This is a genomic window from Methylobacterium sp. 174MFSha1.1, from assembly GCF_900116815.1.
Taxonomy (GTDB): domain Bacteria; phylum Pseudomonadota; class Alphaproteobacteria; order Rhizobiales; family Beijerinckiaceae; genus Methylobacterium.
In genome coordinates this window covers 1-54,567 of sequence record NZ_FPCB01000026.1, presented here as the reverse complement: position 1 = coordinate 54,567, position 54,567 = coordinate 1, and the positions used below count along the sequence as shown (strand labels likewise).

The window sequence follows — 54,567 nt, the reverse complement described above, 5'->3', positions numbered from 1 at the left end:
CCGCGACCTCCTCCTCGGTCGGCGCGAAGGCGGCGTTGGCGAGCGGGACCTGGTTCGGATGGATCAGGGTCTTGCCGTCGAAGCCGAGGATGCGGGCCTGCTCGCATTCCTGGCGGCAGCCGTCAGTGTCCGAGAAGTTGTTGTAGACGCCGTCGAGGATCGTCAGGCCCTCGGCGCGGGCGCCGGCGAGCGCCGTCATCAGCCAGGGCATCATCGGGGCCCGGCCGGGCACGATCTGCGTCCAGGTGTCCTTGGCGAGGTCGTTGGTGCCGAGCACGAAGCAGGTGAGCCGGGTGCCGGGATTGCGCCGGGCCGCGGCGATCGCCTGGATGTTGAGGATCGAGGCCGGTGTCTCGATCATCGCCCAGATCTTGATCTCCGGCGGCGCGTCGAGGGCCTCCAGCCGGTCGGCGATGTTCTCGAGCACCGCCGGGGAGGAGACCTTCGGCATCAGGATCGCGTCGGGCTTCGCCTCGATCGCGGCGCGCAGGTCGGCCTCGCCCCAGGGAGTCTGGGGGGCGTTGACCCGGATGATCAGCTCGCGCTCGCCGTAGCCGCCCTGGCGCACCGCGGCGCAGACCTGCTCGCGCGCCATCTCCTTGGCGTCGGGCGCCACCGCGTCCTCGAGGTCGAGGATCAGGGCGTCGGCCGCCAGGGTGCGGGCCTTTTCCAGCGCGCGCGGGTTGGAGCCCGGCATGTAGAGCACGCTGCGGCGGAGGCGGAGGTCGATCATCGAAGGCGTTCCCTTGCGGTCGCCTCCTGCTTACGGCAGCGCGCGATTGCGTTGCAACATAGTCGGCGGCCGGCCCGCGGATGATGGGTGTCCCGCCCGGATCGTCCCCGGCCCTGAACCGGGGACGGGCGCTCCGTCCAGTCTACTCGGCGGCGATGCGGCGGGGCCGCAGATCGAGGGAGGCGTGGCCGAGCGTCTCGGCCACCGCCGTCAGGGTTCGCGAGAGGGCCTCGAAGCCGGGGCGCGGCGCGAGCTTGCGCTCGTCCATGTAGAGGGCGCGGTTGATCTCGATCTGCAGGGCGTGGCGGCCGAGCGCGGGCTCGCCGTAATGCTCGGTGATGAAGGCGCCCGCATAGGGCTTGTTGCGCACCACCCGCAGGCCGTGGCTGCGGAAGGCCGCCTCGGCGCAATCGACGAGGTCCGGCGCGCAGGACGTGCCGAAGCGGTCGCCGAGCACCACGTCGACCGCGGGTCCCTCGTCGCGGGCGAGGCTGGTCGAGGGCATCGAGTGACAGTCGATCAGGACGGCGTGGCCGAAGGTCCGGGCGGTGCGCGCCACCAGCTCCTTCAGGGTGCGGTGATAGGGCTTGTACAGTTCCTCGATCCGCGCCATCGCCTCCTCGACCGGCAGGCGGGTGCGGTAGATCTCCTGGCCGTCCGCCACCACCCGCGGCACCGTGCCGAGGCCGCCGGCCACCCGCATCGAGCGCACGTTGACGAAGGGCGGCAGCCGCCCGTCGAACATCCGCGGGTCGAGCTCGTACGGCTCGCGGTTCACGTCGAGATAGGCCCGCGGGAAGGCGGCCTGCATCAGCGGCGCGCCCAAACCCACGACGGGCGCGTAGAGCCGGTCGACGAAGGCGTCCTCCGAGCGGCGGAGCGCCACCGCGTCGAGCCGCGAGGCGGCCACGAAGGAAGCCGGATAGACCGCTCCCGAATGGCCGGTGTTGTAGACGAACGGCAGGGTCTGCCGCTCCGGCTCGTCCACCCGGAAGGGCGGCGTGAACAGGCTGGCGGGAGAGACCCGGCTCATCCGGCCGTCCGGAGGAGCAGGGTGGGGACGGGACGCGATCGCACCTTCATCCGGCTAATCTGGCGCCCCTTCCTCTGCCTGTCCACTGCGGCGAGGGGGGCGACGCAGCGTCAGAATTCCGCCGGGGGAAACCGGCCCGGACGGCCCGGCGTCAACACTCTGTTTACCACGCGGCCGCTTTATGGAATGAACGCACCGAATCGGTATCCGGGACTTTCGTTCATGAAGATCCTCCTCGCGGAAGACGACAACGACATGCGTCGCTTCCTCGCCAAGGCGCTCCAGAACGCGGGCTACGACGTGGCCTCGTTCGACAACGGGCTCTCGGCCTACAACCGCCTGCGCGAGGAGCCGTTCGAGCTCCTCCTCACCGACATCGTGATGCCCGAGATGGACGGCATCGAGCTGGCGCGCCGCGCCACCGAGCTCGACCCCGACATCAAGGTGATGTTCATCACCGGCTTCGCCGCGGTGGCGCTCAACCCGGATTCGAAGGCCCCGAAGGACGCCAAGGTCCTGTCGAAGCCGTTCCACCTGCGCGAGCTGGTGACCGAGGTCGAGAAGCTCATGGCGGCCTGAGGCCGCCCCCAGGTCGAAAAGCCGATGGCGGCCTGAGGCCGCCCCGGGTCGAGACGCTGCCGGCGGCTCGACGCCGCCGCTGGCGCGGCTGTCCGCGGGCCCCTATATCGGGGTCCTCCCCAGCAGCGCGCGAGCGGACGGATGCAGCCGGTCACGATCTACACCACCAGCTGGTGCCCCTATTGCGCGGCGGCGAAGTCGCTGCTGCAGGAGAAGGGCGCCGCCTTCACCGAGATCGACGTCGAGGCCAAGGCGGGCGCCCGGCGCGAGATGATCGACAAGGCCGGCGGCCGCACCAGCGTGCCGCAGATCTTCGTCGGCCCGACCCATGTCGGCGGCTGCGACGACCTCTACGCCCTCGACCGCTCCGGCAAGCTCGACCCGCTCCTCGCCGGCTGAGGCGCCCGACGACGTCTCGCCCCTGGCGGGGCGGCGGCGTTCCAGCGTAAGCTTTCCGGCGTCTTCCGGAGTCGAACCCATGACCGCTCCCCGCTTCGTCGCCGCCTGCGTGCAGATGCGCTCCGGCCGCGACCCCGCGCAGAACCGCGACGCGGCGGTGGCGGGCATCCGCGAGGCGGCGGAACGCGGGGCGCACTACGTCCAGACGCCGGAGATGACCTCGCTCCTCGAGCGCGACCGGCCGAGCCTGTTTCAGAAGATCCGCGCGCCGGAGGACGACGCGACCCTCGGGGCGTTGCGCGACGTCGCCCGCGAGCGGGGAATCGTGGTCCATGTCGGCTCGCTGGCGGTGAAGAACGGCGACAAGGTCGCCAACCGCGCCTTCGTGATCGATCGCGAGGGCGCGATCACGGCCGCCTACGACAAGCTCCACCTCTACGACGTCGACCTGCCGAACGGCGAGAGCTACCGCGAATCGGCGACCTATACCGGCGGAGACCGGGCCGTCGTCGCCGACCTGCCCTGGGGCCGGCTCGGCGTCGCGATCTGCTACGACGTGCGCTTCCCCGCTCTCTACCGCGCTCTGGCCGAGGCCGGGGCCGAGATCCTGTCGGCGCCCGCCGCCTTCACCCGCCAGACCGGCGAGGCGCATTGGCACGTGCTCCAGCGCGCCCGGGCGATCGAGACCGGCTCGTTCATGATCTCGGCCGCGCAGGGCGGCCGGCACGAGGACGGGCGCGAGACCTACGGCCACTCGCTCATCGTCGACCCCTGGGGCCGGGTGCTCGCCGAGGCCGACAGCAGCGAGCCCGGGGTGATCCTGGCCGAGATCGACATGGCCCTCGTCGCCGATGCCCGCGCCCGCATCCCGGCCCTGCGCCACGCGAAGCCCGTGGTGGTCGAGGCCGCCCGGGCCTGACGAAGGGCTACGGCCGCGCGGCATTCCCTTGGTGTCGGATTTCCGCCACAAGGGGCGCTTCGCGCGTCGCAGCCCCTCGCAACCGCGCGCCCGCCCCCCGATATCCCGGTCATGATCCGCTACGCCCTGTCCTGCGATTCCGGCCACAGCTTCGAGAGCTGGTTCCCGTCGAGCGAGTCCTACGACGAGCAGGCACGGGCCGGCTTCGTGACCTGCCCGTTCTGCGACAGCCCGAAGGTGGCCAAGCAGATCATGGCGCCGTCCCTCGGCCGCGCAGCGAACCTGCCGGCTCCCGTCGAGGCGCCGAGCGCGCCCGCGGTCCCGGCCCCTGCCGAGGCGCCGGTCAACCTGGTCGCCGAGCCCGAGCGGCAGCTGCGCGCGATGATCCGCGCCCTGCACGAGCACGTCGCCCGCACCGCTGACCATGTCGGCGAGAATTTTGCGACCGAAGCCCGCCGGATGCATTACGGCGAGACCGAGCAGCGGGCGATCTACGGCGAGGCGAGCCTCACCGAGGCGCGCTCGTTGCTGGAGGAGGGGATCGCGGTGCAGCCCCTGCCGTCGCTGCCCGACGATCGGAACTGAGGGCGCACGCGTCTCGCCTCACTCTCAGTTGCTTCACCCCTTTCCCGGACGACTGGAGCGTCAGCGGAAGGAGATCCGGGATTCAGGAGAGAAGTGCCGCGAAGCGGCTCCTTGACTGCACCGTTGCAGACACACGGACGCTTCGCGACTTTTTGTGCTGGATCCCGGATCTCCTTCCACTTCGTTCCAGTCGTCCGGGAAAGGGAGAAGAGATCGATGAGGCAACTTCTTTCTCTCTGATTGCGAATCAGCTCGCCAGAAAAAGCACCGAGCGGTCGGACGCCTCCAGCACCGTCTCGGCCAGCGGCCCGAAAGCCGCGCCGTCGCCGGCGCGGCGCGTGAGGCCCATCACGATCAGGTCGTGATTCCCTGCCCGGGCCCGGCGCAGGATCTCCCGTTCCGGCGCCCGCGTGGCGCGCACCTCCGTCCGCACCCGCAGGCCCGCCTGCTCGGCGAGGTCGAGCACGTCGCGCAAGGCCGCCGAATCGCCCTGGCCCAAGCCGGTGGTCAACCCGGTGAGGCGGCGGCGCGGGCCGGCGGCCTGCGACAGAAACAGCACCGTCAGCGGTGCGCCCGCGCCGCGGGCGAGCGTCACGGCGACCTCGGCGCCGCGTCTCGCGGCCCGGGTCCCGTCGATCACCGCCAGGATCGAGAGGGCGGCGCGCTCCGGGTCCTCGCGATGCGCCCCTCGCGCCGCCGCGATGGCGAGAGGCCCGTCGAACCGCTCGGCTGCGCCGGCCACTGCATCGGCGAGGCCGCCCTCGGGCGCCACGGTCGGGTCGATGCCGACGATCAGGAGGTCGTAGCCCTTGGCCGCCTCCTCGGCGACGGCCTCCGCCGCCGGCGCGTCGCGGACGAGCTCGGTCACCTCGACCGCCCCGGCCTCCTCGTCGCGCGCTCCTTCAGCGGCCTCCGACACGGTGCCGGACAGGACGGCGCCCTCCGTCCCGGGCCCGAGCCGCACCACCGTCACCGGCATGCCGCGCGAGCCGGCGACGAGGCCGGCGATCCGGGCGGCGAAGCGCCCCTTCGCGCCGTCGTCGGCGGCGACGAGCAGGCGTTCGAGATTGGCGACGAAGCCGCGCTCCTCCGCCGCCTCGCGCTCCAGCCGCTCCTTCTCCTCGCCCTTCAGCGGCAGGCGGTGGAGCGCCCAGCGGAGGGTCGGCGGCATCGCCAGGGTGGTGATCAGCGCCATCGCGACGATCATGGTGAACAGGTCCTGGCTCAGCGCCCCCATGCCGAGCCCGATCGAGGCGACGATCACCTCGGTCGAGCCGCGGGCATTCATGCCGCAGGCGAGCGCCAGGGATTCCGACCGCCTCAAGCCGCCGAGCAGCCCGCCCGCGAAGGCGCCGGCGAACTTGCCGAGGCTCGCGATGGCGATGAGCCCGAGGGTGAGGAGCAGGAGGCGCGGGTCGCGCAGGATGGTGAGGTCGGCGCTGAGCCCCGCGAGCCCGAAGAAGATCGGCGCGAACAGGGCGGTGACGACGCCGCGCAGCTGCTCGTCGATGCGCTTCGTCAGGATCGGCGACTGGCCGACGAGGAGGCCGGCCACGAAGGCGCCGAGCACCGTGTGCACGCCGATGGCCTGCGTGATCAGCGCCAGCACGCCCATCAGCACCAGGATCGCGGTGATGACCGCGGCCTCGCTCTGCAGCGAGTCGTTCGCCCAGCGGATCAGCAGGAAGACGAGGCGGCGCCCGACCGTGAGGCTGAGCCCGAGGAACACCAGGGTGCCGGCGAGGCTGCGCCCGACCTCCCACGGATCGATGGTACCGGCCTGCGCCAGGCTGAAGATCACCGCGATGATCACCCAGCCGATCGTGTCGTCGATGATCGCCGAGGCGACGATGACCTGGCCGACGTTGCGGCGCAGGAAATCCATCTCGCGCACCACCATGGCGACGATCTTGACCGACGAGATCGCCAGCGCCGTGCCGAGGAAGAGCGCTGTGACGAGGCGCAGCTCCGGATGCGGCAGCATCGCCTCGGGCAGGAACCAGCCGAGGAGGAAGCCGCAGCCGAACGGCACCGCGACGCCGGTGACCGAGACGCTGAGCGCCGCGCGCCGGACCTTGCGCACCAGGGCGAGGTCGGTCTCCATGCCGGTCATCAGCAGGAGCAGCAGGATGCCGAGCTGGGCGATGCCGTCGAGGAGCGCCTTCTGGTCGCGGCCCGGCGGAAACAGCCAGTGTTGCGCGTCCGGTGAGAGCGCCCCGAGGAAGGATGGCCCGAGCAGGATGCCGGCGAGCAGTTGCCCCATCACCGCCGGCTGACCGACGCGCAGCATCGCCTCTCCGAGCAGGCGCCCGACGGTGAGGAGCAGCACGATCTGGACGACCAGCACGACCTCCGACGGGCCGCCGCCCGAGCCGATCCCGGCGGCCTGCGCGGCGCCGGCGGCGAGGATCGCCAAGACTGGAATCAAGACCGGGAGGGCCGGGACGAGGAGCGCCGGCCTCACGCGGTGGGCCCGCCGGACGGGGCCGGAGGGGAGGGCGGAGGGGCGCTGGTCTCTCGCACGCGGGTCTCTCGGTCCTCTCGCTTCGAGCGAGCGTCAACCGGGGGGCGCTTGGCCGGTTCCGGGCGGCGCGCCGTCATGCGCCGATCGGTGCGATCGCGTGCCGGGCCGCCGGGCTGCCACGTCGTCGCTGGATGCGCGAGGGATTGCCCCGTTTTATGGTCCTTGCTCACTTTGCGTGGATGGCGGTGGATCGCCTCGGGCCGATGATGGCCTGATCCGCCCTGCCCATCGTGGGAGACGTGAACAGTCCCTTCGCCATCTCCGAATGCCGCGTCGCGCATCTCGTCGAACGACACGACGATCGCCTCGTCGTCCCGGTGCGACTGGACGCAGCCACGGGCTGCCGCCCAGAGTGCAGCCATGCGAGCCGGTTCAGGTCGCGCTCAACCAATCCAATGGTTGCTCAAGGTGGGTCATGGGTCGGACGGAACGATCGACCGCGGCCACAGATTTGCAGGTCGAACAGATCTCAGCGCATCGCCTCGCGCTGCGCCAGCGTCGTCGGCGCGCCCGACTTCTGGATCAGTCCGTCGATCTGGTCGCGCTGGCGGCGGAACTCGGCCAGGAGGCGGCCGTCGAGCTCGCGGCCGCGGGGCACGCGGATCTTCATCGGGTCGACGAAGTGGCCGTTGATGATCACCTCGTAGTGCAGGTGGGCGCCGGTCGAGAGACCGGTGGAGCCGACATAGCCGATGATCTGGCCCTGGCGCGCCTTGGCGCCGGCGCTGACGCCGCGGCCGAACCGGGACATGTGGTTGTAGGTGGTGACGTAGCCGTTGGCGTGCTGGATCTCGACCCGGCGGCCGTAGCCCGAGTCCCACTCCGCCTTGATCACCGTGCCGTTGCCGGCCGCGAAGATCGGGGTGCCGATGCGGATCGACCAGTCGACGCCGGTATGGAGCTTGGCGTAGCCGAGCACCGGGTGGCGGCGATAGCCGAAGCCGGAGCTCATGTTGCCGTCGGCGACCGGCTTGCGCAGCAGGAACTTCTTCAGCGAGCGGCCGGCCTCGTCGAGATAGTCGACGCTGCCGTCGTCGGGCGACTGGAAGCGGTAGATGCGCCGCGATTCGCCGCCGAGGTTGAGCGCCGCGAACAGGATGTCGGGCCGCTCGGCCGAGCCGCCGGATTCCTCGTCGTAGGTGTAGAACAGCTCGATGCCGTCGCCGGTGGCGACGCGGCGCTGGAAATCGACGTCGTAGCCGAAGATCCGCACCAGGTCCTCGACGGTCGAGCGCGGCAGGTCGTAGCGCGCCGCGGTCTCGTAGAGGCTGGCATAGAGGCGCGCGCCGGTGCCCTCGTCGTCGTCGTCGGCCTCCGGTTTCGCGGCCGGCTTCTGGGCGACGCCCTCCGGCACCGGCGGGGCCACCGACACGAAGGCGCCGCGGTCGTTCATCGCGGCGATCGCCTCGACGCCGGACTCGCCGTACAGGATCACCCGGGTGAGCTGGCGCGGGTCGCCGGCCCGTGGCCCGGGGCCGACCTGGAGCCGCATCTGCTGGCCCTCGCCGACCGCGCCGGAGCGGACCCGGGTGCCGAGCGCCGCCAGGATCGGGCGGATCTGCTCGTCGAGGCCGCCATTGGCCCGGAGCACGCCCTCCAGAGTCTCGCCGCGCTTGATCGCGACGTCGCGCTCCTCGACCAGCGGCGCGTCGCGCTCGCGCTCCATCTTGGCGAGATCGGTGACGTTCTCGCGCATCACCCGGACCTCGATCGACTTGAACGGGCCGGACGAACCGCCGAAATCGCCGGTCCCGTCGAGGCCCGGCAGGGCGGCCATGCTGCGCAGCGTGCGCGAGAGCATCAGCTGCGGGGCGATGGGGAGCGCGGCGCGCCGGCCGGCCTCGGCCGCGAGCCGCCGCTCCTCCTCGATCTGCGCCGCGACGTCCTCGTCGGAGAGGGCCGGGGCGCCTGCCGGCACCGCGAGGTCGCCGAGATCGCGCTTGACCACCGATACCTCGGCATCCGGCGTCTCGGCGGGCGGTTGCGCCTCCGGGGTACGGTCGGTGCCCGGATCGGTGAAGAACCGCATCGGGTCGAAGGAGGGGATGTCGGTCGCCGCCATCCCGGCGGTGGCCGAGAGCGCGGTGGCGATCCGCACGAACGGCCGGACCTTGATGATCTCGCGCTCGCCCGCCCTCAGGGTCACCGGGGCCTTGAAGCTCTGCTTGGCGAGCGCCACCATCGGGTTGCGCACCAGCCGGTCGCCCTTGCGGACGAGGTTGGTGCCGCCCTCGCTGGCAACCGGGCGGGGCGCCACCGTGACGGCCTGGGGCAATTCGGCGAAGGTGACCTCGCCCTGCAGCGAGACCCAAATCGCCGAGCCGATCAGCCCGGCGCCGGTCATGCCGGTGAGGACGCAGGCGGTGAGCCAGCGCAGGTTGACGTCGCGCCGGTCGGAGCGCGGCGAGGCGGCGCCCGACAGGTCGAGCGGCGGCTCCCGGCCCGGATCGGCCGACCGGCCGCGGGGCGCCTGCTGGGATCCGACCGGGTCGAGCCGCGCGCGCTTCACCGTCTCTCCTTCGCTCATCCGTTCCGAAAACCGACGCGGCACGGCCACGACGGCGAGGAGGACGCTTCGCTCCACGGCATCGCGACCATGCGTGGGCCACGCAGGGAAATCAACGGCGGGCGGGAGGCGCATCCCCAGCCGGCCGCGCGGTCCGCGCGCCGGATCCTCAAGGCTGTCTCTCCGGCGCCAGCATGTCAGGATTGAGGCGTCGGCTTCCCTCGGCGCGGCGCTCGATTTGCCGCATGGCCGGCGCCGGCGCCCGGACCACTTTCGGGCCGGGGCACGAAGCGTCGATCCCCGCGCCGTTTCCCGCGCCGCGGCGGTTCCCACGGCGGCCTCTCTTGCACTACGGTTCCCCACGCTACGGTTCGCCGCCCCTTTCCGGGAGTTCTCCATGATGCGTCGTCACGCCGGCCTCGCCGCCGCCCTGCTGCTCCTCTCCTCGCACGCCGCCTTCGCGCATCCGGGCCACGGCGAGGCCGCCGGGCTCGCGCAGGGCTTCGCTCATCCGTTGAGCGGCGCGGACCACCTCCTCGCCATGGTGGCGGTCGGCCTGCTGGCGGCGGCGCGGGGCGGGCGGGCGCTCTGGGCGGTGCCGCTGGCCTTCCTCGGGATGATGGCGGTCGGGGGATCGCTCGGCGCCGCCGGGATCGCGCTGCCCTTCGTCGAGGTCGGGATCGGCCTGTCGGTGGTGGCGTTCGGCCTCGCGGCCGCGCTCAGTGCCGGCCTGCCGCTCGCCGCGGCGCTCGGCCTCGTCGGGGCCTTCGCGGTGTTCCACGGCTACGCCCACGGTGCCGAGATGCCCGAGACCGCCTCCGGCCTGACCTACGGCCTCGGCTTCCTGACGGCCAGCGCGCTGCTCCACCTCGCCGGCATCGGGCTCGGCCTCGCCGCCGGTCGCGTGACGCAGGGACGCGCGCTGCCCTTCGCCGGGGCCGCCGTGGCGGTGGCGGGCGTGGCGGTGCTGGCCGGAAGCCTCTGAGACCGTAACGACCGGGGCCGCGCGGCTCCGGTCACCCCGGATTGACCGCCGTCGCGAGCCAGCAGGCGGCGCCGAGATGCACCGGCCCCTGTGCCGGCATCGCCTCCCGCAGGGCCGTCAGGGCCCGCTCGCGCGTGAGCGGATCCGCGATCTCCCGCAGGAGCCCGGCGATGGGCCCGACGGTGGCGGAAAAGCGCGCGGCTTCCGCCGCATCGGCGCCGATCTCCAGCGAACGGTCGACGGGCGCGACCGCAGGCGCCGCGAAGCCGGCTTGCCCGAGGAGGGCGACCAGCGCCCCGCCGTCGGCGAAACGGAACGGACCCGGGCCGCCCGGGGGCGAGGGCGGCGGCTCGGGCACCACGCTCAGCACTGCGTCGCGCGGCACGCTCACCCACGGATTCTCGGCGAGCGCGCGCCAGCACAGGACGGTGAGCCGTCCCCCCGGCCGCAGGGCCCGCCGGATGTTGGCGAAGGCCGCGCGCGAGTCCTCGAAGAACATCACCCCGAAGCGCGACAGCGCGAGATCGTGCTCCGGCGCGAAGGGATGGGTCTGGGCATCGGCCTCGATCCAGGCGATCGGCGCGCCGGTGGCCGGCCGGGCGCGGGCCCGGGCCAGCATCGGCCGGGACACGTCCACCGCCGTCACCGCACCGCCGGACCCGGCGCGCGCGGCGGCCATGAGGGCGGTCTCGCCGCAGCCGCAGCCGATATCGAGCACCCGCTCGCCGGGCCGCGGGCCGGCCCCCTCGATGAGGGCGTTGGTCAGCGGCGCGAAGACCCGGTCGAGCTCCGCCTGCATGTCGGCCCAGCGCGTGCCGACGTCGCCGTTCCAGTACTCGGTCTGGGTGATCGGCTCCGGCATCGGCGCACGCCCTCGTCCCGTGGTCCCACCCCGACGCTACAGCCGGCGCGAGACCGAGGGCAAGGGGGCCTCAGGTGGGGGCCTCAGGTGGTCTTGCGCGGCCGTCCCCGCCGCGCGGGCGGCGCCCCGGCCGGGGCGCCGGCGTCGTCATCGGCCCCGCGCAGGCGGCGCCGGCCGAGGCCGCTGTTCTTGGCCAGTTCCGAGCGCTGCGAGGCGTAGTTGGACGCGACCATCGGGTAGTCGCGCGGCAATCCCCATTTCTCGCGATACTGGTCCGGCGTGAGGCCGCGGCCGGCGAGGTGGCGCTTGAGCGTCTTGTAGGGCTTGCCGTCCTCAAGGGAGATGATGTGGTCCGCCGTTACCGTCCGGCGGATCGGGATCGGCGGCTCCGGTTTCGGCGGCTCGGGCGCGGGCGGCGCCATCAGCTGGGTCAAGGTCGAGTGGACGGCGCCGATCATCGGCGGCAACTCGTTCGGCGGCACCGCATTGTTGGACACGTAAGCCGTGATGATCGCGGCGCAAAGATCGACGACGCGGTCACCAGAGCCATTCTCCTCGACATTCATCGCCCAACCCCGTCTGCATTCGTGATGAAGAATGCATGATGATGATCGAACGTCAAACAGACTGCGCGTCGACAGCGGTTAATCCTGTGGGCGTAACCAGTGTTCCTCAATCACTTGGGAGGAGGTCGAACAAACTATGTTTATGAGACGGGCTACGCTCTTCGATGTAGGCGAACGCTGCGGCGGGGCCGTCGCGCGCCCACCGGATGCGGCGCAGGGGCCGGCGCGCAGCATCGCGGCCAGTTCGAGAGCCGATGAGGGATAAGTCTTGAGGAGGATCCGCCCGGCGGCGGATGAATGGTCGGAGTGGCAGGATTTGAACCTGCGACCCCCACGTCCCGAACGTGGTGCGCTACCAGACTGCGCTACACTCCGACGCGCCCGAAGGCACGGGTATCGTACAAACCAAACATCTTGTGCAGATGCCTGATGGTCTCGGGAAGACTCAGCCTCGTGAGAGGGCTGGTCGGAGTGGCAGGATTTGAACCTGCGACCCCCACGTCCCGAACGTGGTGCGCTACCAGACTGCGCTACACTCCGAACGGCCGGCCGTGGCCGACGACCGGGCTTATAGCGAGGGCATCCGGGGGCCGCAAGGCCGTTCATGCGTGATGGCCGAGTTTCTTGAGCCGGCATGGTCCGGGCCGCGGCGGCGGGCGTACGGAGGGGATGGGCCTTGCGCGATTTGCTCCCGCCCCCCATTGTCCCATCGTCAGGGGAAGTCGACACCGGCGGGGTGGCGTATGGCGAGCCGGGTGGCGGCGTGAGCGAGGACGATCAGGCCGGGGTGCCGGAGCCGGGAGCCAGCCACTCCGCGGAGGCGCCGTCCTTGGCGCACCTGAAATCCGCGACGATCCGCGAGCCCGGTCTCGACGACCGCGGCAGCGTGTTCTTCGCGGCGATCGAGATGACCCGGATGCCGATGATCCTGACCGATCCGCGGCAGCCCGACAACCCGATCGTGTTCGCCAACCGGGCGTTCCAGGATCTCACCGGCTACACGCAGGCCGAGCTGATCGGCCGCAACTGCCGCTTCCTGCAGGGGCCCGAGACCAGCCGCGAGACCGTGGCCGAGCTGCGCCAGGCCGTGGAGGAGCGCCGGGCGATCGCGACCGAGATCCTCAACTACAAGCGCGACGGGTCGCCGTTCTGGAACGGCATCTTCATCGGCCCGGTCTTCGACGCGGCCGGGGAGATCGTCTATTTCTTCGCCTCGCAGCTCGACGTGACCCGGCGGCGCGTGTCGGAGCAGGCGTTTCGCCAGGCGCAGAAGATGGAGGCGATCGGCCAGCTCACCGCCGGCCTCGCCCACGACTTCAACAACCTGCTCCAGGTCGTCTCCGGCAACCTCGAACTGGCGCGCAATGCCGTGACGAGCGAGCGGGCCCAGCGCCAGCTCGCCAACGCCGCCGGCGCGGCGGAGCGGGGCGCGAAGCTGACGAAGCAGCTCCTGTCCTTCGCCCGCAAGGCGCGGCTGGAGCCGCGCTCGCTCAACCTCAACGCCCTCGTCCTCGCCTTCGCGGAAGTGGCGGAGAGCACGCTCGGCAGCACCGTCTCGGTGCGCCTCGACCTGACGCCGCGGCTGCCGGCGGTCACGATCGACCGCACCAACCTCGAAATGGCGCTGCTCAACGTGCTCATCAACGCCCGCGACGCGATGCCGGCGGGCGGCACGGTGACGATCTCGACGGCGTCCGTGCACCTCAACGGCAACGGCCGTGCCCGCGGCCTGCCGCCCGGCGACTACGTGGCGCTCCGGGTCCGCGACGAGGGCGAGGGCATGCCGCCCCACGTCGCCGAGCGGGCGACCGAGCCGTTCTTCTCGACCAAGGGCCCCGGCAAGGGCACCGGCCTCGGCCTCGCGATGGCGCACGGCTTCGTGCAGCAGTCGCGCGGACGGCTGGAGATCGAGAGCCGCCCGAGCGGCGGTACCACCATCACGATGCTGTTTCCGGCCGGTCCCGGCGCGGCAGCCGCGGAGGAGCCCGTCGAACGCAAGGCGGTGCTGCGGCGCGGCGACGAGACCGTGCTGGTGGTCGAGGACAGCGACGACGTGCGGGCGCTCGCCCGCGAATACCTCGAGAGCCTCGGCTACCAGGTTCTCGCCGCCCGCGACGGCGAGGAGGCACTGGACATCCTGGAGCGCGAGACGCGGATCGACCTGCTGTTCTCCGACATCGTGATGCCGGGCGGCGTCAACGGCCTGATCCTGGCCGACCGGGCCCAGAGGATGCGGCCGGACCTGCCGGTGCTGCTGACCACCGGCTACAACGAGGACCTGGTGGCGGAGGGCCCCGCGACCCCGACCATGGACGTGCTCGGCAAGCCCTACCGCAAGGCCGAGCTCGCCGACCGGATCCGCGCCGCCCTCGACCGCGGCGCCAGGCCGATGCCGGCCCCGGGCGAGCCGCATCACGGCTGAGCCATCACTGGGCACGGATCCCGCGGAAACGACGATGTCGTCACTTCGCTGACATGGGTGATGCGCCAGAACGGCCGCGCTCATCTCCGCGAGGATCCTATGCCGCGCCGTTCCCTGCTCGCCCTCACGCTCCTCCTGTCGGGCGCGCCCGCCGCCCTGGCGCAAGCGCAGGCCCCGCAGACCTTCCCGGCGACGCTCGCCGGCCACGCCGTCCTGCCGGCGGAGAGCTATCTGCCGACGCCGGAGGACGCACCGAAGGACCTCGCCACGCCGGGCAAGTTCACAACCGGCCGGCGGGTCGAGGCGGTGGGCACCGTCGAGGTGCAGTCGATGGGCCGCGCCACCAGCCTCAAGCTGCCGCTCAAGGGCCAGCCGCTCCAGGGCCATTCCGGCATCAAGCATAGGCCGGACGGCACCTACTGGGTGCTGACCGACAACGGCTTCGGCGCCAAGGCGAATTCGCCCGACGCGATGCTCTATCTCAACCACTACCGGATCGACTTCGAGAAGGGCGGCGTCGAGCGGCTGGAGACGGTCTTCCTGCGCGATCCGGACAGGAAGGTGCCGTTCCGCATCGCCAACGAGGCGACCGAGAGCCGCTACCTCACCGGCAGCGACTTCGACCCCGAGAGCTTCCAGTTCGTCGGCGACCGGATCTGGATCGGCGACGAGTTCGGCCCGTTCCTGATCAAGGCCGACCGCAGCGGCAAGGTCGAGGCGGTGGTCGAGACCCTGGCCTCGGGCAAGCCCGTCCGCTCCCCCGACAACCCGGCGGTGACGACCCCGGCGATGCCCGGCGGCGCGGTCGCCTTCAACGCCCGCCGCTCCAAGGGATTCGAGGGCATGGCCGCCTCGCCCGACGGCAGCCGGCTCTACGCCCTGCTCGAAGGCCCGCTCTGGGACGCCGAGGCGAAGGCGTTCGAGACGCGCGACGGCCGTGAGGTGCTGCGGATCCTCGAATTCGACACCAAGGCCGAGACCTGGACCGGCCGCTCGTGGCTCTACCCGATGGAGCAGGCCGGTCACGCTATCGGCGACTTCAACCTGATCGACGCCACCACGGGTCTCATCATCGAGCGCGACGACGGCGAGGGCACCGCCGACCGGGCCTGCCCGGCGGGCCAGAAGGGGCCGGACTGCTTCTCGGTCCCGGCCAAGTTCAAGCGCGTCTTCAAGATCGAGATGACCGATGCCAACCAGGGCGGCCCGGTGCGCAAGATCGGCTCCATCGACCTGATGCGCATCGCCGACCCGGCGAAGAAGGCGCGCAAGCCGCTGACCGACGGCGCGCTCGCTTTACCCTTCTTCACGATCGAGAACGTCGACAAGGTCGACGACACCCACATCATCGTCGGCAACGACAACAACCTGCCGTTCTCGGCGAGCCGCGACCCGCACAAGGTGGACGACAACGAGTTCGTGCTTCTGGAGGTGGGAGAGTTTTTGAAGGCGAAGTGACCGGCGGCGCCCCACATCCTGGCAGGGATGCGGGGACGCTCAGCGAATGCTGGCTTCAGCGCCGTTTTATTGACTTCGGTTACGATACCTGCTGCGTCATCCCGGGGCTCGCCACAGGCGAGAACCCGGGATGACGATGGAGGGCGTGAGACTCGCCGGGAAAACCGAACCGGCCTCAAGGTTTCGCCTTGTTGGCCTCGCGAAACAGCTGCCATTCCTCGACCACGCGGCCGTCGGGCAGGTGGCAGTAGCCGGCCTCGCCCTGTGGACCCTTGCGGATCTCCAGGCGCCCGCCGACGGAGGTGCAGTAGGCCGAGGCGGGGTTGCCCAAGGCCCAGGCCTGTGACGCGCCTGCGAAGGCGAGCAAAGCGGCGGCAGCAAGCAACGACTTCACGGCTCTTCTCCCGATTCGCACCTGGCGGAAGAATAGGCCCGCGCGATGAACCGGCGGTGACGCGACGTCGCCCCGCCGGTTCGAATGCGTCAGTGACCGCCGCCCAGATACGCCGCCCGCACCTGCGGGTCGTTGCGCAGCTGCGCCGCCGGGCCCTGGAAGCGGATGCGGCCATTCTCGAGCACGTAGGCGTGGTCGGCCACCCCGAGCGCCGCCATGGCGAACTGCTCGACGAGCAGCATCGTCACCTGCTCCTCCTTCAGCCGGCGGATGATGCGGAACACCTCCTCCACCAGCTTCGGGGCGAGGCCCATCGACGGCTCGTCGAGGAGCAGGATCTCCGGGCGCAGCATCAGGGCCCGGCCCATGGCGAGCATCTGCTGCTCGCCGCCCGACAGGGTGCCGGCGAGCTGCGTCCGGCGCTCCTTCAGCCGCGGGAACAGGGTGTAGGCCCGCTCCCGGTCGGCGTTGACGTCGCCCTTCGGCCGCGAGCCGGTGAGGCGCGGGAAGGCGCCGAGGGTCAGGTTGTCCTCGACCGAGAGGGTCGGGAAGACGCGCCGTCCCTCGGGGGAGTGGGCGAGGCCGGTGCGGGCGACGTCGTGGCTGTCGAGGCCGCCGATCTCGCGCCCGTTGAGCTTGATCGAGCCGGCGCGCGGTCGGATCATGCCCGAGAGCGCCCGCATGGTGGTGGTCTTGCCGGCCCCGTTGGAGCCGATCAGGGTGACGACCTGGCCCTTCGGCACCGTGAAGGTGAGGCCGTGCAGGACCTCGATCTGGCCGTAGCCGGCCGACAGGCCGCTGACATCGAGCATCTCTCTACTCCGCGGCGTCGGCAACCGGGCTGCCGAGATAGGCTTCGATGACCTTGGGGTCGGACTGGACCTCGCGGGCGCCGCCCTCCGCGATCTTGTGGCCGAAATCGAGCACGCTGACGCGGTCGCACAGGCCCATCACCACGTCCATGTGGTGCTCGATCAGGATCACCGTGATGCCGGCGTCGCGGATCTTGCGGATGATGAGCGTGAGTTCGGCGATGTCGGGGGCGGTGAGGCCGGCCGCCGGCTCGTCGAGGAGGAGCAGCACCGGATCGAGCGCCAGCGCCCGGCCGATCTCGAGGAGGCGCTGCTTGCCGTAAGGCAAGTTGCGCGCCTCGACCTGGGCGAGGGACCCGAGGCCGACGAAATCGAGGATCGCCATGGCGCGCGCTCGCGCCTCCCGCTCCTCGCGCCGGCGCCGCGGCGTGCCGAGAATGGCGTCGAACAGCGTGCCCTGGAAGCTGTGGTGCAGCCCCACCAGCACGTTCTCCAGGGCCGTCATCTCGCGGAAGAGCTGGACGTTCTGGAAGGTGCGGGCGACGCCCGCGAGCGCGATCTCGGAGGGCGTGCGGCCGTCGAGGCGCTTCACGGCGTCCGTGCCGATGGCGAGCGAGACGCCGCCGGCGGTCGGCTTGTAGATGCCGGTGAGCACGTTCATCATCGTGCTCTTGCCCGAGCCGTTCGGGCCGATCAGCCCGTGGATCGTGCCCGGCCGCACCGCGAGGTCGACCTCGTTGAGGGCCTTGAGGCCGCCGAACTGCATCACCGCCCGCTCGACCTTGAGCAGCGGGTCGGCGCCGGAGCGGCCGCCCTGGCGGATCAGCGCCTCGCCGGAAGCCGACAGCTCCTGCGTCGCGCCCGTATGGGCCGGGCGCAGGAAGGGCAGCTTTTCGCGTAAGAAGCCGACGATGCCCTCGGGCAGGTAGTAGACCACGAACAGGATCATCAGGCCGAAGACGGTGAGGCGGAAATCCGTCACCGACTCCATCGCCAGGGTCGCCGGAAAGAAGAGAAGGCAGAGCACGCCTGGGATCAGCAGGGTCATGCGGTCATCCCGCTTGCGCAGGAAGGCGAGGCCGACCACGACGACGGCGATGGCGGCGATGATCCCGGCCATGATCCGCACCAGGCCGATATCGGCCAGGATGTTCGGCATCATCACGATGATGGCGGCGCCGATCAGCGGTCCGGAGCGCGACTTGCGCCCGCCCATGGTGACGGCGAGCAGGAACAGGACCGTCAGTTCGAAGCCGTAGGAATTCGGCGCGACGTAGCGCTCGGACCAGGCGAACAGCGCGCCGGCGAGGCCCGCGAGCGCGGCCGAGATCACGAAGGCGTAGACCTTGTAGCGGTAGACGCTGACGCCCATGCAGTCGCAGGCGATCGGCGAATCGCGCAGGGCCTCGAAGGCGCGGCCGAAGGGCGAGCGCACCACCCGGTTGACCACCAGGATCGTGAGCAGGAGGCAGGCGCAGACGAGATAGTAGAATTCGAGCTTGCGCCCGGCCGCGCCCCACGGGGCCTGGAGGCCGATCAGCGAGAAGTCGAGGACCCGGGCCGGCGGCAGGGTGATGCCGAGGGGGCCGTTGGTCAGGTCCGTCATCTCGTTGATGAAGATCTGGATGATGGTGCCGAAGGCGAGTGTCACCATCGCCAGATAGGGCCCGCTGACCCGGAGCGCCGGGATCGCCAGCAGCAAGCCGAAACCCGCGGTGACGCCGATGCCGGCGAGGAGCCCGAACCACAGCCCGAGCTTGAGCTTGAGGAACAGCACGGCCGCCGCGTAGGCGCCGATGCCGAACAGGCCGGCATGGCCCAGCGACACCTGGCCGGTATAGCCGACCACGATGTCGAGGCCGAGGATCAGGATCGCGTAGATGGCGATCACGATCAGCAGGTGGATGTAGTACTGGCTGGTGACGACGTGCGGGAAGGCCGCCAGGAAGACGACGAGGCACACGGCCCCGAGGAGGCCGACGAAGCGGCCGAGCCCGGCTTGAGGGACCGGCGGGGCGGTTTGCCGGGCCAGCGCCGGCGCGGGGGCGGACTGCGCCATGATCGTGAGGAACCTTGGAAGAGGCGGGAGCGAAGGCCGCTCCCGCGATCCGGGAGCGGCGCGGCGAAGCAATCAGACCTTCTTGATCACGGCCTTGCCGAACAGGCCGACCGGGCGCACCGCCAGCACGGCGAGCAGCAGGATCAGGCCGGGCACGTCCTTGTAGCCGGTCGAGATGTAGAAGCCGGTCAGCGTCTCGGCGACGCCGAGGATCAGCCCGCCGACGATCACCCCGAGCCCCGATTCGAGGCCGCCGATGATCGCGACCGCGAAGGCCTTGAGCGCCAGCACCGAGCCCATCGTGGCGCCGGTGAGGGTGACGGGGGCGACGAGCACGCCGGCGAAGGCCGCCGTCATCGCGCTGATCGAGTAGGACAGGGTGATGACCTTGCGGGTGTTGATGCCCATCAGGCCGGCGGCGTCGATGTCGTTCGAGGTCGCGACCACCGCCTTGCCCCAGATCGAGCGGCGGTTGAACAGCTCGACCGCGAGCATCATCAGGAGCGCGCCGGCGACGATCATCAGCTCCATCGGCAGCACCCGGACGCCGCCGAAGGTCAGGGCTTCTTCCGGCAGCGGCGAGGGGAACTTGAGGTCGTCGCGGCCCCAGATGTTCTCGGCGACGTTCTTGAAGATGATGCCGAGCGCGATGGTGGCCATGATCCACCCGTACTCGGACTTGATCTTGACCGCCGGGCGCACGCCGAGCCGCTCGACGACGGCGCCGAGCGCGAAGCCGAAGACCAGGACCAGGGGCAGCATCAGCCAGTAGCCGGTGAACGGCACCAGGGTGAGGCCGAACAGGGCGCCCAGCATCAGCGCCTCGCCCTGGCCGAAATTCAGGGTCTTCGAGGTCGCGAAGGTGAGCTGGTAGCCGAACGCGATCGCGGCGTAGATCATGCCGACGGCGATGCCGCTCGCCACGAGCTGAAGGAAGATCTGCATGGAAGGAAGGCTCGTCTCGACGGGCGGGCCCCGCGCGTGATGCGCGGGGCTATAAGATGCGGCCTCAGTTCGAGGCCTTCTCCTTGACGCGGACGACGCCGGCGTTCTTGGCGTCCTCGTCCTTGGCGTAGACGATCTTGCCGTCCTGGACCTTGCCGAACACCACCATGTTGCGGCTGATCGCGTTGTGGTCCTTCGCGGTGAACGGCTTGTCGTAGGTGGTGACCACGCCCTCGACCTTGGTGTTCAGGTTCTCGAGGGCGGAGCGCACCTTCGCGCCGTCGGTCGAGCCGGCCTGCTTGATCGCGGCGGCGAGCAGGTAGACCGAATCGTACCCCTGGGCGCCCGCCACCGGGGTCGGGATCTTGTTGACCTTGAAGGTGGCGTAGTAGCCGTCGAGGAAGGACTTGCGCTTCGGCAGCGTCTTATCCTCGATGAAGGTCTGGGGCATGATCACGCCGTTGCCGTTCGCGCCGGCGATGTCGATGAAGCTCTGCATCGAGGCCGGCCACGAGGTGATCATCGGCACCTTCCAGCCGAGCTTGGCCATGCCGTTGGCGATCTGGGCCAGCTCAGGGCCGATGCCGTAGGCGAGGATCACGTCCGCGCCCGCGGCCTGCGACTTCAACAGCTGGGGCGTCATGTCGACGTCCTTGATGTTGAATTTTTCCACCGCGACCGGCTTCACACCCTTGGCCTTGAGGTATTTTTCCAGGTCCTCGCGGCCGAGCTGGCCGTAATTGGTCGAATCGGCCAGGATCGCGATCTTCTTGAAGCCTTGCGCGACCGCCTCGTCGGCCATCATGCCGGCCTGCAGCACGTCGTAGGCCGAGGTGCGGAAGACGTAGTTGTTGTCGTAGTCCGGCGGGTTGAACTGGTTGGTGATGATCGTGCCGGTGGCGACGTTGTTGATCACCGGGATCTCGGCCTCCTGGTAGAAGCGCTGGGCGGCGAGCGCCACGCCGGTGTTGATGAAGCCGAGGGTGGCGACCACCTTCTCCTTGTTGATCAGCTCCTGGGCGACCTGGGCGCCGACCTCGTTCTTGGCCTCGTCGTCGCGCTCCACGAGCTGGATCTGGCGCCCTAGCACGCCACCGCTCTTGTTGATCTCGTCGGCGGCCAGCCGCACGCCGTCGCGCATCGACACGCCCATCGACGAGGAGCCGCCGGTATAGGGACCGGTCACCCCGATCTTGATCGGGTCGGCCGCCAGGGCCGGGGCCGCGAAGGCGGTCGCGCAGGCGAGGGCCGCCGCGAGCGCGGTCAGGGATGAGCGCATCTGGATTCCTCCGGGGACCGTTTCTTGCCGTCCCGACCTTGGCGGCCGTGGATCGGGGTGCCGGATAGAACCGGGATTGGCAGCGCTTGTCGAGCGCGTCTTTCGATCTAGAAAGGCGCTGCGCCGGACCGGTGGCGACGCTTCGGGCACGGCCGAAGCATCGCCCCCGGCGGCTCGGCATCATCGGCGTGTCGAACGGAGACGACGCCCGATGATCACCTGCTTCATCCGCTACCAGATCGAGCCGACGCGCATCGACGCATTCGAGCATTACGCGCGCGGCTGGAACGCCACGATTCCCCGGTGCGGCGCCGATCTGATCGGCTATTTCGCGCCGCACGAGGGCTCGGCCACCACGGCCTACGGTCTCTACAGCTTGCCCGATCTGGCAGCCTACGAGCGTTACCGTGCGCGTCTGCGCGACGATCCGCTCGGCCGCGAGACCTTCCGCTTCGCCCAGGCGGAGAGGTTCATCCGCCGCGAAGACCGCCTCTTCCTGCGCAAGGTGACCGGGCTGGGGGAGTGAGCGCCGGGCAGGGGCGCCCGCGCCGCCTCAATCCTTCGCCGGCTCGTCCTTGCCGGGCACCTGCGTGATGCCGCCGATCACCCGCACCGGGCGGTTGCCGTCGGGCGGGGTCTTCCAGCCGCCGTCCTTGGCCTCCGGGGACTTGGGCGGCGCCACCTCCGCCGCCTTGGCGGGCGGGGCCACCTTGGCGGGCGGAGCCTTGGATTCGGTCTTCGGCGCCAGGGGCGGGACGAGGGCCGCGGGGGTCTCCGTCTCGGCCGGCTTGGTGCGGGCGGCCGTGCGCCGCGGCGCCTCGGGCTTCGCACCCTCGGGCGCGGCCTCGCGGCGGGGGGCGGCGCCGGTGCGGGCGGCCGGGCTGTCGGGATTCATGCCGAGCGGGTTCGGCCCGGCGGTGCGGGGAGCCGGCGCGGCGCGGGCGGGCGCCTCATAGGACGGTGCGCCCGGCGGGGGGACGGGTTGCGGCAGCGGGCGCGCGGCGACGCGGCGCTCCTCCGGGCGCTCGCCCACCGGCGGCAGCGGCTCGCCGCGGGAGAGCGGCACGGGGGCGTAAGCCCCGCCGTCCCGGGCCCCGCCGTCGCGCCAGCCGCCGTCGCGGGGCGTGCGCTCGCGGAACGCCTCCTCGCGCGGCCAGGATGGGCGGGCTTCGGTCTCGGTCCAACCGTAGCCGGGGCGGCGGCCGCCGGGGATGGAGCCGGGGGGGATCAGCGGCGCCTCCAGGCGCTCGCGGTCGAGGATGCGGCCGGTGCGGGCATCGACGACGAGCTGCACCCGGTTGCCCCAGGGGCTGTCGGCCTCGACGCGGTAGGTCTCGCCGTCGAAGCGCGGATGGCTCATGCCGGTGAAGCCGGCCCGGCCGAGGCGGAAGACCACCGCCCGCGGCGGCAGGATCGCGTCGTCCTCGTCCTCGATCACGACGCGGTAGCCCTGCGCCCGCGCCGGGGCGACGGCTCCCGCCAGCAGCGTGGCGGCGAGCGCAGCCACGAGGGCCGCGCCCGTCACGGACCGCGGTCCCGTCTTCGACGGCTGTGCAGTCATCGTCCCGCATTCCCTTGTTTCCGGGGTCGTGCCGGGTGTGCACCCCGCATTCCCCTCGTGCTCGGACAAGTTTCTGTTAACCCCGGGATTGAGGCGGGATTGCGGGAGCGCAGCCGTCGGCCTCTCACGAAACCCGCGCCGCGGCCTCCGCCTTCTCCCCCGCCGCCGCCCGGCAATCGGCCACCGTCGCCCGGGCGGTCTCGATGGCGATCGACACCGCCGCCATCGTGCGCGAATCGAGCTCCCGCCGGCGGATGTCGCGCACGACCTCGATGGCGAGCTTGTCGATCTCGACCGACAGGGCGGCGATGGCATCCGGGTCGCGCAGGGAGCGGGCCTGGTCGGTGATCTCGAGCAGCCGGTCGGTCACCTCGTCGATGCGCTCGCGGCGCAGGCTCGCCAGGCGCTGGCGCAGCCAGGCCACCGCCGAGGCGAGGCCGCCGGCGAGCGCCGCCAGGAGGTAGAGCGTATCGCCGTAGCGCTCGACGAAGCCGTGCTGCTCGCGCTCGAAATAGTCGATCGCGCCGGGATGGATCGGGATGCGGGCGCTCGTCGCCGCCACCGTGGTGTCGTAGGCCGGGGCCTGGACGTATTCCGCCGCGTCGGTCTGCTCGGCGGCGGCGGTGCGCATCTCGAACAGGTGCTGGGTCACGTCCGCGGCGACCGCGCGGCTGAGCGAGGTGCGCGCCATCAGCCGGTAGGAGGCGCCCACCGTCTTCACGTCCTCCGCCGGCAGCTTCGGCCGGCCGCCGAACAGGCCGGCCGGCACCGTCACCGCCTGGAGGCGGGGGAAGCGCTCGATCACCGCGTCGCTGTCCTGCACGTCGACGAGGTCGACCTTGCCGGTTCGGCCGATGCCCCGCACCGATTCGACGAGCTGGCGCGCCTTCGGGGCCGAGGCCGCGATGATGCTGACGAAGGCGTCGATGCGCTTGTCGCGGATCGCGGTGGCCGCTTCCGTCCCGTCGATGGCGACGAGGCGCACCGTATTGCCCGAGACCGCCACTGATGCCGGCACGCCGTCCGGCCCCTCCAGCGTCAGGGCGTAGTAGGCGAGGATGTTCTTGAGCAGCCAGAAATCGGCGCTGCGATGGGCCGCGATGCCGAGGCGGCGCCCCGCGAGCTTCGGGAAGCTCGTGATGCCGGATCCCTCCGGCGAGACGATCAGCATCGCCTGGTCGCGCAGGATCGCGAGCGTCAGGCCGTTCTTCGGCAGCAGCACGTCCGGCCGCACCACCGCGAGGTCGGCCTGCCCGTCCTGGAGCGCCGCCGCACTCTCGCGCACGTCGTCAAAGGACAGGATCTTGAGCCGGATGTTGGCGCTGTCCGCCTTCAGCGCGTCGGCATAGGCCCGGATCAGGGCCGGCTCGGTCCCGTCGCGCGGCGCGACCGCGATGGTGAGCGTCGTCGCCTGGCTGAAGTAGAGAGCGGCCGCGATCGCCGCCGCGAGGGCGACGACGATCACGGCCGCGAAGGTCTCGCGGCGCAGGACCCAGTCCGGGAGGGTGGGCATGGGATCTCCGCCGGGAGCGATCAGAACACCGAGATCAGCACGATCCCGCCGACCATCAGGGCGGCGCCGATGAGGCGCGGCGGGCCGGCCTTGACCTGGCGCATGCCGAGCCAGCCGAAATGGTCGAGCGCCACCGAGGTCAGGAGGTTCGCCGTGATGAGAAGCCCGTTGAGGGCGCCGGCCCCGACCTTGTCGACGAAGAGCAGGCCCGCGAACACCGCCACCGCCCCGGTGATGCCGGCGAGCGGCATCCACCAGCGCACGCCGGCGAGGTCCTCCCGGGTCGGCAGCGGGGTCGGCTTGAGCAGGGTCATCAGCGCGAAGGCGAAGACGACGGGCACGAACGACACGGTCGCGGCGAGCCACGGATTGACCAGCGCCCCGCGCAGCTGGGCGTTCCACACCACGCCGATCGCCATCAGCGCGCCGGCGACGAGGATGAATGGATAGAGCAGCTTGCCGCCGACGCCGTGGCTCTCCTCGTCGTCCTTCTTACCGGCGGTGCGGGCGATGAACACCACGCCGGCCGCCATCATGAGGCCGCCGAGCCAGGGCAGCGGCTTGAAGCCGGAGGCCTGGAGCCCGAACAGCCCGAACGCGTCGAGGGCGAGCGAGGTGAGGATGTTGGCCGTCAGCGTCAGGCCGTTGAACGGCCCGGCCCCGACCTTGTCGATGAAGGCGAGGCCGCCGAACACCGCGACCGCCCCGGCCAGGCCCCCCAGCGGGGCGTACCAGGGCATCTTCCCCAAGGTCTCGAGTGTCGGCAGCGGCGTCGGCATCACCAGGAACAGGGTGACGAAGACGAAGACGATCGGCAGGAACGACACCGTGGCGGCGAGCCACGGATTGACCATCCGGCCGCGCAGCTGCGCGTTCATCGCGTTGCCGAGCGCCTGCAGCGCACCGGCGACCAGGATGAAGGGATAGAGGAGCGCGGCGATCGACACCGGGAAACCTTCCTGTGAGAGGGAAATCAGACGAGGAGGAGGCCGGCGAGCGCCAGCGCGAGGGCCGGCGGCATCACCAGGGCGCCGAGCTTGAGGAAGCTCCAGAAGCTCACGTCCTGGCCCTCGCGGCGGATCGCCGTGAGCCACAGGATGGTGGCGAGCGAGCCGGTGACCGAGAGGTTGGGCCCGAGATCGACGCCGATCAGCACCGCGCCCGCCACCTTCTCGGGCACGTGCGCGGCCTGCACCGCGGCGCCGGCGATCAGGCCGGCCGGCAGGTTGTTGACGAGGTTGCAGGCGAAGGCGATCAGCGCGCCTGCGCCCCAGGCGGTCTCGGCCGGCGCGGCGGTGGCGGCCCGCTGCAGCTCGGCGGCGATCATCGCGAGCACGCCGGTCTTCTCCAGCGCCTCGACCAGCACGAACAGGCCGGCGACCAGCGGCAGCACGCTCCAGGACACGTCCTTGACTACCTCGACCGCGCCGCTGCCGCGCTTGAGCGCGAGCACGATGAGGGTGGTGGCCAGCCCCGCGACGAAGGTCGGCAGGCCGAGATCGCGCCCCAGGGCTGAGGCGCCGATGAGCACCGCGCCCGTCGCCACGATGCCGAGGCCCGCCACGATGCCGGTGCGGGACAGGGACGCGGTCTCGACCTCGGTGGCGACCTGCTGCCGGCGCAGGGTGCCGTTCTGGGTCAGGCGCAGGACGAGGTAGGTCGCCAGAATCGCCAGCGCCGACGGCAGGGCGAACAGGCTGAGCCAGCGCGTCAGCGGCGGCATGTGTTCGGCGAAGACCACGAGGTTCGCCGGGTTCGAGATCGGCAGCACGAACGAGGCGGCGTTGGCGATGAAGGCGCAGATGAACAGGTAGGGCAGGGGGTTCTCGACCTTGGCGGCGCGGGTCGCGGCGTAGACCGCCGGCGTCAGCACTACCGCGCAGGCGTCGTTCGAGAGGAAGACCGTGACCACCGTGCCGACGAGGTAGACCAGGGTGAACAGCCGCGTCGCCGAGCCCTTGGCGGTGCGCACCGCGATGCCGGCGAGCCAGTCGAACAGGCCTTCCTTCCGGGCGACCTCGGACATCAGCATCATGCCGACGAGGAAGAGGTAGACGTCGGTGCCCTTGAGCACGCCCTCCCAGGCGGTGCCGGCCGGGAGCAGGCCGAGCAGCACCAGGGCGAGCGCCCCCGTCACCGCCCAGATCGCTTCCGGCCAGGAGAACGGGCGCACGATCACGCCGAGCGTGGCGAGGGCGGCGATCGCCCAGGTCGCGAGGTTGGGGCTGAGCGTCAGCGCGGCCATGGGCTGAGGAGTCCTGTCGTCAGTGTCGAGGGAGAAAATCGCTGGGTCTGGTGAGCCAGGCCGAAGGACCTGACATCCTCCGGGTCATTCCGGGGCCGCGCAGCGGAGCCCGGAATCCAGAACCGCCGGAGATGCAGGACGAAGCGAAGCGCGTGCCGCCTTATCCTGAACGACCTGAGTGTCTGGATTCCGGGCTCCGCTGCGCGGCCCCGGAATGACCAGGAGGGTAAGAGATCCGCCGGGGCACCTATCGTCTCCGACCGTCGACGGGCCAGCCCTCACCACTGCCGCCCGTTGCGGTTCGGCCCGAGCTGGGTCCCGAGCAGACCCCGCCCCGGCCAGGCCCCGAGCGCGTCCGCGTCGCTGCCGATGCCGCGGGAGGTCGGCAGCCCGTTCGGGTCGGTCGCCGGCTCGATCGCGTCGGTATCCTCGGACTCCCGGCCCGTCGCCCGCACCGTGACGGCGCGGGCACCCGCCGGCCAGGTCACCTCGGCCGCGTGGCAGCGCGCCCCGTCCTCCCGCGCCATCGCCTGCCACGGGCCCCCGTCGATGCGGAACTCGACGCGCTCCGCCGGTCCGAGCACCAGGGCGTGCACGGTGAAGCGCTCGCCGACCGCGTGGCCGGCGTCGAAGGCGAGGCGCCGGTCGGCGGGAGAGGTAATCAGCACGAACGGCCAGGGCTGAGCCAGTTCCTTGAAGCGCCAGCTCACCACGCCGCGATCGAGGGCCGCCACCGCGTAGCCGACCGGGCCCTCCTCGATCTGGCCGGTCGAGCGGGTGGCCGCGTAGACCGTGCGGCCATCATTGGCGAGTTCGTTGTAATGGGTATGGCCCATCTCGACGAGGCGCACCGGCCCGCGATGGATGAGGTCGGCGACCCGCGCCGCCTCGCCCTCGCCCTTCAGGTCGGCGGGGTAGCTGTGCATGAACAGCACGCAGTCCTTGTCCGCCCGCTCCAGCTCGGTCGCGAGCCAGGCGACCTGGTCGGGCCCGAGGCGGAAATCCGGCCCGCCGCCGCCCGGCCCGCACATGTCGAGGAACAGGCAGCGCACGCCCCGGACGTCGACCGCGTAGGGCAGCCGGGGGACGTTCAGCCCGGTATAGAAGGCGTCGAGGCTGCCGCCCTCCCTATCGTGGTCGCCGGTGATGACGTGGACCGGCAGGGACAACCGGTCGAGGCCCGCCCGCACCAGGGCGTATTGCTCGGGGAGGCCGTTATCGGCGTTGTCCCCGGGGACGAAGACGAAGTCGAGCCCGTCGACCTCGCCGAGCTGCGCGACGATCGCCCGGAAGTCGCGGGCGTTGTCCGCCTCCGCCGCGGTCAGGTGAAGATCGCCGATATGCGCGAAGGCGAGCGGGGCGGTCATCGGCCCGTCCTCAGGCGGTCGCCAGGGCCGGGCGGCCGGTCGGGTCCGAGGGCGTGCCGGCCTGGGCCGGCTCGAAGCCGCGGGTCTCGGGCATCATCGTCAGGTAGAGGGCGAAGCCCAAGCCCGCGATGCCGGCGAGCGTCAGGAACGCCGCCGAATACCCGGCCGACACGATGATGAGGCCGGCGAGCGTCGCGCTCAACGAGGCGCCGAGGCCTTGCGCGGTCGCCACCGCGCCCTGGCTGACATTGAACCGGCCGGTGCCCCGGGTCAGGTCGGCGACCACGATCGGGAACAGCGCGCCGTAGATGCCGGCACCGATGCCGTCGAGGAGCTGCACCGCCACGAGGTAGAACGGGTTGTTGGAGAAGGTGTAGAGCACGCCGCGCAAGGCCAGCACGCCGAAGGCGGCGAGGAAGATCGGCTTCCTGCCGATCGCATCGGCCTTGTGGCCGACGAACATCGCCACCGGCACCATCACGCATTGCGCCGCCACGATGCAGATCGCGATGAGCGAGGTGGCGTTCTCCTTGCCGGACAGATGGGTGAGGAGCTGTCCGACCGAGGTCAGCATCGCGGCGTTGGAGAGGTGGAAGATCGCCGCGAGCAGCGCGAACAGCATCAGGTACTTGTTCTGCAGGAGCGCCGTGAGGCCCGAGGGCTGCTCGCAGGACTGCTCCTCGGCGCAGTCGAGGCCGCGGGCGAGATCGTTGTCGATCGCCTCGTCCGGCACCATCAGCATCGCGCCGATCGACAGGGCGGCGAGCACGCCCATCAGCCAGAACACGACGATCGGCCCGAACATGTAGGCCAGCCCCCCGGCGAGCGCCGCCGAGACCGCGTTGCCGGCATGGTTGAAGCCTTCGTTGCGGCCGATGCGCTTGGCGAACAGCTTCGGGCCGACCACCCCCAGCGTGATGGCGGCGAGCGCCGGCGGGAAGATCGCCCCGGCGATGCCGGCGAGCGACTGCGTCGCGGCGACGGCGTAGAAGTTCGAGATGAAGGGGAGCGCCAGGCAGCTCAGGGTGACGGCGAGCGCCGCCGCGATCACGATGACGCGCTTGTGCCGCGAGCGGTCGATGAGGGCGCCGGCGGGGGTCTGGGCGATCAGCCCGGCGATGCCGGCGATCGTCATGATCATGCCGGTGGTCGCCTCGTTCCAGCCCTGGTCCGGTCCGCGCACGGCGATGAGGTAGATCGCGAGGTAGGGGCCGAGGCCGTCGCGCACGTCCGCCAGGGTGAAGTTGAGCGCATCGAGTCCGCGCAGGGCCCGCTTCGAGGGCTGCCGATCAGAGGCACCGGACGCAGAGACAGGGGCGGAGGTTGCGGTGCTCACCGTGATGTCTCCTTGAGGAAGGACCGGCCGATCCGGAGCCGAGAACCGGCGAGATCGCGAAAAGTTGCTACTCAAGAGGGATTAGTCTGCCGCGTGGCGCCGTGGCGCCACGCGGGTCGGCGACGCGTCGAGGCTCAGAACCGGCGGGGCGGCGGCGGCGGCGGCGCGCCACCGGGGGGTGGGGGAGCGGCGCCGGGGCCGGGCGGCGGGGGCGGCGCGTCGGGACCGCCGGGCGGGCCGGCCTCGCCGCGCGGTCCGGGCGGACGCGGCGGGCGCCCGCCGACCTCGACCAAATTGTCCGGGCTCGTCCCGAGGGCGCGCACCTCCACCACCGTGCCGAGCGGGCTCTTCGCCACCGCCCCGCGCAGGCTGACGCTCTGCCCGGCCCGCAGGGTCGCGCTCAGGCGCGCCGCCTCGTGCGGCGGCAGCCGCAGGGTGGTGCCGTCGTCGAGGAGCGCGCCGTTCACCTCGCCCCGGCGCCCGTGCAGCAGGGCCGCGATCCGGCCGCTCATCACCGTCTCGTCGGCGGCGGGCTCCGGCGGCCCGAGGGTGGTGAGGGTGGCCCCCGTCGTCTCGTTGCGGAGCGAGGCGCCGTCGACGAGGGGCAGCGCCCGGGCGCGCATGCCGCGCACCGACACCGGGTCGCCCGGCCGGACCGTGAACACCACTGCCCCGGACATCCGCGGCGGCAGCTTCACCTCGGTGCCGTCGGTGAGGATCAGGCCGTCGACATCGCCCCGGGGAGTGAGGGTGTACTGCTTCACCGTCCCTTTCGTCTCCGGCAGGGTGCCGGGATCCCAGATCGAGGTATCCTGCGCCGCGGCCGGCACGGATGCGAGGATCGCGGCCGCGAACCCCGCCGCCAGAAAGCGGCGCGGGTGGCGGTGCTTGGCCATCGTCATGGATGTCGCTCGTCTGCGCCGGCGTCCGGCCGGCTCAGGGGCTCCCTGACAACTCCCGTGCCAAACGCCAAACCCTTGCAGAGTCTCGGGAACCCGGCGTCAGACGAGGGTCCGGCCGTCGGAATTCGCGACATCCGCCGTCGGGTTTTCCGACACCTCCGCGTCGCGCAGGCCGTAACGCTCCATCTTGGCGTAGAGGAGCTGGCGCTGGATGCCGAGGCTCTTGGCGGCGCGCGCCCGGTTGCCGCCGCTCGCGCGCAGGGCCCGGCGGATCATCGCCGCCTCGAGCCGCGCCACCGCGCCCGGCAGGTCGCCGCCGAGCCAGGCCGGCAGGGCCGCGTCCGAATCCGGCGCCTCCCCGGGGAGAGCCAGGTCCGAAAGGCCTAGGTCGTTCGCGTCGATCACCGCGCCGCGGGCCAGCATCGCCGCCCGCTCGATCACGTTGCGCAACTCGCGCACGTTGCCGGGCCAGGGGTGGCGCATCAGCGCGGCGGCGGCCTCCGCCCCGAGGCTTTTCGGCCCGGCAGCGCTCGCGCACAGGAAATGCTCGGCGAGCGCCAGGATGTCGGCGAGGCGCTCGCGCAGGGGCGGCAGGGTGATCGGCACGACGTTGAGGCGGTAGAACAGGTCCTGGCGAAAGCCGCCCTCCGCCACGAGGCGCGGCAGGTCGCGGTGGGTCGCCGCCACAACCCGGACGTTCACCGGCGCGGGCCGGCCGCCGACCGGCGTCACCACCCGCTCCTGGAGCGCCCGCAGGATCTTGGCCTGCATCGACGGGGGCATGTCGCCGATCTCGTCGAGGAAGAGCGTGCCGCCCTCGGCCTCCCGGAAGGCACCGGGCCGGTCCTGGATCGCGCCCGTGAAGGCGCCGCGCAGGTGGCCGAACAGCTCGCTCTCGAGGAGGTCGGCGGGGATCGCCGCGCAGTTCACCGGCACGAACGGGCGGTTGCGCCGCCGGCCGTGGGCGTGGAGGGTGCGGGCCGCGACCTCCTTGCCGGTGCCGGTCTCGCCCTGGAGCAGCACCGTCGCGTCGCTGTCGGCGGCGAGGCCTACGGCCTTCTGGACCCGCCGCATCGCCTCGCTGGAACCGATCAGGGACGAGCACGCTGCCGGGGCCCGGGCGTCCGCCGCCCCAGAGGCCGAGAGGGCCAGCATGCCGCCGATGAGCCCGGCGAGTTCGGCCCGGCCGACCGGCTTCGTCAGGTGGTCGTAGGCGCCGAGCCGCATCGCCTCGATGGTGTTCTCGGCGCTGGCATAGGCCGTCAGCACGGCGACCGGCGGCTGACGCGGCCCGGCGCGCAGGCGCTGGAGCACCGCCATCCCGTCGACGTCGCCGGGCATGCGCAGGTCGAGGAGCACGGCGGCGATCCCCGGATCCTCCGCCAGCCGCGCCAGCGCCTCGGCGCCCGACGCCGCGAGGACCGGGCGGTGGCCGAGATCGCTCACCGTCTCGGCCAGCCCCTCGCGCAAGGCCGGGTCGTCGTCGACGATCAGGATGCAGGCGTGGGGACGGTCCATGGCAGATCGAGCTCGAAGGTCGCGCCGGGACCCGGTGCGTCAGGAGGTGGGGCACCGAGCCGCGCCTGTCCACCATGGGCGCGGGCGATCTCGCGCACGATCGCGAGGCCGAGGCCGGTCCCGTCCGGTCGGCCGGTGACGAAGGGATCGAACAGGCGGGCCTTGAGGGCATCGGGGACGCCCGGCCCCTGATCCGTCACGCGGATCCGCAGCCGGTCGCCCTCCCGTCCGGCCGAGAGCCGCACCACGCTCCCCGCCGGGCTGTGCTGGACCGCGTTGAGCACGAGGTTGTCGAGGGCGCGACGGATCTGGCCGGCATCGAGGAGCGGGCGCTCGGGCGTCACCTCCGCCACCGCGATCGCCGCTCCTTGCGCCCGGGCCACGTCCTCGTGGAGATGGGCGCACTCGCCAAGAGTGCGGCCGAGATCGGTGGGGGCGAGCACCGGGCGCCGCGGCTGGGTCAGGCTCAGGAGGTCGCGCAGCAGCCGGTCCAGGCGGGCGACCTGATCGAGCACGAGGTCGAGGGCGGCGCGGCTCCGGGCCGGATCGGCGCTCGCCAGCGCGTTCTCGGCCTTGAGCCGGATCGCCGCCAGGGGGTTGCGGATCTCGTGGGCGATGCCGGCCGCGAGCTGGCCGAGGGCGGCGAGCCGCTCGGCCTCCGCGGCGCGGTGGCGGGCGGCGGCGAGGCGGGTGCCGGCGGCGTTCAGCGCCTCGACCAGCCGGTCGAGCTCGCGCAGGCCGGTCGGGGCCAGATGGGGCAGGTCGCCGTCGGGCGGAATACCGTCGGAGTCGGCGTCGCGCCCGAGCTGGCTCTCCAGCCGGGCGATGCGCCGGCCGAGCAGCAGCAGGAGCCGCCCGAGGAGCAGGGCCGAGCCGAGGACGGTGGCGGCGAGGAAGCCGAAGCCGGCGAGGAGCTGGCCGTAGGCCCGGCCCTGGTCGGTGTAGACCCGCGCCATGGTCCAGGCGGTCGCCCCCTGGATCGGACCGCGCAGGGGACAGCCCTGCACCACCAGGGTCTGGGTGCGGGAGGCGCGCCGCGTCGCCACCGGCCGCTCGGCGCTGAAGGATTCGGCGTTGACGCGGCGGATCGTGTCGATCTCGGCCGCGGGCAGGTCGGTCTTCGGGCCGGTGCCCTCGTAGGTCGGGAATGCGTAGGCCGCCGAGCCGGCCGACGCGGTCCAGATCCCACCCTCGATCCCCGGATGGCTGGCGAGCGCCGTCACCACCACGTCGGTGAGCTGGCGCTTCAGGGCGTCGTCGACCTCCGTGACGCTGCCGGTCCAGCCGGCACCGAAGAACGCGTACCGGTCGCCGATCTCGCGGCAGGCGCGGGCGACCTGGAGCTCCGCCTGGGCGACCTGCACGGCGGCGGACTGGGTGTAGAACTCGACGAGCAGGTAGGCGGTGGCCGCCGCCGAGGCGAGGAGGAGGATCCAGAGCGCGAGGAGGTGGGCGCGGAGGGAGCGGAGGCGGGGGGACATGGGACGGCGGGGCGGGCGGCTCTCGCGGAGACGATTCGGTGTGGACAGGACCGGGAGAGGAGCTCCCGGGTGCGCACGCTCTTCTCTCTCACACGGCCCCGGCCGCGCAAACCGCCCGGCGCGGCGCAGGATCCCGGTCCTCCGCCCCGGAGCGGACGGCCCTGATCACGGGCGATCCCGGATCCGGTCGAGTCTCGCCGCGACGCCTATGACGTCGCGGCCTTCGCACGGCTCGGCATCTCGTCGGCGACGACGAGGGCACGCGTGATCGCAACGGTGTGCCGCCCCTGGTGGCGCGCCGCGTCGAGATCTTCCGCCCGCGGCGTCCCCTTCCGGCCGCCGACGATCGTCGAGGCGCCGTAGGGCGAGCCTGCCTCCAGCATGGCCTCGTCGGTGTAGCCCGTCGGCAGGATCACCATGCCGAGATGCGCCATGGGAGCGTAGAGGGCCAGCGTCACCACCTCCGAGCCGCCATGCGGCCAGGATGCGGCCGCGAACGCGCCCCCGACCTTGCCCGACAGGGCGCCACGCTTCCATTGCGGGCCGAGGCGGTCGAGAAAGTTCTTCAGCTCGGTTGCCGGAGCCCCGAAATAGGAGGGGGTGCCGAACAGGATCGCATCGGCCCATTCCGCATCCTCGTGCGTCGGCTCCGGGTAGAGGGCGTTCTGGCGCTCGGCCTCCTCGCGCCACCCCTCGACCTTGGCCATGTCTTCGTCCGCGGCGACCTCGCGCGCGCGCCGCAAGCGCACCTCGGCCCCCACCGCACGCGCGGCCTCCGCCGCGGCCACCGCGAGCGCCTCGACGGAGCCGGTGCGCGAGTAGAAGACGACCAGCATGCGAACCTGCGGCTCGACCATTGTCCTGCCTGCCCGTGTCACGAAGAGAGAAGTGCGTCGGACAACAGGATCGCGGCCATGCGGCTCCCGCGCTCTTTGCGCGCACGGGCGGCTTGCCCGGAGCCGGGCCTCGCCGGCCGGCATCGGGGCGCGGGCGACCAGCTGCTCGGCCTTCCGCTTCGCCTGCGTAGCAGGGCTTTTTTATCCAGGCCTAGCCCCTCCGCGGAGCCAGCGTGAAGGGCCGCAGCGCCTTCGAGACGATGCAGGTACCGTGGTGGCCCCGAATGCGACCGGTCACCCCGCGCCATGGGTTCGTCGCAATGACGACAGGACCGCCGGCTCACGTACCGCAGATTGTAGCAGAGTTTCGCCCCACCGAGGGCCTAAGCCCGCATGGCGCGCCCTACGGGACTCGAACCCGTGTTTTCGCCGTGAAAGGGCGACGTCCTAGACCGCTAGACGAAGGGCGCCGGTGCGGGGCGAGGGGAGCTATAGTGGGGTTCTGTCGGCAGGGCAACCGGATTGATGCACTTGACGGGGCGCGAGGGCTCGGTCTTGTCGGCGCTAGGTTGGGCCTTGAACGCGGGCGGGACGACGGATGACGACGAGGCAGGCGCCGCGCGGGGGCGGTTGGAAGGGCAGCCAGGGCAAGGGCGGGCCGGGTAGAGGCGGCTTCGGCAAGGGCGGCTTCGGCAAGGGCGGGCCCGGTCGCCGGTTCGGCGACGAAGCGCGGGACGAGCGCGAGGATCTGACGGTGCTGTACGGCTGGCACCCGGTCTCCGAGGCTTTGCGCAACCCGAAGCGGGAGTTCCGCCGGCTGCTCGCCACCGAGAACGGGGCGTTGCGTCTCGCGGAAGAGGTGGGCGAGCTGCGCATCACCCCCGAGATCGTCAAGCCCGGCGCCATCACGGGGCTGCTCGGGCCGGACGCGGTGCATCAGGGCCTCTATCTCGAGGCCGAGCCCCTGGCGGGACCGGCCTTCGACGCGCTGCCCGACGATGCGGTGCTGCTCGCCCTCGACCAGATCACCGACCCGCACAATGTCGGCGCCATCGTGCGCACGGCGGCGGCCTTCGGCGTCACCGCCATCGTCACCACCGCCCGGCACTCGCCGACGGTCACCGGGGTGCTCGCCAAATCCGCCTCGGGCGGGCTCGAGCACGTGCCGTTCGTGGTGGTGCGCAACCTCGCCGAGGCCCTGATCGAGCTCGGCGAGCGCGGCTTCACCCGGGTCGGGCTCGATTCCGACGCGCCCGAGACCCTCGATGCGGTGGGCCCGAAGACGCCGCTGGTGGTGGTGCTCGGGGCCGAGGGCAAGGGCCTGCGCCAGCGCACCCGCGAGTGCTGCGACGTGATGGCTCGGATCCCGTTCCGGGGCGCGATCCAGAGCCTCAACGTCTCGAACGCCGCCGCGATCACCCTCTACGCCCTGATGCCCCGCGCCTGAGAGTCCAGAGGCGCGGGACGTTCCCGGGCGTCAGCGCCAGAACGGTCGGACGTCGATCAAGGCCTCGTGCGCCGTCGCAGCCTCGGCGAGCAGGTGCTGGTTACGCGCCTCGGTGTCGGCGGTGGCGAGGCCGGCGGCGAAGACCGCGCCCTCCGGCGCGCCACGGGCGAGCTCGGCCGCCAGGGTGTGGGCGGTGGCGATGTCGTTGAGGTCGCCGAGATGGTCCTGGAGGTCGGCCAGGGCTTCCACGAAGGCGGCGTGGCGCTTCGAGGCCTTCTTGCCGGTGTAGAGCGCCGCGAAGAACTCCGCGCCGTAGCGCAACTTCTTGGCGGCGATCCGCACCCTGTGGCGCTCCTCGGGGTCGAGGTCGGCGAGGTGGCGACCGCGCTTCTTCACCTGGCGGCGGCGGCGCTCCAGCTCCTCGGTGGCGAAGGCCTTGGCCGGGCCGTCGCGGCGGGCCGCGTGCGGGTTGTCGGGGCCGAGCCAGGGGCCGGCCTCTATCCAGGCGACCAGGTCGAGGAGGCAGTCGCGCCACGCGCGGCTCTCCAGCACCGCCCGCACCGCGTCGTGCGCCGCCGCGCGCTCGGTCTCGAGGTGGCGCTCCAGGATCAGGAGACCGCTCTCGTCCGGGCGCCGCTCGCGCTCCCGCGGCAGGGTCTTGCCGAGATAGACGTCGAGGTTGCGGGCGTGCCCGAACGGCTCGCTCAGGCGCTTCAGCTCCGCCTTGATGGCTGGGACCCGCCGGTCCTCGATCACGCCGCCGAACAGCGAGAAGGCCGAGCGCAGGCGGCGCAACGACACCCGCAGCTGGTGCAAGGCCTCGACGTCGCGACGGGCGAGCAGCACGGTCTCGTTGAGGCGGGTCTGGCGCAGGCAGGCGAGGGCCACGGCCTGGAACGCCTGGGCGGCATTCATCTCGGGATCGAGCGGCACCGGCTCGGCTTTCACGGCGCGGCCGAGCCGGCCCCCGATCAGGAAGTCGCCGCGCTCGGACTTGCTCAGCACGCCGAGGCGCAGGGGCACGTCGGCGCCGAGCGAGCGGGCGAGGTCGAACAGGGCCGCGGGCGCGCCGCCGGTCAGCTCGAACTCGATCTCGCTCACCGGGGAGACCCGGTCGTCCGGCCCCCAGACCCGGCCGCGGTCGAGGGCGACTTCGATGCGGCTGCCGGCCGGTCCGGTCTCGGCCAGGCAGCGCGCGCTGCGGGTCACCGTGGCGGTGTAGAGGGGGCTGAGCTCCGTCGCGCCGTCGAGGATCTTCGCGATCGGGGTGCCGGCGAAGGACGCGGGCTCAGGATTCGGCCCGGCGACGGCGCTCTCCCATTCCGGCCGGTCGAACAGGCCGACCGCGCCGTTGCCCCGGGCCTTCACGGTCTGGATGTGGCGGTCGCCGTCCTGGCGCACCCGGAGGGTGTAGCCGGCCTCGCGCAGGCGGCCGTCCGGGGTGTCGAAATAGGTCGAGCTCAGCTCGGTCTCGGTCCAGTCTCCGGCGAGCAGGGGATGCTCCCGCAGGCGCGCGATGTCGGAGGCTTCGACATCCAGCTTCAGCTCGGTCTCGCGCGGTTCGCTCATCACGGCGGTCCTGGTCTCCCGTTCGGGCTCCCACCGGGTGGGAGTGCAGCGGAAATCATGGACGAGGCCGAAAAGTTTCGCAAAGGCCGCGGCGAACCGCCCGTTATCCGTGGGTCAGCTGCGCGAAAGCGCGCCCGGGCGGGGGGCGTCAGCGCTTGCGCAGGTGGGCGAGGAGCTTCTCGGCCCCGGTTTCCGGCGGTCCGTCGTTCATCACCACGAGGTCGGCGGTGACCGGGGCCGAGCGCGAGAGCCGTGCCCCGAGATCGCCGTCCTCCGGCCTGCCGCGGGCGGCGAGGCGAGCGGCCAGCACCTCCGGCGGCGCCGTGACCTCGACCACGGTGACGCCGGGCAGGCGCCTTCGCGCCTCGGCCACCACCCGGCGCGAGACGTTGCAGACCACCACGTGCCCGGCGTGGGCGAGCGACGCGGTCGTCGCCGGGAGCGCGTAGCCGAGGTCGTGGGCGCGCCAGGACAGGGCGAAGCGGCCCGCCGCCTCGCCGGCACGAAACTCCGCCTCGCCGATCGGCTCGTTGTCCTCGTGCTCCGAGGGCGGGCGGGTCACGAGGCGGCGCGGGAAGACGTAGCGGGGCTCGCCCGCCAAGGCCTCGCGGGCGAGGCGCAGGAGGGTGTCCTTGCCGGCCCCGCTCGGGCCGACGACGAGGACGAAGCCACCGGTGCCCATCACGCCACCCGCCGTCCCTGGCGCCACACCTGCCGCACCACCGGCACGCCCTCGGCGAGGCGCACCCGCACGAGGTCGGCGCGCAGGGTCGTGGCGATGCGGCCGCGATCGTCGAGGCCAGTGGCCCGGGCCGGGTTGGCGGTCACCGTGGCGACCGCCTCCGGCAGGGTGATCGAATCGACCCGCTCCGGCAGGCTGAACGCCGCCATCATCAGGCTCGCCGGGACGTAGTCGGAGGAGAGCACGTCGAGCAGGCCCTCCCGGGCGAGGTCCTCCGCCGCGACATTGCCGGAATGCGAGCCGCCGCGGATCAGGTTCGGGGCGCCCATCATCACGGTGATGCCGGCCTCGCGGGCGGCGCGCGCCGCCTCCATCGTCGTCGGGAACTCTGCGAGCCGCACGCCCTCTCCCTTCGCCATGTCGACGTCGGCGAGCGTGGTGTCGTCGTGGCTGGCGAGCGCGATGCCCTGCTGGCGGGCGAGCGCGACGAGGGCCGGGCGGTTGATCGCGTTGAAGGCCTCGCCGTCGCGGATCTTCATCGCGGTGTTGGCCTGGATCTCGACGATCGAGCGGCCGCCGCGGGTCGCGTAGGTGTAGTACTTCTCGATGTCGCGGAACTGGCGCTGGCCCGGCGTGTGGTCCATCAGCGAGATCAGCCCGACGGGGTAGCGCGCGGTGAAGTCCCTGACGGTCTCCATCAGGTCGGCGGAAGGGATCTCGCAGCGCAGATGCGTCAGGTGCTCGGCGCGAAACAGGTCGGCGCCCTTGGCGGTGGCGATGGCGCCGGCGAGCTGCATCAGCTCGGGGCCGAGGCCGCTGCCGTCCGGGTCGCTGCCGGCGCGCAGCGAATCGAACACCGTGGTGATGCCCGAGGCCGCGATCTGCGCGTCGTAGGCGAGCACGGCGCCGAGCGGGTGCCAGCGCACCTTCGGGCGGGGGGCGTAGTGGCTCTCGAGATGGTCGGTGTGCAGCTCGACGAGGCCCGGGATCAGGTGGTCGCCGTGAAGGTCGAGGCCGCGCTCGGGGGCGCGGCCCTCGCCGATCTCGGCGATGCGGCCATCGGCGATGGCGAGCCAGCCGCGCTGGACCCGGTCGGGCAGCACCAGGGTGGCGTTCTCGAGGATCCGGTCTTCCATGGAAATCCCCTCCTTTGTTAAGCCGCGCGCTTCTGCGCGAAGGCGGTGACGTCGACCACCCGGGTCGCCACTGCCTCGCGCACGTCGGTGTCGTGGAAGATGCCGAGCAACGCCGCGCCGGCGGCCTGGCGGGCGCGGATCAGCTCCACCACCACGGCGCGGTTCTGCGCATCGAGGGAGGCGGTCGGCTCGTCGAGGAGCAGGACCGGCCGCTCGGCGATCAGCCCGCGGGCGATGTTGACCCGCTGCTGCTCTCCCCCTGAGAAGGTCGCGGGCGGCAGGTCCCACAGGCGCTCGGGCAGGTTGAGGCGCGAGAGCAGCTCCTCGGCACGGGCGAGCGCGCGGTCGGCGGGGAGGCCGCCCTCGCGGCCGGCGGAGGCCACCACCTCGCGGGCGCCGACCCGCGGGATCACCCGCAGGAATTGCGACACGTAGGAGATCGTGCGGCGGCGCAAGGCCAGCACCTCGCGGGGCGAGGCGGAGGCGACGTCGATCGTCGTCCCGCCGTCGCGCACCAGGATCTCGCCGCGGTCGCAGCGATAGTTGCCGTAGGCCATCTTCAGGAGCGAGGACTTGCCCGCGCCGGACGGCCCGCCGAGCACCACGCACTCGCCCGGATGGACGGCGAGGTCGGCGCCCGCCATCACCGGCAGCTGCACGCCGCCGCGCAGGTGCAGGGTAAAGGCCTTGGCCACGTCGCGGAATTCGAGAGCGGGCGTCATGCGGCGAGCACCGAGGAAACGAGGAGCTGGGTGTAGGGCTCGGCGGGATCGTCGAGCACCTGGTCGGTGAGGCCGGTCTCGATCACCCGGCCGGCGCGCATCACCATCACCCGGTGCGACAGCAGCCGGGCCACCGCGAGGTCGTGGGTGACGATGATCACCGCGAGGCCGAGCTCGGCGACGAGGCCGCGGATCAGGTCGAGGAGGCGGGCCTGCACCGAGACGTCGAGCCCCGAGGTCGGCTCGTCCATCAGCACCAGGCACGGGCCGGTGACGAGGTTGCGGGCGATCTGGAGCCGCTGGCGCATGCCGCCGGAGAACCGCGTCGGCGGGTCGTCGACCCGGTCGGCGGCGATCTCGACCTTGGCGAGCCAGTCGAGCGCCGTACCGCGGATGTTGCCGTAGTGGCGCGCCCCCGCGCCCATCAGCCGCTCGCCGACATTGCCGCCGGCCGAGACCGCCATGCGCAAACCCTGCCGCCCCTGCCGCGCGTCCTGGCGCACGAAGCCCCAGTCGGTCCGCATCAGGGCCCGGCGCTCGGCCTCGCTCAAGGCGGCGAGGTCGCGCATGACCCCGTCGCGCATCCGGTAGCCAACGCTGCCGGCATCGGGCTGAAGCTCGGTGGCGATGAGCGAGAGCAGCGTCGACTTGCCGGAGCCCGACTCGCCGACGATCGCCAGCACCTCACCGGGATCGAGATCGAAGGACACGTCGGCGCACCCCAGGCGGGCACCGTAACGCTTGGTCAGGCCGCGGGCCTGGAGCAGGGCGTCGCTCATGCGGTCTCCTCCGCGTCGCGGGTGAAGGGGGGATCGAGCCGGAAGCTGTAGCCGTATCGCTCGAAGCCGAAGCTCTCGTAGAAGCGGTGGGCCGGCTTGGCGTCGACGTTCGAGGACAAGGCGAGCTTGTAGCAGCCCTTCTCCGCCGCGAGCCGGCCGGCCTCCCGCATCATCCGCCGGCCGAGGCCGGTGCCGCGCTCGGCCTCCGCCACCACCACGCTCTCGACGAGGGCGGAGGGCATGCCCCAATGGGCGATGTTGTCGAGGATCACGAGGCAGAAGGTGCCGACGATCCGGCCGTCAATTTCCGCCACGTAGAGCCCGTAATCGGGATAGGCGTCGAGCCGCGCGAGCAGGGCCTCGGCCTGGGGCAGGGGGGCGACCCGGCCGTGATTCAGCTCGCCGTAGAGGCCGAGCACGGCCGGCAGGTCGGGCTTTTCCGCCCGGCGGACGACGAAGTCGGTCATCACGAGGTCAGGCACGCGCCGCCTCCTCGACGCCGCCGGTGCCGGTATGCCCGTCGGCGCGCCGCTCCTCGCAATGGTCGGTGTCCGAGCAGACGAACATCCGCCCGCCGGCATCGTCGAGCAGCACCTCGTCGAGATAGACGCCCTCGGCGCCGCAGAGCGCGCAAGGCTTGTCGAAACGCTGGACCCGGAACGGATGGTCCTCGAAGTCGAGGCTGCGCACTGTCGTGTAGGGCGGCACGGCGTAGATCCGCTTCTCGCGGCCGGCGCCGAACAACTGGAGGGCCGGACTGTCGTCCATCTTCGGGTTGTCGAATTTCGGGGTCGGCGAGGGGTCCATGACGTAGCGGCCCGCGACCTCGACCGGATAGGCGTAGGTGGTGGCGATGTGGCCGTGGCGGGCGATGTCCTCGTAGAGCTTGACGTGCATCAGCCCGTACTCGGACAGGGCATGGAGCTGGCGCGTCTCGGTCTCCCGCGGCTCGAGGAAGCGCAGGGGCTCGGGGATCGGCACCTGGTAGACGAGGACCTGGCCCTCATGCAGCGGCGCCTCCGGGATGCGGTGGCGGGTCTGGATCACCGTGGCCTCCCGGGTGCGGGTGGTGACGGCGACGCTGGCCGTGCGGGCGAAGAAGGCGCGGATCGAGACCGCGTTGGTGGTGTCGTCCGAGCCCTGGTCGATGACCTTGAGCACGTCGGCGCGCCCGAGGATCGCGGCGGTGACCTGCACGCCGCCGGTGCCCCAGCCGTAGGGCATCGGCATCTCGCGGGAGGCGAAGGGCACCTGGTAGCCGGGGATCGCGATCGCCTTGAGGATCGCCCGGCGGATCATCCGCTTGGTGCCCTCGTCGAGATAGGCGAAGTTGTAGCCGGTCTCAGAGCCTGTTTGAGGGCCTTTGGCGGTCGTCATTCCGCGGCCTCCTTCATCTCGGTCTCGGAATCGGGCGCCGCGCGTTTCGCGGCGTGCTCGGCGCGCAGGCGCCGCACCAGTTCCAGCTCGGCCTGGAAGTCGACGTAGTGGGGCAGCTTCAGGTGCTCGACGAAGCCGGTCGCCTGGAGCGCGTCGCAATGCGCCAGCACGAATTCCTGGTCCTGGGCCGGGGCGCCGACCGGCTCGCCGAGTTCTTCCGCCCGGAGCGCCCGGTCGACCAGGGCCATCGCCATCGCCTTGCGCTCGCTCTGGCCGAAGGCGAGGCCGTAGCCGCGGGTGAACTGGGGCGGCACTTCGGCGCTGCCATGGAACTGGTTGACCATCTGGCACTCGGTCAGCGCCACCTCGCCCAGCGGCACCGGAAAGCCCAGCTCCTCCGGCACGAACTCGACCGCCACCGTCCCGACCCGGATCTCGCCGACGAAGGGGTGCGTGCGGCCGTAGCCACGCTGCGTCGAGTAGCCGAGCGCCAGGACGAAGCCCTCGTCGCCCCGCGCCAGCGCCTGGAGGCGGAGCGCCCTTTCGGCCGGGAAGTCGAGCGGCTCGCGGGTGAGGTCGCCCGGCGGGGTGCCGTCGTCGGGGGCGGAAGGCTCGATCAGGCCGTCCTGGCGGAGTAGATCGGTGACCCGCGGCGCGTGGGCGGCATCCGCCAGCGGCTCGGCCTCCTCGGCTGCCGGCGTCTCGCCCTCGGCGGCGAGCGTGAAATCGATCAGCCGGTGGGTGTAGTCGAAGGTGGGGCCGAGCACCTGGCCCCCGGGCAGGTCCTTGTAGGTGGCGGAGATCCGGCGGCGCAGCGTCATGGCGCCGGTCTCGACCGGCTCGGAGGCGCCGAAGCGGGGCAGGGTGGTACGGTAGGCCCGCACCAGGAACACCGCCTCGATCAGGTCGCCGCGCGCCTGCTTGAGCGCGAGCGCCGCGAGGTCGGGATCGTGCAGCGAGCCCTCGGTCATGACCCGGTCGACGAGGAGCGCCATCTGCTCGCGGATCTGCGCCACCGACAGTTCGGGAACGCGCGCGTCGCCCCGGCGGGTCTCGGCGAGGAGCCGGTGCGCGTTGGCGATGGCGGCCTCGCCGCCCTTCACGGCCACGTACATGGCGGTTAGCCTCCGGTGACGCGGGTGGAGCGCGGCAGGGCCGCGAGCCGGCCGGGCGCGACAAGGATCAGGTCGACCCCTTGCGGGAAGCCGGCGTGGTTGCGGGCGAGCCGGTCGCCCATGTCCGCCGGCAGCGGCGCGGCGAAGAGCGTCGCGCTGCCCTTGATGCCCGGCCCGTCGAGGCGCCAGCCCGCGCGGTCCGAGAGGTCGGAGACCGCCAGCACCAGGGTGGCGGAGCGGTCCGGATAGGCCGGCGTGCCCTGCGCGAAGACGCTGAAATCGGGGCAGGCGGCGGGGTCGGAGACCAGCGCGAAGGCGGCGTCGAGCGGGTCCGTGGCGATGCGTGCGCCGGTATGGAAGCGCAGGAACTCCGCCACGGCCGGGTTTTTCGCGAGCGCCGCGTCGAGCCAGAGCGGCGCGTCGGCGTCAGCGAGCGCCAGGGCGATGGAGGCGAGTTCAGGCGTCAGCGGGCCTGAGGGTGCCAGCTCCGTCGCGAGGGGCTGGATCGTGCCGGGGCGCGCGAGGGCGTCCATCACGGCGCGGAAGACGCCCTGGGCGTCGTGGACGGGATCGGCAAAGCCGCGGGCGAGCATCAGTCTTCGCCCCATCAATCCTCTCCTCGGGCCATGGTGAAGAAGTTCACCCGCGTCGCCGCGATCCGGCGCGCTTCCGCCGAGCGCTCCTCGGCCCGGCGGGTCGCGACGGGGGCAAGCGCCGCCTCGACCGCCGCGCGCCGCTCCCGGACCTGCCACAGCGCGTCGAGGGTCGCGGCGAGCCGCGCCTTCGCCCGGTCGCGGCCGAGATGGTAGGCGAAGCCGGTCTCGCCGGTCCCCAGGCGGACCGCCGCCCGGGTCACCGTCGCCTCGCCGAGGTTGAACGGCTGCCCGTCGCCGCCGATGCGGCCGCGGGTCATCACCAGCCCGGTCTCCGGCGGGCGCAGATCCTCCGGCGCGTCCACGGCGCCGAGCGCGGAGAGCGCGTCGCGCAGCTCCTCCGCGCGGGCCTCGCCGCAGAGCGCCATCACGGCGCGGCGGCCGGCGAGATCGGGCGTTTCATCGGGAGATGGGGTATGGTCGGGCATCGGGTCCGCCTGCTGGCTTCCGTGCTGTCGTGTGGCCTTGCGGTTGTCTAATGGTATAGATAACCGACAACCGAGGAGCAAATGAAACTTGGATGACGGTATGAGCGCAGGGAGCGACGGTCCGGTGACGGATGGGCAAGTGACCGACGGCGGAGTGACGATCCTGGCGCGGGGCGAGGGCCTGGCGGCGTGGCGCCAGATCGCGGACGGGCTCACCGCCGACATCGAGGCCGGCCACCTCGGCCCCGGCAGCCAATTGCCGACGGAGGCGGCGCTCGCGGCACGCTTCGGCGTCAACCGCCACACCGTGCGCCGGGCGCTGGCGGCGCTCGCCGAGCGCGGGCTGGTGCGGGCGACGCAGGGCCGCGGCACCTTCGTGGAGACGCCGCGCCTCGCCTATCCGATCGGCCGCCGCACCCGCTTCTCGGAGATCGTCAGCAAGGCCGGCCGCGAGGCCTGGGGCGACCTGATCGCGGCCGACAGCGTGCCGGCCGATCCCGGCACCGCGGAGGCCTTGGGGCTGGCCCCCGGCTCGGCCATGCTCGCATTGCTGACCATCCACCGCGCCGACGGCACGCCGCTCTCGACCGCCCGCACCTGCCTGCCGCTGCCGCGCTTCGACGGTTTCGCGGCGGCCTACGCGGCGCTCGGCTCGCTCACCCGCGCCTACGCGGAGTTCGGCATCGCCGACTACACCCGCCTGTCCACCCGCATCACCGCCCGCCCGGCCGCCGCCGACGAGGCCGCCCGCCTCGACCTCGCGCCCGGCCGGGTCCTGATCGTGCTCTCGAGCGTCAACGTCGATGCGGCGGGCGTCCCGATCCAGGCGACGCAGAGCCTGTTCGCGGCGGACCGGGTGGAGCTGGTGGTGGAGGGGTAGGGGCTCACTGGTTCACCGTGAGCCTCCCCGACTCGCCCGACAATACTGACACCCTCCGTGTCGTCCCGGGGCTCGCCGAAGGCGAGAACCCGGGATCCATAACCACCGACGTGGGCGGGCGAGGCGGATCGTGCGCCGCTTCATCCTGCATCGTCGGCGTTTATGGATCCCGGGTTCTCGCCTTCGGCGAGCCCCGGGATGACACGGCGGGTGTGAAACCCGGGGGAGCCCATCGAACAGGCGCAGGGGGAGGGACTTCCTCGAACTTCCTGCCCTCGAGGCAGTTACCCCCGCGCCTCTCGCCGGAGCCCCCGATGCCCACCCGTCCGATCGTCGCCGCCCTGCTCCTCCTCGCCGTCGCGGTGCCGCTCGGCTGGCCCGCGCCCGCGCAGGCCGGGCCGGCGCAGGATTACCAGTACCAGCGCCGGCAGCTCGGCCGGGGCCAGGTTTGCCGGCCGCCGCTGAAATTCGCGGCTGGCGCCTGCGTGCGGCGCTGCCCGGCGGGCTACCAGGACAACGGCGGGTATTGCCGCCTGCGCAACATGGTGCGCTGACGGGCGCGGCCCTACTTCGTCGCCTTCACCAGCGGGCAGCCGCCCTCGGTGAGCGGCCGGAACGCCTCGTCGCCCGGCACGGTGGCGACGAGCTTGTAGAGGTCCCACTCGCCCGTCGATTCCTTCGGCGTCTTCACCTGCATCAGGTACATGTCGTGGACCATGCGGCCGTCCTCGCGGATCCGGCCGTTCGTCGCGAACATGTCGTTGACCGGCATCTCGCGCATCTTGGCGATCACGGTCTTGGCGTCGTCGGTGCTGGCCGCCTGCACGGCCTTGAGGTAGTGCAGCACCGAGGAATAGACGCCGGCCTGGTGCATCGTCGGCATCAGCCCGGCCTTCTCCTTGAAGCGGGTGCCGAAGGCGCGGGTCTCGGGCGTGCGGTCCCAGTAGAAGGCGGTGGTCAGGAGCAGGCCCTGCGCCACCTCGATCCCGAGGCTGTGGACGTCGTCGATGTTGATGAGGAGCGCCAGCAGGGTCTGGCCGCCCTGGACGATGCCGAATTCGTGCGCCTGCTTGATGGCGTTGACGGTGTCGCCGCCGGCATTGGCGAAGGCGACGAGCTTGGCGCCCGAAGCCTGCGCCTGGAGCAGGAACGACGAGAAGTCGGCGGTGGCGAAGGGCGCACGCACCGTGGAGACCACCTTGCCGCCGGAGCGCTTCACCTCCGCGATGGCGTCGCGCTCCAGCGCGTGGCCGAAGGCGTAGTCGGCGGTGACGAAGGCCCAGGTGTCGAGCCCCTTCTTCACCGCGGCGTTCCCGGAGACGTGCGACAGCGCGTAGGTGTCGTAGGTCCACTGGATGCCGGTGGGCGAGCATTGCGGCCCGGTGAGGTCCGAGGTGCCGCCGCCCGAGACGATCAGCAGCCTGCCCTTCTCTTTGGCGACCTGCTGCACCGCGAGCGCCACCGAGGAGGTCGGCACGTCGAGGATCACGTCGACGCCCTCGCGGTCGTACCATTGCCGGGCGATGTTGGAGCCGACATCGGGCTTGTTCTGGTGGTCGGCGAAGACGACCTCGATCGGCTTGCCGTCGAGGTTGCCGCCAAAATCCTTCACCGCCATCTCGGCGGCGATCACCGAGCCGCGGCCGGTGGAATCGGCGTAGACGCTCGACATGTCGTTGAGCACGGCGAGCTTGACCTTGCCGTCGCTGAGCCGCGGCTCGGCGGCGCGGACGGGGCCGGCGAGCGCCACCAGGGACGCGGCGGCGAGGAGCAGGGTGCGAAAGGGGGTGGCGGGCATCGCGGGCGTTCTCCCGGGCGCGCGTGCCGCTTCTCGGCGAGCGGATCGTGGCACCCGGGGCCATGAGAGAGTGTGGGGCGGCGGCGCGCAAGCCCCGGGACTTGATCGAACAGGCCTGCGCCCGCGAGCCTCTTCAGGCCTTGGCCGGCCCCGCCTCGGCGAGGGTGGCCCAGGCCGCCGCCTCGTCTTCGAGGTCGAACGTCTTGGTGTCCACCGGCAGCACCGTCCCGGACAGGTTGATCATCGCGCGGGCGAAGGCCGGCGCGCCGACCACCACGTATTTGCGGATATGCGCGACCGAGCGGGCCATCACCGAGGTGGCGTAGCCGTCGAACCGCGCGCCGAGATCCGAGCCCTCGTAGTTCGACATGATGAGCAGCATGTCGATCGTGCCATGCGTCTTCATGGCGTCGTCGGTGATCGCGGACATCCACTCGATGTCGGGCTTGGTGATCCGGTCCTTGACCTCGAAGGCGATGAGGTCGGGCCGCGGGGATTCGCGCCGGACGACCGACCCGTCGGGGCTTGCATTCATGACGACCTCGCGACGCCGCGCGCAAGAGACGATCGGGACGATGGCGGCGCGTGGCGGGAGAACGGCCTTCGCGCCGTTTCGATCCCGCGACCCGCGGTCCCGATCCGCGCGGATCGGCCGCTCGGGGACTCGGCGCGGGGCGGCCCGGCGCACCCGGCCGACCGCCTGGTCACCGGCGAGGCGCAGGCCGGGCCGCGCCGGGACCGCGCTCCTTGCGCCGCCTCAGGTCGGCGCGCCCGGCTCGGGGAGAGCGCGGGCGACGTGGCGCAGCTTGTCGGGGTTGCGGGTGATGTAGATCGCGGTGATCCGGCCCGCCTCGATCGCGAGCGCCGTGGTCTGGACGAGGCCGCCGCGCTCGCGGCTGACATAGCCCGGCAGCCCGTCGATCCAGAGGGGCGCGACCAGCGCGGCCCGGTTCGGTCCCCACTTGCGCCGGACCCCGGCGAAGAGGCGCAGCAGGCGCTCCAGCCCGGCGATCGGGTTGCGGAAGGCCAGGACCTTGCCGCCTCCGTCGGAGTGCAGCACCGCGTTCCGCGCCAGCAGGCCGCGCAGGGCCGCGACGTCGCCGCTCGCCGAGGCGTCGAAGAAGGCGCGGGCGATCCGCTCGCCCTCCTCCCGCGCCACGGGGAAGCGCGGCCGGGCCGCGCGCACGTGGCGGCGCGCCCGCACCGCGAGCTGGCGCACCGCGGCGGCCTCGCGGCCCAGCGCGTCCGCCACCGCGCCGAGCGGCAGGTCGAACACGTCGTGGAGCAGGAAGGCCGCGCGCTCGAGCGGCGACAGGCGCTCCAGCGCCAGCATCAGGGTCAGGGTGAGGTCGTCCTCGTCCACGCCCTCCGCCTCCGGCTCGACCAGCGGCTCGGGCAGCCAGGCGCCGACATAGGTCTCCCGCCGGGCGCGGGCCGACTTCATCTGGTCGAGGCAGAGTCGGGTCACGATGCGGGCAAGGAACGGGTAGGGCGCCGCGACCGCGCTCCGGTCGGCCGCGACCCAGCGCAGCCAGGCCTCCTGCACCACGTCCTCGGCCTCGCTGCGCGCGCCGAGCATGCGGTAGGCGATGCGCAGGAGCCGGGGCCGGTGGGCCTCGAAGGTGGCGGTCGCAGCGTCGGATCGCGACAGGGTGCGGGGGCGGCGCGATCCCGCGACGGCGGGATCCTCGCAGGGGGGCGAGGAGGCGGTCACGGCCGGTCCGGCACCGTCAGCGCGCGATCCTCCGTGTCGACGACGAAGACCGCGAGCAGCCTGGAGGCTTGCGTGGTGCTGGCATTGGCGCTGACGGCGTGATGGTCGCCCGGCTGCTCGACGAAGCTCTCGCCGGCCCGGTAGACCCGCTCCGGCCCGTCATTGACGCGGCTGCGGATCGCGCCCTCGATCACCGTCGCGGTGATGAAGGCCGAGGCGGCGTGCCGGTGGGCGGGGGAGGACCCGCCCGGCCCGTACTCGACGAGGACGCCGCGCAGGCTCTTGCCGGGCACGGTCGGCAGGGGATGGTCGAAGACCGTCGTGACGCGGGCCTCGCCCGCCCGCAACTCCGCCGCGGCGGCCGGGGCAGCGGCCCCGGCGGGAATGCCGGCCAGGGAACCGGCGAAGAGCCCGGCGAGAAGACGAATACCGATGAGCGTCCGGCGCATGGGATCCTCCGTCGGTCAGGCCGTCGCCAGCCAGGTCTCGAACCGCGTCGGCCCGAGCCGCGCAGCGGACGCGTCGGCGGGAACGAGGGATCCGCGCTCCAGCCTGGCACCGAAATAGCGCGCCGCCCGGTCGGCCGACACCGTCCGCCCGTCGCCGGCGGCGGCGATGCGGCGGGCGACGAAGTCGCGGAACGGCGCCCGGTCCGGCCCCGCGATCTCGACAATCCCGTTCGCGGGCGCCGCGACCGCCACCTCGGCGAGGGCGGCCGCGACGTCGGCCGCGGCGATCGGCTGGAAATCGGCATCGGGCACGACGAGCCGGTCGCCCGCGACCGCCGCCTCGGCGATCGTGGCGACGAACTCGTAGAACTGCGTCGCGCGGACGATCGTGTAGGGCAGGCCGGCGGCCGCGATCAGCCGCTCCTGCGCGAGCTTCGCCCGGAAGTACCCGTTCCCGTCGAGGCGGTCGATGCCGACGATCGAGAGGGCGACGTGGTGGCGGATGCCCGCCCGCCGTCCGGCCTCGAGCAGGTTGCGGCTCGACCGCTCGAAGAAGTCGAGCACGGATTCGGGCTCGAAGGACGGCGCGTTCGCCACGTCGACCACCACCGCGGCCCCGGCGAGCGCCTCCGCGAGGCCCTCCCCCGTGAGCGCGTTCACCCCCATGCTCGGCGAGGCGGCGACCGCCTCGTGCCCCAAGTCCCGGAGGTGCGCGGTCACCTGCCTGCCGATGAGCCCGCTTCCCCCGATCACCACGATCTTCATGACACCCGTCTCCTTGCGTGGAACGGGCGATCACCCGTTCGACGACAGGACGAGGCAGGGGGTCGGGATCGTGACACGCGGCCGAGAAAAATTCGGCCAGCCCCGGCCTTACGCCGGCAGCACCACCACCTTCGTCTTCACCGGAGTCTGGTTGTAGAGGTGGATCATGTCCTGGCTCAGCAGGCCGACGCAGCCGCTGGTGATGCCCGAGCCGATCGATTCCGGGTCGCTGCTGGCGTAGATCGTGTAGAGCGTGTAGGCGCCGTTCTGGTAGAGGTGCAGGGTGCGGGCGCCGAGCGGGTTGTCGAGGCCGCCCGGCATGCCGCGGGCGTATTTTGCCGCCTCCGGCTGGCGCCGGATCATCTCCTTGGGCGGGGTCCAGGTCGCCCACTCGCTCTTGCGCCCGACATAGGCGTCGCCGCTCCACCGGAACCCGTCGCGGCCGACATTGGCGCCGTAGCGGGTCGCGCGGCCGCCTTCCTCGATCCGGTAGACGTAGTAGTTGGCCGGATCGACCACGATCGTGCCGGGCGCCTCCTTCGAGGCGTATGGCACGGTCCGGCGGTAGTATTTCGGGTTGACCTTGCTGACGTCGACCGCCGGGATCGGAAACTTCTCCGTCGGCACCGGCCCGTAGAGGGCCGAGGCGTCGGCGAGGCTCATCCCGTCGGTGGTCGCGCAGCCGGCGAGACCGAGCCCGCCCAGGCATGCCGAGCCGAGCAGGAACGACCGGCGGTGCAAATGCGAGGGCGCACCATCCCGCTGCGCGCTGGCCCCGGCGCTTCCCGTCCTCACGATCATGGTTTTCGGACTTTCCGTATCCCGTTGCCCGACGAGGAGACGGTATTGCTGCCCGAAGGCCACCGACCGTCGTGATCGCCCGGCGGACCCTGCCGCCCCATGGCCACGCTGGCAAGGGGCGCTTCGGCCGGTCCGACGCGTCGCGGATGACGGTGACCCGGCCCGGAACGGGCTCCTCGGGCGTTGCCGCCCTCGCGGACAGCCCCATCTGTCGTCGGAGAGCAACACCGCGGGAGAATGTGCGATGCGCTTCGAACTCTACCGGGACGGCAAGGGCGAGTGGCGCTGGCGGCTGCGGGCCGAGAACGGCGAGGTGGTGGCCGATTCGGGCGAGGGCTACGTCCGCCGCGAGGATTGCGAGCACGGCATCGCCCTGGTGAAGGGCGCCGCCAACGCCCGGGTGGTCGACATGACGCTCAAGATGGCCTGACGGGGCCCGATCTCACGCGGCCTCGGAGCCGAGCTTCCGGATGTCGGCCCCGGCCGCGAGCGAGGCCGATGCGTCGAGGATCTCCAGGGCAACGAGGCGGCCATCGGCATCGAAATCGAGGATCAGGCCCGGCTTGACCTCTTCGCTCTCGGCGATCTGAGCATCGGCGAAGCGCACGTAGAGAGCGTCGGCTTCGTCGTCATATCGGAGTTTCACGTCACACGCCTCCGCCGGTCCAGGAACGTCGTCACGATGATGCAGCCATCGGGCGCCGGCTTGTATACCACGCAAAGGACGCGACCGCCGCATTCCGGTACCGCGGCGAAGGCCCGGAGGAGGGCCGGATCCCTCCCATCCGGCTCCACCTGGTCGGGCCGACGAACCGTTCGTTCGATCCATTCGGGGTCCAGACCCCGTTCCACCATCACGGTTTGGGCGTGGTGCGTGTACGTCACTCGCATCTGCCGTTCGTCTCTCGTCGGGACAGCCTCGGATGGACGGTAGCAAGGTCTCGTTAAGCATCGGCTTACGTTCGCGGCGCCGATCCGATGCCTGTCGCGCACGAGCCGCGCAACGCTTTTCCGCCCCCGCGCGTTTCCGCCGTCCATGCCTCCCCTCGGAGGCGCTCTCGCACGAGTAGGAACCGACGACGTGCTGAAGACCGTGATTCTGGCTGCCGGCCTGATCCTTGGCGGTGCCGCCGCCCTGCCGCAGGGCGCGACCGCCGCCCCGCTGAGCGAGACGGCTGCCGCTCCGGCCGCGACCTCCGCGCCGACCGCCTGGGCGCAGTACGGGTACTACGGCCGTCACCGCCACTGGGGCCCCCGCGGCTACGGCTACGGCTACCGCCGCCATTTCGGCCCGCGCTACGGCTTCGGCGGCCCGCGCCATTTCGGCCATCGCCACTGGGGCGGCCACCGCGGCTGGGGCCACGGCCCGCGCGGCTATTACCGCGGGTTCTGATCCGCTTCGACGGCCGGCCGCCCCATACGGGGCGGCCGTGCCGCAATCTCGCCGCATCTATGACCTTGGCTGTAAGGGCCTGGCCGTTCCGGCGGCCGGGCTTGGCTCATGGCGGGTCCGCTCGAGCGGCGGCCCCGCCCCACAACCAAGGGGAACCGGAATGCCGCACACCATCGCGGAGCGCCGCCGGCGCGTCGAAGCGCAGCTTCAGGACTACGAGCGGATCCTGGCGGAGATCCGCTCCTCGGCGGGCCTCGGCGCCAACAGCCGCGCCCTCCAGCTCCAGCACGCCCGTCTGATCTCGGACGCGCGCCTCGAACTGGCGTCGCTCGACGCCGAGCTCGCCAGCCTCTAACGGCAGCCCAATCCGGTCCCGCGGCGTCACGCGGGACCCTTCAGGGCGTCGCGCGCCGCGTCGTAGAACGCGACGATGTCCTCCGGGTAGATCTGCACGCCCGGCACCGCCAGTTCGGCCCGGGACCACCAGCGATGCTCGGCCAGCACCTCGACCTCGTGCGGCGTCCAGCCGTCGCGGCACAGGGGATCGCTCCCGGCCCGCACCGCGAAGAAGCGCTCCCGCGCCCGGACCGATTCGCCGTCGGGCATCTTCATCGCAAAGCTGCGCTCGCCGAGCAGCGGTGCAGTCGCCGGGCAGGGGAGTCCGGTCTCCTCGCGCAGCTCCCGGATTGCGGCTTCGGCAAAACTCTCGCCCGGCTCGACGCCGCCGCCCGGCGTCGCCCAGTATACCTCCCCGGCGAGTGCGCCGGTGCGGAAGGCGAAGCGGAACAGCAGCAGCCGGTCTTCGCCGTCGAGGACCAGGAGCCGGGCGGCGGGGCGTTCGCGCAAGGGCACCGTCGATCCCGTGTCACGCCCGTCCATCGCACGACCTCGGCAGGGAGAGCTGCCGCGCACCCTTAGCGGGTTTCGAGGGAAGCTGCACCACGGGCCGAGACACCCGTGTTGACACCTGAAAACGAATGAACGATCGTTTCAATCGAAGGGCCGCTCGACGGTCCACAAACGATCACGGGTGGAACCGCCGATGCTGCAGCGTGCGGACAGCTACGCCGACCTCGTGGCGCAATTCCGCTGGCGGATTCCAGCCCGCTACAACATCGGCACCGACGTCTGCGACCGGCACGCCCCGGGCAATCCCCTGGCGCTGATCCATCTCGACGCCGACGGCGCGGTCCGGCGATACGGCTTCGACGACCTGCGCCGTCTGTCGAACCGCTTCGCCAACGTGCTGGCGGCGCACGGCCTCGTACGCGGCGACCGGATCGGCGTGCTGCTGCCGCAATCGCCCGAGACGGCGGTCGCCCACATCACGGGCTTTCGCGCCGGGCTCATCACCATCCCGCTCTTCGTGCTGTTCGGCCCCGACGCGCTGGCCTACCGCCTCGGCAACAGCGGCGCGAAGGCGGTGGTGACCGACCGGGCCGGGGCCGCGCTGCTCGCCGGGATCCGCGATCGACTGCCAGCGCTCGAGCGGGTCTACTGCATCGACGGGCCGGCGGACGGGGCGCAGGATTTCCACGCGCTCGTGGCCCGGGCCTCCGACGCCTTCGTGCCGGTCGACACCGCCGCCGACGACCCGGCGGTCATCATCTACACCTCGGGCACCACCGGCGACCCGAAGGGGGCGCTCCACGCCCACCGGGTGCTCCTCGGCCACCTGCCGGGGGTCGAGATGCCCCAGCGCTTCCTGCCGCAACCCGGCGACCGGTTCTGGACTCCGGCGGACTGGGCCTGGATCGGCGGCCTCCTCGACGTGCTGCTGCCGGCCCTGCACCACGGCGTGCCGGTGGTCTCGCACCGGGCCAGGAAATTCGATCCCGAGGCGGCGTTCCGGCTGATGGCCGAGCACGAGGTGCGCAACGTCTTCCTGCCGCCCACCGCCATGAAGCTGATGCGCCAGGCCCGCACCACCCCCTATCCGGGCCTTGCCTTGCGCTCGGTCGGCAGCGGCGGCGAGAGCCTGGGGGCGGAGATGCTGGCCTGGGGCGAGGCGGTGCTCGGCGTGCCGGTCAACGAGTTCTACGGCCAGACCGAGTGCAACCTCGTCGTCTCCTCCTGCGCCGACCTGTTTCCCGCCCGCCCCGGCGCCATGGGCCGGCCGGTGCCGGGTCACGACGTGCGCATCGTCGACGGCGACGGGCAGGTGGTTCCGGACGGGGCCACCGGCCACATCGCGGTGCGCCGGCCTGACCCGGTGATGTTCCTCGGCTACTGGCAGAACCCGGAGGCGACGGCGCGCAAGTTCATCGGCGACTGGCTGATCACGGGGGATCTCGGCCGGCGCGACCCGGACGGCTTCCTGTGGTTCGTCGGCCGCGACGACGACGTGATCACCTCGGCCGGCTACCGGATCGGCCCCGGCGAGATCGAGGATTGCCTGCTGCGCCACCCTGCCGTCGCCATGTGCGGCGTCGTCGGCGTGCCGGACCCGGTGCGGACCGAGGCGGTGAAGGCCTTCATCGTGCTCAAAGACGGGGTCGCGGGCACGCCGGAGCTCGCCCGCGAGATCCAGGACTTCGTACGCACCCGGCTCGCCGCCCACGAATATCCGCGCCACGTCGCCTTCGTGGAGGAACTGCCGATGACCGCGACGGGGAAGATCATCCGGCGGGCGCTGCGGGAGCGGGGTGGGGCGTGACGATGATGTCGACGACAGATCGATCGATCGCCCGATATCAGACACACCTCGTCATGTATGGACGGCCCCCGTTTCGCAAGGGTTTGTGAGCATCGGTTTGAGCCAGTCGGTTCAGGAGCAGTCATGTATCCGGCCTCTGATGCCGTCGTGCCGCCGCGGTTGATGCGACGAGGACGACGGCGGGCCACCAAGGGGTGCGCACAAGCGTTCCTTGCGAAGAACCAGGCTCCCAACATCCCGACGCGCTGTGACGCGCGATGACGTGGCGGAGTGTCCTGGTCCCAGGTCCCTCATCCTGCTCTGGCCTTGGCCGTGCTTACAGCTCCTTGCTCACCGAAGGTCGCGTCCCGCCGCTCCTCAAGCGGCGGCGGGACGCGACCGGCC

55 protein-coding genes and 3 tRNA genes (1 of these 58 only partly in view) are annotated in these 54,567 nt (G+C 71.8%); 15 read left to right on the top strand and 43 right to left on the bottom strand.

The genetic code is table 11. The features are described 5' to 3' along the window. Together BM430_RS22155 and BM430_RS22150 are read right to left on the bottom strand one after the other, a co-directional pair. Window positions 1-733, bottom strand: the 5' portion of a protein-coding gene (locus BM430_RS22155; protein WP_093569412.1) for an HpcH/HpaI aldolase/citrate lyase family protein. It extends 152 nt beyond the left edge of the window; 733 of the gene's 885 nt are visible here — the first part of the coding sequence; the start codon lies at window positions 731-733; its stop codon lies beyond the left edge, outside the window. Between the two features lie 142 nt (window positions 734-875). Continuing rightward, window positions 876-1,766: an N-formylglutamate amidohydrolase gene (locus tag BM430_RS22150; RefSeq protein ID WP_093569411.1), complete on the bottom strand. Its 891-nt coding sequence runs from the start codon at window positions 1,764-1,766 to the stop codon at window positions 876-878. Between the two features lie 222 nt (window positions 1,767-1,988). On the opposite strand from BM430_RS22150, the gene BM430_RS22145 reads away from it, so the two are divergent. From BM430_RS22145 to BM430_RS22130, 4 genes are all read left to right on the top strand, one after another. After that, the gene (locus BM430_RS22145) at window positions 1,989-2,345 is read left to right on the top strand and encodes a cell cycle two-component system response regulator CpdR (RefSeq protein ID WP_048427828.1); all 357 of its coding nucleotides are present in this window, start codon (window positions 1,989-1,991) and stop codon (window positions 2,343-2,345) included. 141 nt (window positions 2,346-2,486) lie between these two features. Then, the gene (gene grxC / locus BM430_RS22140) at window positions 2,487-2,744 is read left to right on the top strand and encodes a glutaredoxin 3 (protein ID WP_093569410.1); all 258 of its coding nucleotides are present in this window, start codon (window positions 2,487-2,489) and stop codon (window positions 2,742-2,744) included. Window positions 2,745-2,823: 79 nt separating this feature from the next. Further along, complete coding sequence (locus tag BM430_RS22135; RefSeq protein WP_093569409.1) at window positions 2,824-3,663, top strand: carbon-nitrogen hydrolase family protein; 840 nt, start codon at window positions 2,824-2,826, stop codon at window positions 3,661-3,663. 111 nt (window positions 3,664-3,774) lie between these two features. Next, entirely contained in the window at window positions 3,775-4,248 is a 474-nt protein-coding gene (locus BM430_RS22130) for a DUF1178 family protein (RefSeq protein ID WP_093569408.1), read from the top strand. A 247-nt stretch (window positions 4,249-4,495) separates the two neighbouring features. On the opposite strand, the gene BM430_RS22125 is transcribed toward BM430_RS22130, so the two are convergent. Next, window positions 4,496-6,664, bottom strand: a complete 2,169-nt coding sequence (locus tag BM430_RS22125) for a cation:proton antiporter domain-containing protein (RefSeq protein WP_244539615.1) — start codon at window positions 6,662-6,664, stop codon at window positions 4,496-4,498. 577 nt (window positions 6,665-7,241) lie between these two features. Further along, the gene (locus BM430_RS22120; RefSeq protein ID WP_093569406.1) at window positions 7,242-9,299 is read right to left on the bottom strand and encodes a M23 family metallopeptidase; all 2,058 of its coding nucleotides are present in this window, start codon (window positions 9,297-9,299) and stop codon (window positions 7,242-7,244) included. Between the two features lie 379 nt (window positions 9,300-9,678). Here BM430_RS22120 and BM430_RS22115 point away from each other — a divergent pair, with 379 nt between their 5' ends. Further along, window positions 9,679-10,263, top strand: coding sequence for a HupE/UreJ family protein (locus tag BM430_RS22115; RefSeq protein ID WP_093569440.1), 585 nt, complete (start codon window positions 9,679-9,681; stop codon window positions 10,261-10,263). A gap of 31 nt (window positions 10,264-10,294) precedes the next feature. Here BM430_RS22115 and BM430_RS22110 read toward each other — a convergent pair whose 3' ends face one another. The 4 genes from BM430_RS22110 to BM430_RS22095 all read right to left on the bottom strand — a co-directional run bounded on the left by BM430_RS22110 (window position 10,295) and on the right by BM430_RS22095 (window position 12,231). Then, complete coding sequence (locus BM430_RS22110) at window positions 10,295-11,125, bottom strand: class I SAM-dependent methyltransferase (protein ID WP_093569405.1); 831 nt, start codon at window positions 11,123-11,125, stop codon at window positions 10,295-10,297. 83 nt (window positions 11,126-11,208) lie between these two features. After that, window positions 11,209-11,691, bottom strand: coding sequence for a Ros/MucR family transcriptional regulator (locus tag BM430_RS22105; protein ID WP_093569404.1), 483 nt, complete (start codon window positions 11,689-11,691; stop codon window positions 11,209-11,211). Window positions 11,692-11,989: 298 nt separating this feature from the next. Next, window positions 11,990-12,066, bottom strand: a tRNA-Pro gene (locus BM430_RS22100). An 88-nt stretch (window positions 12,067-12,154) separates the two neighbouring features. Beyond that, window positions 12,155-12,231 (bottom strand) — tRNA-Pro (locus tag BM430_RS22095). A gap of 223 nt (window positions 12,232-12,454) precedes the next feature. Here BM430_RS22095 and BM430_RS22090 point away from each other — a divergent pair. Both BM430_RS22090 and BM430_RS22085 read left to right on the top strand, forming a co-directional pair. Continuing rightward, window positions 12,455-14,113 carry a histidine kinase famiy protein gene (locus tag BM430_RS22090; RefSeq protein WP_244539614.1) on the top strand — a complete coding sequence of 553 codons (1,659 nt, stop codon included), beginning with the start codon at window positions 12,455-12,457 and terminating at the stop codon, window positions 14,111-14,113. 99 nt (window positions 14,114-14,212) lie between these two features. Then, window positions 14,213-15,571: an esterase-like activity of phytase family protein gene (locus BM430_RS22085; protein ID WP_093569402.1), complete on the top strand. Its 1,359-nt coding sequence runs from the start codon at window positions 14,213-14,215 to the stop codon at window positions 15,569-15,571. Window positions 15,572-15,746: 175 nt separating this feature from the next. On the opposite strand, the gene BM430_RS22080 is transcribed toward BM430_RS22085, so the two are convergent. The 5 genes from BM430_RS22080 to BM430_RS22060 all read right to left on the bottom strand — a co-directional run bounded on the left by BM430_RS22080 (window position 15,747) and on the right by BM430_RS22060 (window position 21,060). Continuing rightward, a complete protein-coding gene (locus tag BM430_RS22080) occupies window positions 15,747-15,965 on the bottom strand; it encodes a putative hemolysin (RefSeq protein ID WP_244539613.1) in 219 nt (72 codons plus the stop codon). Between the two features lie 89 nt (window positions 15,966-16,054). Beyond that, on the bottom strand, window positions 16,055-16,777 hold the full coding sequence (locus tag BM430_RS22075; RefSeq protein ID WP_093569400.1) for an ABC transporter ATP-binding protein: 723 nt from the start codon (window positions 16,775-16,777) through the stop codon (window positions 16,055-16,057). A 4-nt stretch (window positions 16,778-16,781) separates the two neighbouring features. After that, window positions 16,782-18,836 (bottom strand): branched-chain amino acid ABC transporter ATP-binding protein/permease, encoded by a 2,055-nt coding sequence (locus BM430_RS22070; protein ID WP_093569399.1) that lies wholly within the window; start codon window positions 18,834-18,836, stop codon window positions 16,782-16,784. Between the two features lie 72 nt (window positions 18,837-18,908). Beyond that, window positions 18,909-19,781 carry a branched-chain amino acid ABC transporter permease gene (locus BM430_RS22065; protein ID WP_093569398.1) on the bottom strand — a complete coding sequence of 291 codons (873 nt, stop codon included), beginning with the start codon at window positions 19,779-19,781 and terminating at the stop codon, window positions 18,909-18,911. Between the two features lie 64 nt (window positions 19,782-19,845). Then, the gene (locus BM430_RS22060; RefSeq protein WP_093569397.1) at window positions 19,846-21,060 is read right to left on the bottom strand and encodes an ABC transporter substrate-binding protein; all 1,215 of its coding nucleotides are present in this window, start codon (window positions 21,058-21,060) and stop codon (window positions 19,846-19,848) included. A 211-nt stretch (window positions 21,061-21,271) separates the two neighbouring features. Here BM430_RS22060 and BM430_RS22055 point away from each other — a divergent pair, with 211 nt between their 5' ends. Then, entirely contained in the window at window positions 21,272-21,586 is a 315-nt protein-coding gene (locus BM430_RS22055) for an NIPSNAP family protein (RefSeq protein WP_093569396.1), read from the top strand. A 27-nt stretch (window positions 21,587-21,613) separates the two neighbouring features. On the opposite strand, the gene BM430_RS22050 is transcribed toward BM430_RS22055, so the two are convergent. From BM430_RS22050 to BM430_RS22000, 11 genes are all read right to left on the bottom strand, one after another. Further along, a complete protein-coding gene (locus tag BM430_RS22050; RefSeq protein ID WP_177303135.1) occupies window positions 21,614-22,621 on the bottom strand; it encodes a hypothetical protein in 1,008 nt (335 codons plus the stop codon). A 124-nt stretch (window positions 22,622-22,745) separates the two neighbouring features. Continuing rightward, on the bottom strand, window positions 22,746-24,134 hold the full coding sequence (locus tag BM430_RS22045; protein WP_093569394.1) for a TAXI family TRAP transporter solute-binding subunit: 1,389 nt from the start codon (window positions 24,132-24,134) through the stop codon (window positions 22,746-22,748). A gap of 20 nt (window positions 24,135-24,154) precedes the next feature. Continuing rightward, entirely contained in the window at window positions 24,155-25,081 is a 927-nt protein-coding gene (locus tag BM430_RS22040; RefSeq protein ID WP_244539612.1) for a DMT family transporter, read from the bottom strand. 26 nt (window positions 25,082-25,107) lie between these two features. Next, complete coding sequence (locus BM430_RS22035; protein WP_093569393.1) at window positions 25,108-26,379, bottom strand: arsenic transporter; 1,272 nt, start codon at window positions 26,377-26,379, stop codon at window positions 25,108-25,110. A gap of 278 nt (window positions 26,380-26,657) precedes the next feature. Then, complete coding sequence (locus BM430_RS22030; RefSeq protein WP_093569392.1) at window positions 26,658-27,746, bottom strand: metallophosphoesterase family protein; 1,089 nt, start codon at window positions 27,744-27,746, stop codon at window positions 26,658-26,660. Window positions 27,747-27,756: 10 nt separating this feature from the next. After that, entirely contained in the window at window positions 27,757-29,082 is a 1,326-nt protein-coding gene (locus BM430_RS22025) for an MFS transporter (RefSeq protein WP_093569391.1), read from the bottom strand. Window positions 29,083-29,216: 134 nt separating this feature from the next. Next, a complete protein-coding gene (locus BM430_RS22020; protein ID WP_093569390.1) occupies window positions 29,217-29,984 on the bottom strand; it encodes a hypothetical protein in 768 nt (255 codons plus the stop codon). Window positions 29,985-30,083: 99 nt separating this feature from the next. Further along, window positions 30,084-31,502 (bottom strand): sigma-54-dependent transcriptional regulator, encoded by a 1,419-nt coding sequence (locus BM430_RS22015; protein ID WP_093569389.1) that lies wholly within the window; start codon window positions 31,500-31,502, stop codon window positions 30,084-30,086. After that, on the bottom strand, window positions 31,475-32,983 hold the full coding sequence (locus BM430_RS22010) for a sensor histidine kinase (protein ID WP_093569388.1): 1,509 nt from the start codon (window positions 32,981-32,983) through the stop codon (window positions 31,475-31,477). The genes BM430_RS22015 and BM430_RS22010 overlap by 28 nt, the downstream gene beginning before the upstream one ends. Before the next feature lie 206 nt (window positions 32,984-33,189). After that, window positions 33,190-33,819 (bottom strand): NAD(P)H:quinone oxidoreductase, encoded by a 630-nt coding sequence (gene wrbA / locus BM430_RS22005; RefSeq protein WP_244539611.1) that lies wholly within the window; start codon window positions 33,817-33,819, stop codon window positions 33,190-33,192. A 394-nt stretch (window positions 33,820-34,213) separates the two neighbouring features. After that, window positions 34,214-34,289 (bottom strand) — tRNA-Glu (locus BM430_RS22000). A 128-nt stretch (window positions 34,290-34,417) separates the two neighbouring features. Between BM430_RS22000 and rlmB the strand changes: the two genes are divergently transcribed. Next, the gene (gene rlmB / locus BM430_RS21995) at window positions 34,418-35,266 is read left to right on the top strand and encodes a 23S rRNA (guanosine(2251)-2'-O)-methyltransferase RlmB (protein WP_093569386.1); all 849 of its coding nucleotides are present in this window, start codon (window positions 34,418-34,420) and stop codon (window positions 35,264-35,266) included. A 30-nt stretch (window positions 35,267-35,296) separates the two neighbouring features. On the opposite strand, the gene BM430_RS21990 is transcribed toward rlmB, so the two are convergent. From BM430_RS21990 to phnG, 10 genes are all read right to left on the bottom strand, one after another. Beyond that, entirely contained in the window at window positions 35,297-36,835 is a 1,539-nt protein-coding gene (locus BM430_RS21990) for a CYTH and CHAD domain-containing protein (RefSeq protein WP_093569385.1), read from the bottom strand. A 148-nt stretch (window positions 36,836-36,983) separates the two neighbouring features. Next, window positions 36,984-37,517: a phosphonate metabolism protein/1,5-bisphosphokinase (PRPP-forming) PhnN gene (gene phnN / locus BM430_RS21985; RefSeq protein WP_093569384.1), complete on the bottom strand. Its 534-nt coding sequence runs from the start codon at window positions 37,515-37,517 to the stop codon at window positions 36,984-36,986. Continuing rightward, window positions 37,517-38,653: an alpha-D-ribose 1-methylphosphonate 5-triphosphate diphosphatase gene (locus BM430_RS21980; RefSeq protein WP_093569383.1), complete on the bottom strand. Its 1,137-nt coding sequence runs from the start codon at window positions 38,651-38,653 to the stop codon at window positions 37,517-37,519. The genes phnN and BM430_RS21980 overlap by 1 nt, the downstream gene beginning before the upstream one ends. 17 nt (window positions 38,654-38,670) lie before the next feature. Further along, complete coding sequence (gene phnL, locus BM430_RS21975) at window positions 38,671-39,375, bottom strand: phosphonate C-P lyase system protein PhnL (RefSeq protein WP_093569382.1); 705 nt, start codon at window positions 39,373-39,375, stop codon at window positions 38,671-38,673. After that, a complete protein-coding gene (gene phnK / locus BM430_RS21970; protein ID WP_093569381.1) occupies window positions 39,372-40,154 on the bottom strand; it encodes a phosphonate C-P lyase system protein PhnK in 783 nt (260 codons plus the stop codon). Before phnK ends, phnL begins: the two co-directional genes overlap by 4 nt. Then, a complete protein-coding gene (locus tag BM430_RS21965; protein ID WP_244539610.1) occupies window positions 40,151-40,636 on the bottom strand; it encodes a GNAT family N-acetyltransferase in 486 nt (161 codons plus the stop codon). Before BM430_RS21965 ends, phnK begins: the two co-directional genes overlap by 4 nt. Next, entirely contained in the window at window positions 40,629-41,531 is a 903-nt protein-coding gene (locus BM430_RS21960; RefSeq protein ID WP_093569380.1) for an alpha-D-ribose 1-methylphosphonate 5-phosphate C-P-lyase PhnJ, read from the bottom strand. The genes BM430_RS21965 and BM430_RS21960 overlap by 8 nt, the downstream gene beginning before the upstream one ends. After that, the gene (locus BM430_RS21955; RefSeq protein WP_093569379.1) at window positions 41,528-42,646 is read right to left on the bottom strand and encodes a carbon-phosphorus lyase complex subunit; all 1,119 of its coding nucleotides are present in this window, start codon (window positions 42,644-42,646) and stop codon (window positions 41,528-41,530) included. Before BM430_RS21955 ends, BM430_RS21960 begins: the two co-directional genes overlap by 4 nt. Before the next feature lie 5 nt (window positions 42,647-42,651). Next, on the bottom strand, window positions 42,652-43,254 hold the full coding sequence (gene phnH / locus BM430_RS21950; RefSeq protein ID WP_244539609.1) for a phosphonate C-P lyase system protein PhnH: 603 nt from the start codon (window positions 43,252-43,254) through the stop codon (window positions 42,652-42,654). Next, complete coding sequence (phnG, locus tag BM430_RS21945) at window positions 43,254-43,667, bottom strand: phosphonate C-P lyase system protein PhnG (protein WP_093569377.1); 414 nt, start codon at window positions 43,665-43,667, stop codon at window positions 43,254-43,256. The genes phnH and phnG overlap by 1 nt, the downstream gene beginning before the upstream one ends. Window positions 43,668-43,866: 199 nt before the next feature. Here phnG and phnF point away from each other — a divergent pair, with 199 nt between their 5' ends. Both phnF and BM430_RS21935 read left to right on the top strand, forming a co-directional pair. Beyond that, window positions 43,867-44,607 carry a phosphonate metabolism transcriptional regulator PhnF gene (gene phnF, locus BM430_RS21940; protein ID WP_244539608.1) on the top strand — a complete coding sequence of 247 codons (741 nt, stop codon included), beginning with the start codon at window positions 43,867-43,869 and terminating at the stop codon, window positions 44,605-44,607. 314 nt (window positions 44,608-44,921) lie between these two features. After that, entirely contained in the window at window positions 44,922-45,161 is a 240-nt protein-coding gene (locus BM430_RS21935) for a hypothetical protein (RefSeq protein ID WP_093569375.1), read from the top strand. A gap of 11 nt (window positions 45,162-45,172) precedes the next feature. Here the strand turns inward: BM430_RS21935 and BM430_RS21930 are convergent, their stop codons facing one another. From BM430_RS21930 to BM430_RS21905, 6 genes are all read right to left on the bottom strand, one after another. After that, on the bottom strand, window positions 45,173-46,405 hold the full coding sequence (locus tag BM430_RS21930; RefSeq protein WP_093569374.1) for an ABC transporter substrate-binding protein: 1,233 nt from the start codon (window positions 46,403-46,405) through the stop codon (window positions 45,173-45,175). 133 nt (window positions 46,406-46,538) lie between these two features. Next, complete coding sequence (locus BM430_RS21925) at window positions 46,539-46,940, bottom strand: SpoIIAA family protein (RefSeq protein WP_093569373.1); 402 nt, start codon at window positions 46,938-46,940, stop codon at window positions 46,539-46,541. Window positions 46,941-47,162: 222 nt separating this feature from the next. Then, a complete protein-coding gene (locus tag BM430_RS21920) occupies window positions 47,163-48,056 on the bottom strand; it encodes a sigma-70 family RNA polymerase sigma factor (RefSeq protein WP_093569437.1) in 894 nt (297 codons plus the stop codon). 59 nt (window positions 48,057-48,115) lie between these two features. Next, window positions 48,116-48,568 carry a cupin domain-containing protein gene (locus BM430_RS21915; RefSeq protein ID WP_093569372.1) on the bottom strand — a complete coding sequence of 151 codons (453 nt, stop codon included), beginning with the start codon at window positions 48,566-48,568 and terminating at the stop codon, window positions 48,116-48,118. A gap of 15 nt (window positions 48,569-48,583) precedes the next feature. After that, window positions 48,584-49,333 (bottom strand): SDR family oxidoreductase, encoded by a 750-nt coding sequence (locus BM430_RS21910; protein ID WP_093569371.1) that lies wholly within the window; start codon window positions 49,331-49,333, stop codon window positions 48,584-48,586. Window positions 49,334-49,441: 108 nt separating this feature from the next. Beyond that, on the bottom strand, window positions 49,442-50,134 hold the full coding sequence (locus BM430_RS21905; RefSeq protein ID WP_093569370.1) for a L,D-transpeptidase: 693 nt from the start codon (window positions 50,132-50,134) through the stop codon (window positions 49,442-49,444). Between the two features lie 244 nt (window positions 50,135-50,378). Here BM430_RS21905 and BM430_RS21900 point away from each other — a divergent pair, with 244 nt between their 5' ends. After that, window positions 50,379-50,564 carry a YegP family protein gene (locus BM430_RS21900; protein WP_093569369.1) on the top strand — a complete coding sequence of 62 codons (186 nt, stop codon included), beginning with the start codon at window positions 50,379-50,381 and terminating at the stop codon, window positions 50,562-50,564. Between the two features lie 12 nt (window positions 50,565-50,576). Here the strand turns inward: BM430_RS21900 and BM430_RS21895 are convergent, their stop codons facing one another. Both BM430_RS21895 and BM430_RS21890 read right to left on the bottom strand, forming a co-directional pair. Then, window positions 50,577-50,780, bottom strand: coding sequence for a DUF2283 domain-containing protein (locus BM430_RS21895; RefSeq protein WP_093569368.1), 204 nt, complete (start codon window positions 50,778-50,780; stop codon window positions 50,577-50,579). Continuing rightward, window positions 50,777-51,025, bottom strand: coding sequence for a DUF4258 domain-containing protein (locus BM430_RS21890; RefSeq protein ID WP_093569367.1), 249 nt, complete (start codon window positions 51,023-51,025; stop codon window positions 50,777-50,779). Before BM430_RS21890 ends, BM430_RS21895 begins: the two co-directional genes overlap by 4 nt. Before the next feature lie 190 nt (window positions 51,026-51,215). On the opposite strand from BM430_RS21890, the gene BM430_RS21885 reads away from it, so the two are divergent. Both BM430_RS21885 and BM430_RS21880 read left to right on the top strand, forming a co-directional pair. Next, the gene (locus BM430_RS21885) at window positions 51,216-51,527 is read left to right on the top strand and encodes a hypothetical protein (RefSeq protein WP_093569366.1); all 312 of its coding nucleotides are present in this window, start codon (window positions 51,216-51,218) and stop codon (window positions 51,525-51,527) included. A gap of 160 nt (window positions 51,528-51,687) precedes the next feature. Further along, window positions 51,688-51,882: a hypothetical protein gene (locus BM430_RS21880; RefSeq protein WP_093569365.1), complete on the top strand. Its 195-nt coding sequence runs from the start codon at window positions 51,688-51,690 to the stop codon at window positions 51,880-51,882. A 26-nt stretch (window positions 51,883-51,908) separates the two neighbouring features. Here the strand turns inward: BM430_RS21880 and BM430_RS21875 are convergent, their stop codons facing one another. Beyond that, the gene (locus BM430_RS21875; RefSeq protein ID WP_244539607.1) at window positions 51,909-52,406 is read right to left on the bottom strand and encodes an NUDIX hydrolase; all 498 of its coding nucleotides are present in this window, start codon (window positions 52,404-52,406) and stop codon (window positions 51,909-51,911) included. 163 nt (window positions 52,407-52,569) lie between these two features. On the opposite strand from BM430_RS21875, the gene BM430_RS21870 reads away from it, so the two are divergent. Next, window positions 52,570-54,183, top strand: a complete 1,614-nt coding sequence (locus BM430_RS21870; protein ID WP_093569364.1) for an acyl-CoA synthetase — start codon at window positions 52,570-52,572, stop codon at window positions 54,181-54,183. Window positions 54,184-54,567 lie beyond the last annotated feature (384 nt).

Excerpts from the sequence above, each read along its gene's own strand:
- BM430_RS22075 (WP_093569400.1), bottom strand. The coding sequence starts at position 16,777 with ATGCTCGATGTCAGCGGCCTGTCGGCCGGCTACGGCCAGATCGAGGTC.
- BM430_RS22120 (WP_093569406.1), bottom strand. The coding sequence starts at position 9,299 with ATGAGCGAAGGAGAGACGGTGAAGCGCGCGCGGCTCGACCCGGTCGGA.
- BM430_RS21870 (WP_093569364.1), top strand. The coding sequence starts at position 52,570 with ATGCTGCAGCGTGCGGACAGCTACGCCGACCTCGTGGCGCAATTCCGC.
- BM430_RS22055 (WP_093569396.1), top strand. The coding sequence starts at position 21,272 with ATGATCACCTGCTTCATCCGCTACCAGATCGAGCCGACGCGCATCGAC.
- BM430_RS22050 (WP_177303135.1), bottom strand. The coding sequence starts at position 22,621 with ATGACTGCACAGCCGTCGAAGACGGGACCGCGGTCCGTGACGGGCGCG.
- phnN (WP_093569384.1), bottom strand. The coding sequence starts at position 37,517 with ATGGGCACCGGTGGCTTCGTCCTCGTCGTCGGCCCGAGCGGGGCCGGC.
- rlmB (WP_093569386.1), top strand. The coding sequence starts at position 34,418 with ATGACGACGAGGCAGGCGCCGCGCGGGGGCGGTTGGAAGGGCAGCCAG.
- BM430_RS22030 (WP_093569392.1), bottom strand. The coding sequence starts at position 27,746 with ATGACCGCCCCGCTCGCCTTCGCGCATATCGGCGATCTTCACCTGACC.
- phnK (WP_093569381.1), bottom strand. The coding sequence starts at position 40,154 with ATGAGCGACGCCCTGCTCCAGGCCCGCGGCCTGACCAAGCGTTACGGT.
- BM430_RS22015 (WP_093569389.1), bottom strand. The coding sequence starts at position 31,502 with ATGGACCGTCCCCACGCCTGCATCCTGATCGTCGACGACGACCCGGCC.
- BM430_RS21875 (WP_244539607.1), bottom strand. The coding sequence starts at position 52,406 with ATGGACGGGCGTGACACGGGATCGACGGTGCCCTTGCGCGAACGCCCC.
- BM430_RS22145 (WP_048427828.1), top strand. The coding sequence starts at position 1,989 with ATGAAGATCCTCCTCGCGGAAGACGACAACGACATGCGTCGCTTCCTC.
- BM430_RS22060 (WP_093569397.1), bottom strand. The coding sequence starts at position 21,060 with ATGCGCTCATCCCTGACCGCGCTCGCGGCGGCCCTCGCCTGCGCGACC.
- phnL (WP_093569382.1), bottom strand. The coding sequence starts at position 39,375 with ATGACGCCCGCTCTCGAATTCCGCGACGTGGCCAAGGCCTTTACCCTG.
- grxC (WP_093569410.1), top strand. The coding sequence starts at position 2,487 with ATGCAGCCGGTCACGATCTACACCACCAGCTGGTGCCCCTATTGCGCG.
- BM430_RS22070 (WP_093569399.1), bottom strand. The coding sequence starts at position 18,836 with ATGGCGCAGTCCGCCCCCGCGCCGGCGCTGGCCCGGCAAACCGCCCCG.
- BM430_RS22135 (WP_093569409.1), top strand. The coding sequence starts at position 2,824 with ATGACCGCTCCCCGCTTCGTCGCCGCCTGCGTGCAGATGCGCTCCGGC.
- BM430_RS21990 (WP_093569385.1), bottom strand. The coding sequence starts at position 36,835 with ATGAGCGAACCGCGCGAGACCGAGCTGAAGCTGGATGTCGAAGCCTCC.
- BM430_RS21915 (WP_093569372.1), bottom strand. The coding sequence starts at position 48,568 with ATGCGCCGGACGCTCATCGGTATTCGTCTTCTCGCCGGGCTCTTCGCC.
- BM430_RS21925 (WP_093569373.1), bottom strand. The coding sequence starts at position 46,940 with ATGAATGCAAGCCCCGACGGGTCGGTCGTCCGGCGCGAATCCCCGCGG.
- BM430_RS22115 (WP_093569440.1), top strand. The coding sequence starts at position 9,679 with ATGCGTCGTCACGCCGGCCTCGCCGCCGCCCTGCTGCTCCTCTCCTCG.
- BM430_RS22020 (WP_093569390.1), bottom strand. The coding sequence starts at position 29,984 with ATGACGATGGCCAAGCACCGCCACCCGCGCCGCTTTCTGGCGGCGGGG.
- BM430_RS21960 (WP_093569380.1), bottom strand. The coding sequence starts at position 41,531 with ATGACGACCGCCAAAGGCCCTCAAACAGGCTCTGAGACCGGCTACAAC.
- BM430_RS21955 (WP_093569379.1), bottom strand. The coding sequence starts at position 42,646 with ATGTACGTGGCCGTGAAGGGCGGCGAGGCCGCCATCGCCAACGCGCAC.
- phnH (WP_244539609.1), bottom strand. The coding sequence starts at position 43,254 with ATGGGGCGAAGACTGATGCTCGCCCGCGGCTTTGCCGATCCCGTCCAC.
- BM430_RS22010 (WP_093569388.1), bottom strand. The coding sequence starts at position 32,983 with ATGTCCCCCCGCCTCCGCTCCCTCCGCGCCCACCTCCTCGCGCTCTGG.
- BM430_RS21905 (WP_093569370.1), bottom strand. The coding sequence starts at position 50,134 with ATGATCGTGAGGACGGGAAGCGCCGGGGCCAGCGCGCAGCGGGATGGT.
- wrbA (WP_244539611.1), bottom strand. The coding sequence starts at position 33,819 with ATGCTGGTCGTCTTCTACTCGCGCACCGGCTCCGTCGAGGCGCTCGCG.
- BM430_RS21890 (WP_093569367.1), bottom strand. The coding sequence starts at position 51,025 with ATGCGAGTGACGTACACGCACCACGCCCAAACCGTGATGGTGGAACGG.
- BM430_RS22150 (WP_093569411.1), bottom strand. The coding sequence starts at position 1,766 with ATGAGCCGGGTCTCTCCCGCCAGCCTGTTCACGCCGCCCTTCCGGGTG.
- BM430_RS22085 (WP_093569402.1), top strand. The coding sequence starts at position 14,213 with ATGCCGCGCCGTTCCCTGCTCGCCCTCACGCTCCTCCTGTCGGGCGCG.
- BM430_RS22065 (WP_093569398.1), bottom strand. The coding sequence starts at position 19,781 with ATGCAGATCTTCCTTCAGCTCGTGGCGAGCGGCATCGCCGTCGGCATG.
- BM430_RS21935 (WP_093569375.1), top strand. The coding sequence starts at position 44,922 with ATGCCCACCCGTCCGATCGTCGCCGCCCTGCTCCTCCTCGCCGTCGCG.
- BM430_RS21880 (WP_093569365.1), top strand. The coding sequence starts at position 51,688 with ATGCCGCACACCATCGCGGAGCGCCGCCGGCGCGTCGAAGCGCAGCTT.
- BM430_RS22130 (WP_093569408.1), top strand. The coding sequence starts at position 3,775 with ATGATCCGCTACGCCCTGTCCTGCGATTCCGGCCACAGCTTCGAGAGC.
- BM430_RS21910 (WP_093569371.1), bottom strand. The coding sequence starts at position 49,333 with ATGAAGATCGTGGTGATCGGGGGAAGCGGGCTCATCGGCAGGCAGGTG.
- phnG (WP_093569377.1), bottom strand. The coding sequence starts at position 43,667 with ATGGCGCTCTGCGGCGAGGCCCGCGCGGAGGAGCTGCGCGACGCGCTC.
- BM430_RS21900 (WP_093569369.1), top strand. The coding sequence starts at position 50,379 with ATGCGCTTCGAACTCTACCGGGACGGCAAGGGCGAGTGGCGCTGGCGG.
- BM430_RS22045 (WP_093569394.1), bottom strand. The coding sequence starts at position 24,134 with ATGCCCACCCTCCCGGACTGGGTCCTGCGCCGCGAGACCTTCGCGGCC.
- BM430_RS22035 (WP_093569393.1), bottom strand. The coding sequence starts at position 26,379 with ATGGCCGCGCTGACGCTCAGCCCCAACCTCGCGACCTGGGCGATCGCC.
- BM430_RS22110 (WP_093569405.1), bottom strand. The coding sequence starts at position 11,125 with ATGCCGGAGCCGATCACCCAGACCGAGTACTGGAACGGCGACGTCGGC.
- BM430_RS21980 (WP_093569383.1), bottom strand. The coding sequence starts at position 38,653 with ATGGAAGACCGGATCCTCGAGAACGCCACCCTGGTGCTGCCCGACCGG.
- BM430_RS21930 (WP_093569374.1), bottom strand. The coding sequence starts at position 46,405 with ATGCCCGCCACCCCCTTTCGCACCCTGCTCCTCGCCGCCGCGTCCCTG.
- BM430_RS22105 (WP_093569404.1), bottom strand. The coding sequence starts at position 11,691 with ATGAATGTCGAGGAGAATGGCTCTGGTGACCGCGTCGTCGATCTTTGC.